The following is a 56348-nucleotide window of genomic DNA, read 5'->3' on the forward strand; positions in this document are numbered from 1 at the left end:
ACGCAGACCGCGCGCCAACTGGAGAAGCCCAGCACCCACGTGAGCGGCGAACCAACCATCACGCCGCCGAAACCGCCGACGGCCATCACGAGCCCGTTCATCAACGGCAGACGCGCCACCGGAAAATGCTGCGCGAGCGCCTTGAACGCGGCGCCGAGGCACACCGACACGCCGACGCCGATCAACAGCCGCCCGACCATCATCATGCCGAGACTGTGCGCGGCGCCGAACACCCAGATACCCAGCGCGGCGAACAGCAGCGTGACGGCCGTCACGCGACGCGCGCCGAAGTGGTCGAGCAGCACGCCAGCGGGGATCTGCGCGCCCGCGAAACCAAGGAAATACAGACTCGTCAGCACACCCAGATCGGCGGCGGACAGACCGAGATCGCGCGTGATGAACGGCGCGAAACCAAGGTTGACGCCGCGAAACACGTAAGAGACGAAGTAGCCGGCGGAAAAAAGCAGGAAGACACGCAGTTGGGTCGACGACATAAATCAGGAAGAAAACCTGGCAATGGACCTAATGAACCTGGCCCGAGGTTCGCACGGATCAGGACAGAACGGCGTCCCGCGGCCAACGCGGCCGAAGCACGAACAATAAATTAAATACGGCAAACCCGCAGGAATCGTCGGCGCAATGAAAAACGCCGTCACCCTGAGGTGACGGCGTTGGATGAACACGGTGCGTGATCGGAGCGCAATCCATGCGCTGCCCCCGCAACGCATGTGGTCACTACCGTGAGAGCCGCTATTGGTCTATTTACCCTTCTTCTTCGCGTTGGCCACGGTCTTCGGGCGGCTCTCAGCCGCAGCCTTCGACGCCTTGCCGGGCACCGGGGCCGACACCTTCTCGACCTTGCCCTTGCTGGCGGGCGCCGCCGCTTTGTCACCCTTGCCGCCCGGCGCGGAGACCTTGACGATGGCAGAGTGGCCGCGCCCTTTCTTTTTATCGTAGCGCGAATCGCCGCGAGTGTCTGCGGCATGGACGCCGATCTTCTGCACACTGCCGCCTTGCACGTCGGCGGCGATCTTTTCCGGACCGGGCTCGCTCGGTACCGGCTTGCCGACCGGCACGTGCAGCACGACCACCTGGCCGCGCGAAACCTGATCGCGATGTGTCTTGTTCCACGCCTTCAACTGACCGACCGACACGCCGTAACGCAGCGCGATGGCGGCCATCGACTGATTGCGCCGCACTCGGATCAGCATCTTGCGCGTGTCGGGCACGTCGGGTTCCATCGCGAGCACCGCGCTTTCGGCGATGTCGGCGCTGATGTCCTCGTCGTCGTCCGAGCCGCGCGGCACGACGATCGTCGAGCCCGGCTTCAGGCGCATGCCGACCGGAATCTTGTTCACTTCCATCAGCGTGTCTGCGTCGACGCCGATCTTCTGTGCGATCGCCGCAGGTGTCGCCCGTGCGTCGACGGTGTAGGTGGTCCAGGACGACAGCGAGCCCGAGTACGTTTTCAGATTGCGCTCGAACGCGGACGCGTTGTCGAAAGGCAACAGAATCTGCGGTTGCGTCGCACCGAGAATCACCGGCTTCCTGAACGACGGGTTCAGCGAGCGGAACTCGTCGGTCGACATGTTGGCAAGCCGTGCGGCGACGTCGACGTCGATATCGTGCGAGGTCGTGACCGTCACGAAGTATGGGTGGTTCGGAATCGCCGGCAGCGTGAGCCCGTACATCTGCGGGTTCGTCACGAGGTTCTTGACCGCCTGCAGCTTCGGCACGTAGTTGCGCGTTTCGTTCGGCATACGCAGGCTCAGGTAGTCGGTCGGCAGACCCGCCGCCTCGTTGCGCGCGATCGCGCGCTGCACGTTGCCCTCACCCCAGTTATACGCGGCGAGCGCGAGTTGCCAGTCGCCGAACATATCGTGCAGCTTCGACAGGTAGTCGAGCGCGGCGCTGGTCGACGCGAGCACGTCGCGGCGCTCGTCCTGCCACATGTTCTGCTTCAGGTTGTAGGTACGGCCCGTGCCCGGCATGAACTGCCACATGCCCGCCGCCTTGGCGACCGACAAAGCCTGCGGACTATACGCGGACTCGATGAACGGCAGCAGCGCGAGCTCGGTCGGCATATGGCGCGACTCGAGTTCCTCGACGATGTGATACAGGTATTTCTGCGAGCGCTCGGTCATGCGCTGCACATAATCGGGACGTTGCACATACCAGTTGAGCTGCATGTCGACGAGGTCGCTCTGCAGATCCGGCATCTGGAAGCCACGGCGAATGCGGCCCCACAGATCGGCGTCCTGGCTCGTCAACTGATTGACGGAGCTCTGGTCGACATTGATGGTTTCTTTAGCGGTGGCGTTCTTGCGAAGGGCGTCGGCTACGGCTTGCTGGCTGGCGGGGTTATTGGCGGTATTCGTCGTCGGTCCCTGACTCGCGCATGCGGCGAGTGTCAGGACCAATAACGCGCTTAAGATAAATCGCATGAACGTCTCGGTTTCCACAAGGGCTGGAATTTGCAGCCGATAGTACGAAACGTCAACGTTTCCGTCAATTGGAAAATCAAGAAAAAAATCAACCAAATCTGGGGCTTGGCGAATTTTTCCGATTCATCGCGTGAAGAACTGCCGAATGCGCTCCGGATCAACGGAAGCGGTTCTTCCATTCGCGCATCAATGTGAAGGCCTTCAGCCTGTCAGACACTGTTTCGTGCAATTGTGCTTCGAGGTTCGACTGGATCGCCGGCTCGTCTGCGCGAAGGAACGGATTGACCGCGCGCTCGTGCGCGATCGTGGTCGGCAGCGTTGGCTGGTGGCGGGCGCGCAGCTCATTCGCCTTGTCGCGCCACGCCTGCAGTTGGGCGTTGTGCGGCTCGCAAGCGAGCGCGAAGCGGATGTTCGACAGCGTATATTCGTGAGCGCAATGCACTTCGGTTGCGCCGGGCAGCGCGGCGAGCGCATCGAGCGAGTTCAGCATCTGTTGCGGTGTACCTTCGAAAAGGCGCCCGCAACCGCACGCGAACAGTGTGTCGCCGCAAAACACGTGCGGGGTGCCGCGCGTATCGGCCGCCTGGAAATAGGCAATGTGTCCGCTCGTGTGACCGGGCACGTCGAGTACGCTGAATTCGAGTGCGGGTGCCGGGATCGTCACGTGATCGCCGCTTTTGAGACGATGCGTCAGGTGCGCTATCGCTTCGCTGGCGGGGCCGTAGACCGGCACGTCCTGGCCGTTCAGCAGATCGGCCACCCCGCCGACGTGGTCTTGATGATGGTGCGTGAGTAAAATAGCGCTCAGCCGCCAGCCTCGTTGGGCCAGACAGGCGCGCACAGGGGCGGCTTCGCCCGGATCGACGACGACCGCGTGGCGTCCGTCGGCAATGACCCAGATGTAATTGTCTTCAAACGCCGGGACCGGCACGTACTCGAGCGCATTCATAGGCGACGCATTTTTAATATGACTGACCGAGCGATTATAGACTGGCCTGCCTGGACCGATTCGCCGCCAGGCCGCTACGTGCTCGACTGGGAGCAAACCCAGCTCGATCGCGTGGTGTCGGACGTGTTCGGCTATCATGCGCTGCAACTCGGCCTGCCGCAGCTCGACGCGCTGCGCGAGAACCGCATGCCGTGCCGCGGCCTCGTGCTCGACGCGGCGAGCGGCGCGAGCGCGCCGTACACGTATCCCCCTGCGGCACGTCGTGGCAGCGTCAGCGGGATCAGCGGCGCGGGCAACCGCGGCGACGATCCCGCCAACGCGGCACCGGGTGCGCCGGGGCTGCATGCGCCGGCCGGGCGCAGCGCAGTCTGGTGCGACCTGCTCGATCTGCCGTTCGAAGCGCAAAGCGTCGATCTGCTCGTGATGCCGCATACGCTCGAATTCACCAGCGACCCGCATCGGCTGCTGCGCGAAGCCGAACGCGTGCTGGTGCCCGAAGGCCAACTGATCATCCTCGGCTTCAACTCGTTGTCGCTGTGGGGCGTACGGCAGTCGATCGGCAAAATGACAGGCCGCCCGTTCGTGCCTTCGGCCGTCGACCTGATCGCGTTTACGCGTCTGAAGGACTGGATCAAGCTGCTCGGCTTCGACCTTGAACGCGGGCGCTTCGGCTGCTATCGTCCGCCGCTCGCGGGCGATCAATGGCTCGCACGCTACGGCTTCATGGAAGCCGCCGGCGACCGCTGGTGGCCGATTTTCGGCGCCACCTACATGATCAAGGCGATCAAGCGCGTGCGCGGCATGCGTCTCGTCGGGCCGCTCAAAGTGAAAAAGCCCGTGCTCGCGGCAGGCCTCGCGCCCGCCGCCACCCCGAACACACGTAACCACACCGAATGACTCCGGATCACATCGACATCTATACCGACGGCGCCTGCAAGGGCAATCCCGGCCCTGGCGGCTGGGGTGCATTGCTGCGCTTCGGCAGCCAGGAAAAAGAACTGTTCGGCGGCGAGGCCAACACGACCAACAATCGCATGGAGCTGATGGGCGTAATTTCCGCGCTCGAGGCGTTGAAGCGCCCCTGCAAGGTGATCGTGCACACCGATTCGCAGTACGTGCAGAAAGGCATCAGCGAGTGGATTCACGGCTGGAAGAAGAAAGGCTGGGTCACCGCGGCGAAGCAGCCGGTCAAGAACGCCGATCTATGGAAGCGGCTCGATGCGCTCGTCGCGCAGCACGAAGTCGAATGGCGCTGGGTGCGCGGTCACAACGGCCACCCGGAAAACGAGCGCGCCGATCAGTTGGCCAATCGCGGCGTGGCGTCGCTCGCCGAGATGTAAAGGGCGTGAGCGCATCGACCAACGACGCGCGCCGCCCTCTTCACCTTTTTTCTGCACTTTTTTCGAAGCAGGCTATTCCGACATGCGTCAACTGATCCTCGACACCGAAACTACCGGCCTGAATGCCCGCGGCGGCGACCGGATTCTCGAACTCGGTTGCGTCGAGCTGGTGAACCGCCGGCTGACCGGCAACAACCTGCACTTCTATATCAACCCAGAGCGCGACAGCGATCCGGGCGCGCTCGCGGTGCACGGCCTCACGACGGAATTTCTGAGCGACAAGCCGAAGTTCGCGGAGATCATCGACCAGTTCCGCGACTTCATCCAGGGTGCGGACCTGATCATCCACAACGCGCCATTCGACATCGGCTTTCTGGACGCCGAGTTCGCGCTGCTCGGACTGCCGCCGGTGAGCACGCACTGCGGCGAGATCATCGACACGCTCGCGCAGGCCAAGCAGATGTTCCCCGGCAAGCGCAATTCGCTCGATGCGCTGTGCGACCGCTTCGGCATCAGCAATGCGCACCGTACGCTGCACGGCGCGCTGCTCGACTCGGAATTGCTCGCCGAGGTCTATCTGGCGATGACGCGGGGCCAGGAAAGCCTCGTCATCGACATGCTCGGCGAAGCGCAGGCCGGCGGCGATACAGATGCGCCGCGTGTCGCGCTCGACTCGCTGGAATTGGTCGTGATCGCCGCGAGTGACGACGAAAGCGCCGCGCACGAAGCCGTGCTCGACGATCTCGACAAGGCGATCAAAGGCGCGAGCGTATGGCGTCTTGAGCCCGCGCCAGCAACTGATGAGCAAACTGCTTAAAAAAGACTAGACGAACCCCAAATTCCCTGACATAATTTCAATCTCTTCGGGTGGTTAGCTCAGCGGTAGAGCACTGCCTTCACACGGCAGGGGTCACTGGTTCGATCCCAGTACTACCCACCAGATTCTTGGTGTGTCGATCACCGAAGACAAAAGGGCTTACGCAGCAATGCGTAAGCCCTTTTTCTATTTGCCGCAAAAACAATCGCGTGCGCAGCACGAGATTCCACTGGCTGTAGAACCACGTCGTTCCGTAGGTTGGCGAGCGCCCCGCACTATTGCTATATTCGGCAGACGGGCATTCGCCCGGTCCGGCTCTGTCCGGTTTCTCCATCTTGAACCATTTCAGGGAGGCGCCACATGTTCGCAGTGCATCGCGCGCTCCCTCGCATGGTCCCACGACCGTCAGCCCGTCCGCCACGACCGATGCGGCCTTAAAAGCCGCAGCCTCGTAGCTGATGCGCAGGCCGCCTCGACAGGCGCGCCGCGTTCACTTCAGACAGTCCCTGCGCGCATTCCGGCTTCCGCTGGCTGTCTACCTTTTTCGCTTCTGACTGGAACCTCGGCGCGCTCGTGCGTCGCCGGGTCGAAAGCAAATGGCCAACAAAAAATTCGACTTTCGCGGACAAGCCTTCAAGGATGTCCTCGGCTTCACCTTCCGCCACTGGGCACAGCAGCCGTGGCGCATCGTCGTGATTGCGGCGCTCGCGCTGTTCACGGCAGGCGCGGACATTCTGACGCCGGTCTTCGCCGGACGTCTCGTCGACGCGATCGCGGCCGGCCCGGCGTCGTCGGCGCCCGTCTGGCATCACGCGCTCGAGGCCTTCGGCGTGCTCGCCGCGCTCGGCCTCACCGCGACGCTGTTGCGCCAGGGCGTGTACTTCAACATCATCCGCTTCACGTTGAAGATGATGAGCGAGATCGCCGCGCGTGCGTTTCATCGCGTGCAGCGCTTCTCGACCGACTGGCACGCGAACAGCTTCGCCGGCTCGACCGTGCGCAAGATCACGCGCGGCATGTGGGCGCTCGACCTGCTGAACGACACGCTGCTGATTGCGCTCTTGCCATCGCTGGTGATGCTGGTCGGCGCGACTCTGCTGCTCGGCTCGCGCTGGCCGATGATGGGCGTCGTCGTCGGCATCGGCTCGCTGCTGTACATCGGCGTGACCGTGACGGTGTCGCTGGGCTTCGTCGCGCCGTCCGCGCGTCTCGCGAACGCGTGGGACACGCGCATGGGCGGCGCACTCGCCGATGCGGTCAGCTGCAACGGCGTCGTCAAGGCTTTCGGCGCGGAAGCGCGCGAGGAAGCGCGCCTTGGGTACGTGATCGGCAAATGGCGGCAGCGCACGCGGCGCACTTGGGTGCGCGGCACGCTCAACGGCGGCCTCCAGGGCGGCATGCTGGCCGCGATCCAGGCTGCGATTCTCGGCGTGGCGCTGCTGCTGTGGGCGCGCGGTGAAGCGAGCGTCGGCGATATCACGTTCGCGTTGACGATGTTCTTCATGCTGCAAGGCTACTTGCGCGACATCGGCATGCACATCCGCAACCTGCAGCGCTCGGTCAACGACATGGAGGAACTGGTGTCGCTCGAAAGCCAGCCGCTCGGCATCGAGGATCGCCCCGGCGCCGGCCCGATCGCGATCCGCAACGGCGAAATCCGCTTCGAGCATGTGTCGTTTCACTATGGCGTGCACAGCCGGCCGCTCTACGACGACTTCTCGATCCGCATCGCGCCGGGCGAGCGCGTCGGGCTGGTCGGTCATTCCGGCTCGGGCAAGACGACCTTCATCAAGCTGATCCAGCGCCTTCACGACATTTCAGGCGGGCGGATCACGATCGACGGCCAGGACATCGCGCAGGTCCAGCAGGCGTCGCTGCGCAGCCAGATCGCGATCGTCCAGCAGGAGCCGGTGTTGTTTCACCGCTCGCTTGCCGAGAACATCGCGTATGGACGGCCCGGCGCGAGCCGCGTCGACATTGAGCGCGCCGCGCGGCTCGCCAGCGCGCACGACTTCATCGCCGCGCTGCCGAAAGGCTACGACACGCTGGTCGGCGAACGCGGCATCAAGCTATCGGGCGGCGAGCGTCAACGCGTCGCAATCGCGCGGGCGTTTCTTGCCGACGCGCCGATCCTGATTCTCGACGAAGCCACGTCGAGCCTCGACAGCGAAAGCGAAGTGCTGATCCAGCGGGCGATGGAGCGGCTGATGCAGGGGCGCACCACGCTGGTGGTCGCGCACCGCTTGTCGACGGTGCGCGCGCTCGACCGGCTGCTCGTGCTGGACAAGGGCAAGGTGATCGAGGAAGGCAGCCACGACGCGCTGATCAAACGCGACAACGGCTTGTACCGTCGTTTGTTCGAGCGTCAGGCGCTGGAGTTGATCAAGGGTCTCGGCGAGCCGGAGCTCGTGCGCGAGTCGGCAGAGGTCAAAGCCGACCGGGTCGACGATTCCGGCTTGCTGGTCGGCTAGCGTCGCAATGTAAAGAAGGCCCGCCGCGCTACACGGCGCCGGCGGGCAGCCCGATGCCGCGTGCCATTCCGGTCGCCGCAAACACCATCAGAACCAGCAGCACCGTCTGGATCACGCTGAAATGCGCGTAGGAACGCGCCTTCTTCAGATTAGGCGCCGCGCCGCTGCGGATCGACGCGCGCCAGCGCATCAGGCCGAGCATCGTGGGCACTTCGAGGATCAGGATCAGCACCAGCAGCGTCATCTTCACGTGAAAGAGCGGCTCGTGCAGGTAGTAGTCGGCGCCCTTCTCATAGCCCCCGAACACGCGCATCAAGCCGGTCACGATCAGCACCAGCGCGGCGATGCCCCAGCGCGAATCGGCGCGAAACACCGAACGCAACGCGGCGGGCACTGACGCGCGACGCAGCGACCACGTGCGTCTGAGAATCGACGCGAGCGCAAAGCCATAAGCAAGCAGATGAAGGGCGGCAATCAACCAGCGAACCAGCATAGCGACTCCTGCGAAAGGCGCGATACGATCGATGAGTGTCCCACTCGCCCGCCTGCAAGCCGGGCGACTTGATTGCATTATCGACGAAGCTTCGCTTCGGGATGCGTGCAATGGCCACGCGATGTGACCGATAGCACAAAACGTGCAGCGTTAGACCTGGCGCAGCGTCGTGTCGAGCGCGCGGGCGGCGACGCGATCGCCTTCGGTTGTCAGCGCGGCGCGGAAAACGGTCTGCCGGTTATGCCCCGCGGCGGCCGGCGAATCCCACAGCAACTCGACCTTCGGACGAACGCCGAACGTGCTGCGCGCCAGCGAGGGCGCCGCGACCGACGGCATCGGCGCTGCCGACGCCCCGGCCTCGCCCGCCGCGCCGAACACGACTGAGGGCGCGGGTGCCGGCGTCGCACGCGCATCGGAACCGCTCGCCCAGCGCACCGACAATTCGCGCGCATCGTATTGCCCCACCTTGCGCCGCTCGGCCCACACGACGACGGTGCGCGTCGCCGGATCGAGCGACACCGCATAGCGGCCGATCGCAAAGCGCCGCGCCGCCACATTGGTGCGCCACAACGGCAGCGGCCGGCAGATCCACAAGACGATCGCATACAGCACCGGCGCCGCGACGAGCCAGCCGTTGGTGGCCGCGACCGCCTGCATCGCGCGACGCCAGCCCGCGGTCGCGACGAACGCGCCGACCGACCACAGCGCAAACAGAAAGCCGAGGAACGCAAACAGGCGCAGCGCCTGACGCAGCCATTGCGGGAGCGGATGGAACGGACGCTCGGCGACGGCGCGCGCGCCCGGCAGGAAGATCAGCAGGAACAGAAAGACGAGATTGATACATGCCCACGGTGATGACGCCATCGCGGTCAGCGCGGTGGTCAGCCTCATCTCGGACATCGAAAAAAGCCAGCGGGCGGCGAGCACGAGACCGATGGCGCGCAACGTAAAAATCGTTCCGGCGCCGGGCGCGGCGTTCGCGCGCGTCTCTTTCGTTCTCGCCAAGGCATCCTCCTGTCGTCGGCGGCACCGCAGCCCAAGTTGCGGCACGGCAATTATAGGGATATTACCGAGCCCGGCTCGTTCGCGCCGCGCGGAAACCGGTATTTTCAGCTGTGCACCGACGAAAAACGCGGCGCGCATGCAACAACGCCCCGCCGGCGATGTGCCGGCGGGGCGTTCAGAGCGGCAGAAGAAGTGTGGTTCCTGCTGCCAGCGTCTCATCTACCGCGAAACAACCGCGGCAAATCAACCGCCAATCAGCCCGCGTTGACTTCGCGCAGCGCCGTGCGATGCTTGCTGCGCAGCAGGTCTTCGTAGACGGCGACGTAGTTCTTCGCCATCACCATCGACGTGAAACGTGCTTCGAACGCCTTGCGCACACCGGCGCGCGGCAGCGTGTGCAGACGCTTGAGCGCAGCGACCGCGCTGATTTCGTCTTCGACGACGAAACCCGACACGCCGTTCTCGATCACTTCGGGCACCGAACCGCGATTGAACGCGATCACCGGCGTACCGCAAGCCATCGCCTCGATCATCACCAGGCCGAACGGCTCCGGCCAGTCGATCGGGAACACCAGCGCATGCGCGTTGCCGAGGAACTCACGCTTTTCGGCTTCGCCGATTTCGCCGATGTACTCGACATGCGGGAGCGCCATCAGCGGCTTGATCACTTCTTCGTAATAGGCACGGTCGGCCTTGTCGATCTTGGCGGCGACCTTGAGCTTCATGCCTGCCTGGCCGGCGATGCGGATCGCGCGGTCAAGGCCCTTCTCCGGCGAGACGCGGCCGAGGAATGCGAGGTAGCCCGGTTCGACGTCGGGGATCGGCGTGAGCACGTTTTCCGGCAGACCGTGGTAGACGGTTTGCAGCCAGTTCGCCTGTTGCAGCGGGATGCGCTGGTTGTCGGAAATCGACACGACCGGCACGTCCTTGAACGTATTGAAGATGGGCTGCAGTTCCGGTAGATCGAGACGGCCGTGCATCGTGGTCAAAAACGGCACCGGCTGACGCGCGAACAGCGAGAACGGGTAGTAGTCGATGTGGAAATGCAGCACGTCGAATTCGTCCGCGCGGCGGCGCACTTCTTCGAGCAGCAGCATGTGCGGCGCCATCACGTCGCGGATCGTCGGGTCGAGGCGCAGCGCCTGCGGCCAGAAAGCTTCGAGCTTCGCCGAGGTTTGCGAATCACCGCTTGCAAACAGCGTGACGTCGTGGCCCTGCTCGACCAGCGCCTCGGTCAGATTGGAGACCACACGTTCCGTACCACCGTACAGCTTGGGAGGAACCGCCTCGTGCAGCGGAGCGATTTGAGCGATTCGCATATTGACGAACTCCTAGTAAAAAATCAGGCAAAAGTACTGCAATTGGAAAAAGCGACTCGCTTGCTCGCCAGGGCAGTCTGGCCGGAGATCCCGGCGCGGGCCTGATTCTTTTGAGAAATCCTGCGATGGATCGCTTTGGTAACGAGCCCAGACAAGTGGATCAGCGTCTGCGCATGTGCGAGTAAACGCGCATGGGGCACCTACGTTGACAAACTGTCAGAAAATTTGCTGGGGCTAACGAGCACGCATTATCGATGCCCGAATTGTTGCCGCACCACAACATTTCAAAGTCTTTACGTTGTTACAAACGCGAAACACTTTGCAAACCCTTGTTTTCAAAGACAGTTCTACAGTATCGACGAAGGTTCAGCGAGGCACGGCGTATCAAGTCGGTGAGCTCTCGTGCATCAAACGTTGCCGGTAGAAATTGCAAAATTGCCACGGCTCGGTTGAATGCAAACTGTAAGTATATCTCGAAATTTTCCGCAATCTGCCTGCATGGCCCGTCGGCTGGTGTGTCGAGACGACGCAGATTGCGGAGGTCCATCGCGAAATCAGTCGCGTCAAAGCCCGGATACACAGGGCGCAATCGCCTTTGCATGTTTACAATGCGAAGCATCGGCTTCACGGAGAGCCATGCTTGTCCGTGTGGTCCGCGCTTTGCATGCACAACCCGCAACACATCGATCTCAGCTCAATTGGAACACTTGACCATTGCCCAGCGAAACGCCCAGAACGCAAAGCTCGCGAGCTATGCGCACCGGCCGCTTGCGTTTCTCTTCCGCTTTATCCGCCGCCATCCGGTCGCGCACGCGATCGTGTTGTGCAGCGTGTTTGCGGCCGTGGGCTGTGCACTCGCTTCGCAATACGCGATCAAACATCTGATCGACGTGCTCGCCGGTGGCCGCCATCATCCCGGGCCGCTGTGGGGCGCGTTCGCGATCCTCGTCGGGCTGATCGCAGCGGACAACCTGTTATGGCGAGTCGGCGGCTGGTTCGCCGCGCACACCTTCGTCGCCGTGACGGGCGATTTGCGGCGTGACCTATTCCAGTATCTGAGCGGCCATTCGCCGACCTACTACGCCGAAAAGCAGCCCGGCATGCTGGCAAGCCGGATCACCGCGACCTCGAACGCCGTCTACACCGCCGAAAACACCACCGCGTGGAACGTGCTGCCGCCGTGCATCGCGGTGCTCGGCGCGATCGTGATGATCATCTCGGTGAACCCGCTGATGGCCGGCGGCCTGATGCTGTGCTCGGCGATCCTGGCCGTTGTGCTCTACAAGCTCGCGGGCCGCGGCTCCGCGCGTCACCATAATTTCGCGACCAAGGCGGCATCGGTCGACGGCGAGCTCGTCGACGTGATCAGCAACATGGGCCTCGTGCGCGCGTTCGGCATGACACTGCGCGAACAGCGGCGGTTTGCGTCGACGGTCAAGGCGGAAATGGACGCGCGCCAGCAAAGCCTGCTGTATCTGGAAAAGCTGCGTCTGCTGCACGCCGTGATCACCGCGCTGCTGTCGGCCGGCCTGCTCGGCTGGGCGCTGTGGCTGTGGGACCAGGGCCGCGCGACCTCGGGCGACATCGTGCTCGTCAGCTCGCTCGGTTTCACGATCCTGCACGGCACGCGCGATCTCGCGGTTGCGCTCGTCGACGTCACACAGCACGTCGCGCGACTCGCGGAGGCGGTGCGCACGCTGCTCGAACCGCACGGCATGCCCGATCGCGACGACGCGACCGAAATCGTGCCGCAGGGCGGCCGCGTCACGTTCGACGGCGTCACGTTCGCGTATCCGCGCCGCCGGCCGATTCTCGATCACTTCGACCTCAATATCGAGCCGGGCCAGCGCGTCGGCCTGATCGGCAAGTCGGGCGCCGGTAAGTCGACGGTGCTCGCGCTGTTGCAGCGCTTCTACGAAACCCAGGGCGGCGCGATCAAGATCGACGGCCAGGACATCGCGTCGATCACGCAGGACAGCCTGCGTCACGCGATCGCGCTGGTGCCCCAGGACATTTCGCTGTTCCATCGCACGGTGTACGAGAACATCGCGTACGGCCGCCCCGAGGCGAGCCGCGAGGAAGTGCTCGCCGCGGCGCGCGAGGCGCGTTGCGCGGACTTTATCGAAGCGATGCCGGAAGGCTACGACACGATCGTCGGCGACCGCGGCGTGAAGCTGTCGGGCGGCCAGCGCCAGCGCATCGCGATCGCGCGCGCAATTCTGAAAAACGCGCCGATCCTGCTGCTCGACGAAGCGACGTCGGCGCTCGACAGCGCGTCCGAGGAAGCGATCCAGAAGGCGCTCGACCGGCTAATGGTGGGCCGCACCGTGATCGCGATCGCGCATCGTCTGTCGACGCTGAACAATTTCGACCGGATCATCGTCATGAGCGCCGGCAAGGTCATCGACGACGGTTCGCCCGAAGAACTGCGTCAGCGTCCGGGCCTCTATCGCGACCTGCTCGCGAAGCAGTATGGCAAGGGCCAGACGCTGCATATCGGCGGCAAGAAGGTCGACGAGCAGCACGTAGCCTGACGCCACGCAGAGTTCAGGCGCGCTGCGCGTCGCATGCAAAAAGCCGCTCCAAGGAGCGGCTTTTTGCTATCTGGCTTTGCGGCTAGCTTAGCCGGTCACGCTCTCGCGCGCCGCCCTCTTCCGCCCGGCGCGAGCCGCACCCGTGGCCGCGGGCGCCTTCCCGCTTCTAGCGCGCTTCGCGCCACCGAGGCCCGCCAGATCGCGCATGAAGTTATCGCGCCACACCGACACGTTGTTCTCGCGCAGCTGCGCCATCATGTCGCGATAGCGCGCCTGGCGCTCGGCGAGCGGCATGTCGAGCGCCTGCGCCAGCGCTTCGGCCATACCGTCGATGTCGACCGGATTGACGATCAGCGCACCATCGAGCTCCTGCGCCGCGCCGGCGAAGCGCGACAGCACCAGCACGCCGGGATTTTCCGGATCCTGCGCCGACACGTATTCCTTCGCCACGAGATTCATGCCGTCGCGCAGCGGCGTCACATAGCCGACGTGCGCGGTACGGAACAGCGCCGCCAGCACCGAGCGCTCGTACTGCTTGTGGATATACAGAATCGGCGTCCAGTCCAGCTCGGCAAAGCGGCCGTTGATCCGTCCCGACTCGCCTTCGAGCTGCAGCCGGATGTCCTGATATGCGTGCAAGTCGGCGCGCGTCGGCGGCGCGATCTGCAGGAACGACACCTTGTTGCGCTGCGCGGCCGTATGCTCGAGCAGGCGCTCGAACGCGCGGAATCGCTCGACCAGCCCCTTCGAATAATCGAGCCGGTCGACGCTCATGATCAGCTTGCGCGAATGTAGCGTCGCCTTCATCGTGCGCACCGGCTTGCCGCGCTCGCCCGCCTTCGCGAGCTCGGCGATCTCGTCCGGATAGACGCCGATCGGATATGCCGACGCGCGCAGCGTGCGGCCGAACGCATGCACGGTGAGCGGACCTTTCGGCGATGCGTCGATCGAGCCGCCCGCCTCGTTGATCACGTAGTCGCAGAACGCACGCAGATCGGGGCCGGTCTGGAAGCCGAGCAAGTCGAACGAACACAGCGCCTCGACGAGCTCGCGATGCGGCGGCACCGTCAGCAGCACTTGCGCGGCCGGAAACGGAATGTGCAGGAAAAAGCCGATGCGGTTCTTCACGCCTGCGGAGCGCAGCGCCTGCGCGAACGGGATCAGATGATAGTCGTGCACCCAGATCACGTCGTCTTCGCGCAGGAGCGGCACGAGTTGCTGCGCGAGCCACGCGTTGACGCGGCAGTAGCCTTCGAAGTCGTGCCGGTCGTAATGCAGCAGGTCGGATCGATAGTGGAACGCGGGCCACAGCGTCGCGTTCGAGAAACCGCGATAGTACTGGTCGTAATCCCGGCGCATCAACGGGACGGTCGCGAAGGTGACCGGACCGCGCTCTTCGAGCTTGATTTGCGGCTGGCCGGAGCTGAGCACGTCGCCGCTCCAGCCGAACCACATGCCGCCGGTCTCCTTCAGCGCGTCGTACACGCCGACCGCCAGACCGCCCGCCGCCGGGCCGCCCTCCGAAATGGGCGCCACCCGGTTCGAAACAATGATCAGTCGGCTCATGAAGCGCGATTCCCGATGCAGTATGTTGTTTTCGTTGAACGAGGCGCCGGCGTCATGCGCCGCGCGCCGCCGCGACAATCGTTTCGAGCCAGTCGAGCAGTGACGACACCGACTCGACGCGCGTGCGCGCCATCGTTTCGCCCGCGCCAACCTTGATCGACAGACCGCCACGTTCGTTGACGACCGCGAAGCCCTTCTCGTCGGTCAGATCGTCGCCGGCGAACACAGGCGTGCGGCCGGTGAACGGCAGCTCGTCGAGGAACGCGCGCGTCGCGCGACCCTTGTCGACGTCCTTCGGCTTGATCTCGTAGACCATCTTGCCGGGCTGCAGTACGTACGACGTGGGGTAATCGGCGACGAGCCGCTCGGTTGCCTCGCGCGCGACCGGCTCGCGGTCCGGCGCATTGCGGTAGTGCAGCGCGAGCGCCGCGCCCTTGATCTCGAGCAGCATGCCCGGGTGCTCGTTGACGACCTGCGCGAGCACCTGCTCCATGCGCAACAGGCGCTGGTCGTGAAAGCCGATGCGCTGCGTGTCGCCATTCGCATCGCGCCGCTCGGCGCCGTGCAGACCGGCGACCGGCAAATCGGGCATGCCGAGAAAACTGTCGATGCTGTCGATGCCGCGCCCCGACACCACCGCGACCGCGCCATTCGTCAGACTGCGCAGTTCGCGCAGCAGGTCGATCACGCGCGGCTGCACGAGCACGCCGTCCGGCGTGGGGGCGAGTTCGACGAGCGTGCCATCGAAGTCGAAGAAAAATGCCGTCTCGCTCGGAGACAGAACAGCCGGAAGTGCTTGCATTGCCTGGGTTCGCCTTTCAGCCATCTGGGGCCGGAAAAGTGTGCGCATCTTACCGCGCATCGGTCAATTTTTCGAGAAAGTAAGCCGGGACTCAAGCGCGGCGGGCCGTTTGCCCGCTCGCTCGCGGTGATTGCATTCAGAAGCGCAACGATCGAACTTCACCAGACTTTCAGCCTGCTGCGTCAAATTGCCTCGCAAATCGTGCGCCCGGCGCGCCGCGCGACGCTGGCGCCAATTTTGCGCTACAGTCGCTGCCACGCGGATCGTCGGCGTGACGGACATCGTTGCACGCTGTCGCTCAATCGCGTGTCGCGCGCGAATCTCGCGCGGCATGACCGGGCGACGGTGCGCCTTCTTGCTCCATCGATTCGCGTTGCCTGCTCTTCAATCGAGTCATTGAACCCTGCTTTGTTCCCGATCTTCGCACCCCGGCGCCCGCAGCCAAAGCTGTCCCGCTCACGACGCGACCGGCCCATGCCCCGGTCGAAGCGCCGGGTGGCACGCCGGTTTGCGGCGGCAGCGGCGTTGGGTACGCTGGTCGCGCTCGCCACAGTGACCGGTTGCACGCAGCGCGCCGAGCCGTGGCGGTTAACGAATGTGACCGGGCACCTCCCGGATCTGGACTTTACGTTGACCGACGACACCGGCCGGCCCGTCAACGCCGCTTCGTTCAAGGGCCGCACGTCGCTGGTCTACTTCGGCTACACGCATTGCCCGGACGTCTGCCCCGAAACGATGGGACGTCTGATGCAGGTGCTGGGCAAGCTCGGCCCCGAGGCGCAGAAAGTGCGCATCCTGTTCATCACCGTCGATCCCGCGCGCGACACGCCGCGGGCCTTGCACGACTATGTCGGTGCGTTCGACGCAAAGCACGCCGAAGGGCTGACCGGCACCGACTGGCAGATCGAGTCGCTGGCGAAGCGCTATCGTGTTGCGTATCAGATGGAAAAGCGCGACCCGAACGGCAACTACGAGGTCACGCACAGCTCCGCCGTCTATGTGTTCGACAGCCAGGGCCGCGCGCGCCTGCTCGCCACCGATCACGACACGCCCGATGCGATTGCGCAGGATCTGCGCCGCATCATCGACGACCAATCCTGATTCTTCTTTTGATCCCACTCCATCCCATCATGACGATCAAGCTCAAACCATTCGCTTCCCTCGCCGGCGCGCTCGTGCTGTCTTTCGGCGTCGCATCGGCCGCGCACGCGGCCGATGCTCACGCGATCAGCATCAAGGACGCGTGGGTTCGCTGGCTGCCGAACAACCTGCCCGCGGCTGGCTATGCGACGCTCGTCAACGCGAGCGACAAACCGATCGACCTCGTTGACGTATCGAGCGACGACTACGGTGACGCAATGCTGCATCAAACCGTATCGAACGGTTCCACCCAGAAGATGGTGATGGTCGACAAGCTGACGGTGCCCGCGCATGGTCAGGTCGCGATCACGCCGGGCGGCTATCACCTGATGCTCGAGGACGCGAAGCACAAGGTCGCGCCGGGCGATACCGTGCATCTGACGCTGAAGTTCTCCGACGGCGAAACGCTGAGCGCGCCGTTCGCGGTCAAAGCGCCGGGCCAGGCCAAGTAGGCGGCAACACGGGCCGCCGCCACCGCACACGCGATCGCCATGAACCTGCTCTACTGGCTCGACCCCTGGGAGTTTTCGCCGACGGTCGTGATCGGCTTGCTGATTCCCGCGATCCTGTTCGTGCGCGGCGCGCGCAAGGCGCGGCTGTCGGTCGCGCGGCGTCTGTCGTTCTGGTTCGGGCTGGTCGCGCTGTATGTCGTGCTGCATACGCGGCTCGATTATTTCTTCGAGCATGAGTTTTTCATGCATCGATTGCAGCATCTGGTGCTGCATCATCTCGGGCCGTTCTTCATTGCGCTGTCGTATCCGGGCGCGGCGTTGCGCGCGGGAATTCCACCGCGCTGGCGACAACGCTTCGTGCGGCCCGCGCTGCAAACTCCGCTCGTACGCGGGGTGCTCGACGTGGTCATGCACCCGGTCGTGGCGGTCACGCTATTCGTCGGGCTGATCTATTTCTGGCTGCTGTCGCCGATCCATTTCGTCGCGATGCTCGACTGGCGGATCTATCGCGTAATGAACTGGAGCATGGCGATCGACGGCCTGCTGTTCTGGTGGCTCGTGCTCGATCCGCGTCCGGCGCCGCCCGCGCGTCTGTCGCCTGGCAAGCGCGTGCTCGTCGTGATCGCGGCGATTCCGCCACAGATCATCCTCGGCGCGTTCATCTTCTTCACGCCGCACGAGCTGTATCCGATCTATTCGATTTGCGGCCGCGCGTTCACATGGCTGAGCCCGATGCGCGATCAGCAGATCGGCGGGCTGCTGCTATGGATTCCGGGTTCGATGATGAGTGTGGTCGGCGCGCTGATCGCGCTGCGTCACTGGATGCGGCTGTCGGCGCGCGGACGCCTGCGCGCCGAGCGTCGTGTGAAAGCGGCGCGCGGGCTCACGCATGCGGCGTCGACGACCGCGCACGGAAATCGCTGACCCGCGCGCGTTCAGAGCGAGCGCATCCACACATGCGGGATGCCGTCTTCGTCGTGAATCTCCGAGACCGGCTCGAAGCCGAACGCACCGTAAAAGCCTTGCAGATGCGCCTGCGCGTGCAGACGGATTGGGGTATCGGGCCACTGCGCGCGGATATGCACGAGCGAGCGTTCGAGCATTGCATTACCGAGACCGATGCCGCGAAACGACGCGGTGGTCAACACCCGGCCGATGCGTACGTCGGCATCCGTCGCATCGGGCAACAACACGCGCAGATAGCCGGCCAACGGCGGCAGCGCCGCTTCGCCACCGGTGCCATACGCAAGCAGATGCCAGGCTTCGACGTCGAGCCCATCGATATCGCCATACACGCAGTTCTGTTCGACGACGAACACCGCGCTGCGGGCGGCCAGCATCTCATACACTTCGACGCTCGTGAGGTCCGCAAACGGCTTCCAACGCCATTCGAGTTGGGCGAGCCGCGCGGCGGCGGTGTGCTGCAAATCAGTCATCGGTAGGTTTCAGGGTCAGTGCGCGACAGCGCGGGCAACGATCCGCAATTATGCCGCGCGTGCCTGTGTTGGGCCACCGCGCGGGTCGCCGGGAGATTGGCCGAGAGTCGGCCGCCCGTCAGTGCCGTTGCGCGGAGCGCGCCTTCGACGCCTGCTTGTGGCTATACATCGCCGCATCGGCCGCGGCGAGCAGTTCGGCGACCGTGCCGTGGCGCGTCGGCTCGTACGTCACCTGGCCGACGCTGAAGTGGATCTGATAGCCGCGCAGCAGCTCTGCATTGCGCTGGTCAAGGAGGTCCTCGAGACGCTGCGTCACCTGATGCGTCTCAGCGTGGCTCGCGCCGGTCAGCAGCGCGACGAACTCGTCGCCGCCGAGCCGTCCGATCACGTCGCTTTCGCGCAGCGCGGTACGCAGCACTTCGGCGAAGGTTTGCAGCGCGCGGTCGCCCTCGGCGTGTCCGAGCGTGTCGTTGATCTGCTTGAAGTCGTTCAGATCGAAGAACAGCAGTGAGGCCGGCTTGTCCATGCGCCTACAAACGTTCAGCGCATGTTGCGCGAGCACTTCGAAACCGCGCCGGTTCGACAGCAGCGTCAGGTCGTCGAGCGTGGCCAGCTGGATCGCGGCGAGTTCCTGTTCGGCCATGCGCGCGAGGTCGCGCAGCAACGCGCGATCTTCGTCATCGAGCATGCGCGGCTTCGTGTCGAGCAGGCACAGCGTGCCGACCTTGCCACCGTTCGCGACCTGCAGCGGACAGCCTGCGTAGAAGCGGATGTGCGGCTCGTCGGTGACGAACGGATTGTCGTTGAAGCGCGGGTCGGCGAGCGTGTCGGGCACCATGAAAATATCGTCGCCGAGAATGGCGTGCGCGCAAAACGACACGTCGCGCGAGGTCTCGCTCGCCGCGAGGCCGATGCACGATTTGAACCACTGCCGGTTCGCATCGACGAGACTGACGACGGCAATCGGTACGCCGAACAGCCGTCGCGCGAGGCGGGTCAGGCGATCGAAGCGCTCTTCCGGCGGCGTGTCGAGAATATGCAGTGCGTGCAATCCGTCGAGACGGGCGCTTTCAGTGCTGGGGGTCGGAGGGACAAGCATGAAGTGAAGTCGTCGGGCGTCGGATGTTCTAGGTGGTAAGGATTAGTGTATAGCGGCATTCCGATGCGTGGAATTGAGGGAATGGCGAGTCGTCCGGGCGATCGACACGGCTGTGTACAGTCGCGAGATCCGCGCAAGCACTCAGAACACCGCTTGCACCGGTCGCGCGAGACATTCGGCCAGATTGTCGGGGCCACACAGATGCAGCGCGCCGACGACCACCAGCGTGCGATCGCGCACGTCCAGCAACTCGTTCAGCCGTGCGGCCCATGCACGATTGCGGACGTCGAGGATCGCCTGACGGATGCCGGGCAGATTGAACATCGGCGATTCGACGGCGATCTGCTGTATCGCATGCAGATCGCCCTCCAGCCACGCCGCGTGCATCCGTTCGAGCGTACGCTGCGGCTCGCTGCGATCGGCCATCAGCATGTCGAGCGCGGCGGCAATGGCTTCGAGTGGAATCGATTCGAGCGTGGCTGCGACGTCCTGCGCGGACTCGAGATAGCGATACGGCTTCGCCTGCCCGATCGCAGAGCGCAACATGCGCGGCTCGACACCCTCGACGACCTGCTGCAGCAGCGTCGGCGCGACGATCAGCGCGGCCCACGGTCGCAGTGTTTCAAGTGGCGCGAGCAGACCATCGGTTGGCCATAGCGCCTGGAGTTGCGTCCAGGCTTCGTCGCGCATCATGGGCCGCAGTTGTGCGGCATCGGCGTGTGCGTCGGCTTTTAGAAACGGGAGGATCGTCGCTGGGTCGGACTCTAGTACGAGCGTGTCAGCCCAATCGAAGGCCTCGGCGATCCATGGTGGCGTTCGACGGCTCGTCGCGGGAAACAGATGCATCGAGCCGAGCAAGCGGATCCGGGTGCCAGTGAGTTGGAAATACATGCGACTTCAATGAAATCAGGCAATGACGATGCTGTGATTCTATCGTCCGATCCCGATGCGGCGTGCGGGCGTGGGTTGTCCCTTTTCTCCGCATGCCGGACACGACGTTAATCGGGATGCGCTGCTCACGCGTGAGCCGGAATCAAACGGGATGATAGCGATGCAATCGCACATCAAACGCCTGAACGCGGATTATTGCCCGCGTTGCAGGCCATTCGCGCATGGGTAGCCGACAGCATGCTCCGAGGTAGCACGACCGACTATCTTTGTTTTACCAGTGAGGAACAGAAAAAAGAAAAGCCCCGACAAGTCGGGGCTTTCGCTTTGCATCAAAGACTGGAGGCGCGAGCCGGAGTCGAACCGGCCTAAACGGCTTTGCAGGCCGCTGCATAACCGCTTTGCTATCGCGCCGCAAGCGGACTGGAACCTAGACACGGGTTCGCAGATTTATCTGGTGATCACCAGAAGAACCGAAGCTCTGGAAAGTTCAGAACGACCGGCCTTCCAAACAAAAAGGGAAGCGTTGCTTCCCCTTATGTATGGAGCGGGAGACGAGGCTCGAACTCGCGACCTCAACCTTGGCAAGGTTGCGCTCTACCAACTGAGCTACTCCCGCATTGAACTGCTTCACACCGCGCTGCGTTTTTTACTTCGCCAAACAACGCGATGCTTCGAAAACTGGAGCGGGAAACGAGGCTCGAACTCGCGACCTCAACCTTGGCAAGGTTGCGCTCTACCAACTGAGCTATTCCCGCGTCGTATTGCATTTACTGCTACTGCTTTACTGCGTCTCCGGTGTTTCGCGTTGCGTGCATCGGAGAAACGAGATTATGGAGAATCGACTGAAACGTGTCAACCCCTTTTGACCATCTGCCTTAAAGAAAATATTTCGCTCGTAGTGGCGCGGGGTTCGAACACACATTTACGCACCCGCGCGCCTTCTGTTCCACCATCACGCTACGCCACCGCGCTCGCGAATCTGCGGCCACGCGAGCTTCATGTAGTACAGCATCGACCAGATCGTCAGGAACGCGGCCAGATAGATCAGCCACAGGCCCCAAACGCGCGTGTCGACCGTCACGCCGCCGCCGAGGGGCAGCGGACCATAAAACAGCAGCATCGGAATCGCGACCATCTGACAAGCGGTCTTGAACTTGCCGAGCGAATTCACCGCGACGCTCTTCGACGCGCCGATCTGCGCCATCCATTCGCGCAGCGCCGAGATCGCGATTTCGCGTCCGACGATCACGAGCGCGATCGCCGAATCGATCCGCGTGAGCTGCACGAGTACGAGCAGCGCCGCGGTCACCATCAGCTTGTCGGCGACCGGATCGAGAAACGCGCCGAATGCCGAGGTCTGATTCCATTTACGGGCCAGAAAGCCGTCGAACCAGTCGGTGAGCGCCGCCAGGATGAAGATCGTCGCGGCCGCGAGATTGCGGTGCGCGGGACTCATCATCATGTCAGGCAAATAGAACACGCCGACGACAAGCGGAATCAGCACGATCCGCAGCCAGGTCAGGAATATCGGGAAATTAAACGGCATGGGGGCAGGCGCAGCGTCTGACGAGTGAGTTGCAATTGTGCCGTGTCACAAGGCCTGCCACAAGCAAGCGACCCGGGCATGGCCAGGTGGGAACGGCAAGCGGGCCGCGCCCGGCGCGTGGTCGCTGACGCTGCGCCAGCCGGCGCATCCGCTGCGCGACGCGCCAGCTCCGGCGAGCCGTCGTGCCGATAACAGCGCAACGCGGCCCGTCGATTCAATGCAGTTGCCGGTAGATCTGCTCGGCAAGCGCCTGCGAAATACCTTCGACGCTCGCGAGATCCTCGACGCTCGCCGCCACCACACCGCGCAAGCCGCCAAAGCGCGCCAGCAGGCGCTGACGCCGCTTCGCCCCCACGCCTTCGAGTTCTTCGAGCCGCGAGGTCTGGCGCGTCTTGCCGCGCTTGGCGCGCATGCCGGTGATCGCGAAGCGGTGCGCTTCGTCGCGGATCTGCGCGACCAGCATCAGCGCGGCGCTTTCCTTGCCGAGTTCGAGCGGCGTGCGGCCGTCCGCAAAAATCAACGTCTCGAGACCGACCTTGCGCCCCTCCCCCTTCGCGACGCCGACCAGCATGCCGGTATCGAGCCCCAACTCCGTGAACACCTGCCGCGCGATCTCGACCTGCCCCTTGCCGCCGTCGATCAGCACGATGGTCGGCAGCACGCCGCCGGCCGCGTCGCTTTGCGATTCGGCGGCTTCGTCGCTCGCATTCGCGGCGGCTTGCGCGACCATCTTCTCGTAGCGGCGCGTGAGCACCTGGCGCATCGCGGCGTAATCGTCACCGGGCGTGATGCCGGTGATGTTGTAGCGCCGATACTCGGACGACTGCATCTTGTGATGGTGATAGACGACGCACGACGCCTGCGTCGCCTCGCCCATCGTGTGACTGATGTCGAAGCACTCGATGCGCAGATGCGCGAGGTCGTCGCACTCCATGCCGAGCGTGTCGGTCAGCGCGCGTGTGCGCGCCTGCTGCGAACCCTGCTCGGAGAGCAGCCGCGCGAGCGCGAGCCGCGCATTCTGCTCGGCCATCGCAAGCCACGCGCGCCGCTGTCCCTGCGGTTGGCGCAGCACGCTCACCTTGTGGCCCGCCTGCTCGATCAACACGTCGATGAGTTCGCGCGCCGGCGCGTGGCTGACCACCAGCACCGGCGGCACGCGATTGCCGAGGTAATGCTGCGCGATGAACGCTTCGAGCACCTCGGATTCGACGCCGCCGGGCGCGCGGCCTTTGCGGCCCTTTGCCGCCGGGCCGGATTCCGGGTTCCCGTCGGGGCCTTCGTCCACGCCTTCGTCGCTGATGGCGTCCGCGGTAGCTTCGGTAGCCTCGTCGAGCGCTTCTTCGTCACTACCATCGGTGTCTTCGTCTTCTGATGGCATGTCCTGCGCGATCGCGAGCGCATCGGCGGTGGCCCTCGCCGCTTCGGCCGACGGCGCGACCACCCGCGCATCCGCCGCTGCATCGCCCTGATCGCCGTCTTCTTCGAGCCCGCCTTCCTCCGCCGTCAACGCGCTCTCCACGTGCGTGGGAAAGTATGCCTTGTCGCCGAGATGCCGCCCGCCGCGCACCATCGCGAGATTTACGCACACGCGGCCGCCTAGCGCGACCACCGCGAGAATGTCGACGTCGCTATCGCTGCCGACTTCGATCGCCTGCTGATGCAGCACCGTCGACAGCGAGCTCATCTGGTTGCGCACCGCCGCGGCCTGCTCGAATTTCAGCTCGCTCGCGAACGCGTGCATCTTCTGCTCGAGCTCCTTCATCACCTCGCCCTGGCGGCCGAGCAGGAAGCGCGACGCGTTGGCGACGTCGCGCGCGTAGTCCTCTTCGCTGATATTCGCGACGCACGGCGCCGTGCAGCGGCCGATCTGATGCAGCAGACACGGCCGGGTGCGGTTGTTGAACACCGAGTCTTCGCAGGTGCGCAGCTGGAACACGCGCTGCAGGATCTGGATGCTCTCGCGCACCGCCCACGCGCTCGGGAAGGGACCGAAGTACTGGTTCTTGCGATCGACCGAGCCGCGGTAATAGGCCATGCGCGGAAACTTGTGACCGGTCAGCTTCAAGTACGGGTACGACTTGTCGTCGCGAAACAGGATGTTGTACCGCGGCGTGAGCGCCTTGATCAGGTTGTTTTCGAGCAGCAGCGCCTCGGCCTCGGAACGCGTGACCGTCGTCTCGATGCGCGCGATGCGCGTGACCATCATCGCGATACGCGGCGACAGCTGCGTCTTCGTGAAGTAGCTCGATACGCGCTTCTTCAGATCGCGCGCCTTGCCGACGTAGAGCACCACGCCGCTCGTGTCGTAATAGCGGTAGACGCCGGGCAGATGCGGCAGTTGGGCGAGCACTTTTTTTGGCTCGAAGGTGTCGGGGGCGTCGGTTGCTTCGGGTTCGGTCATGCGGGATCGATTGGGTGGGACTGTCTCGCGCTGCCTCGCAGTTTGCACCGATTGCGCCGATTTGCCGGCGGGTGGCCGGCATCGCGTGTCGCGCCATGCGGCCCGCGTGGCGGGCAAACGGCGCGCGCGATCGCGAGCGAGGCTTTAGAATCGCCAGTTTAGAACATTCCGCGTTCGTTCGAACCCGCTCCGGGTCGCCGGAGTCACTGAGCCAGCTGAGCCGCCATGTCCGCCATCGCGCCCGATTCCGGATCACCCGCTACCCCCGCCAACCCGATCGCCTGCGATATCTTCTGCGCGGTGATCGACAACTTTGGCGACATCGGCGTGTGCTGGCGCCTCGCGCGCCAACTCGCGCACGAGCATGGCTGGGAGGTGCGCGTGTTCGTCGACGATCTGCACTCGTTCAAGAAGCTGTGCCCGTCGCTCGTGCTCGAGCCTGCGCGGCAGACGCTCGACGGCATTGTCATCGAGCATTGGCGCGAGCCGTCCCATGCGGGCGATACGCTCGAAGTCGCCGACGTCGTGATCGAGGCGTTCGGCTGCGAACTGCCGCCCGTCTATATCACGGCGATGGCCGAGCGAGCTCGCGCGCCGCTGTGGTTCAACCTCGAATATCTAAGCGCCGAGGACTGGATCGCCGATTTTCACTTGCGGCCGTCGCCGCATCCACGCTACCCGCTAAGCAAGATCTTCTTTTTTCCCGGCCTCGGCCCCGGCACTGGTGGCGTCTTGAAGGAGCGCGATCTCGACGCGGCGCGCGCCGCGTTCGAAGGCTCGCTGGCCGCGCGCACCGACTGGTGGCGCAACGTGACGGGCCACGCGCCCCCGCCCGCCGACGCGACCGTCGTGTCGCTGTTCGCATACGAAAACCCGGCGGTCGACAGTCTGCTCGAACAATGGCGCGACAGCGCGAGCCCGATCGTGCTGCTGGTGCCCGAAGGACGCATTTCCGGCGCGCTCGCGCGTTTTTTCGGCCTCCCGTCGTTTGCAGCGGGCACCCATGCGACGCGCGGCAACCTCAGCGCGCACGCACTCGCCTTCACCGAACAGCCGGGCTACGACGCACTGCTATGGGCGAGCGACATCAATTTCGTCCGCGGCGAGGACTCGTTCGTGCGCGCGCAGTGGGCCGCCAAGCCATTCGTCTGGCACATCTATCCGCAGGCCGACGACGCCCATCTGCCAAAGCTCGACGCCGCACTCGCACACTACACGCGCACGCTGTCCAGGGACGCACGCGCCGCGCTCGGGCGTTTCTGGCACGCGTGGAACGGCGCGGGTCGGCCGGACTGGGCGGAATTCCAGCGCCATTATCCGGCGCTTAAGCGGCGCGCTGCCGCCTGGGCGGTCGAACTCGCGCAAGTCGGCGATCTCGCCGGAAATCTGACCTCGTTCGCAAAAACTCAGTTAAAATAAGCGGTTATCCAACGGCCGACGACGCAAGCGCGGCCCGATTCGAGCAACAACCCCATGGTCAGCCCGTCTGACCGGTCCCGTCGAAAAACACAGAATGTGGCCCCATCTCCTGGTCGGGCACGCGAATGGCAAAAAAGGGACGTATGTTTGGGCGTATTGCAGATCGGCGCCACTCGTGTACACGCCCGAACAGGGTAAAACTCAGGTAACGGACAGGTGGAAACGCCGGGGCATCACGCCGCGGATTTCCGCCGTGAGCCGGTCCCGTTTCACGCATCCGGGCTGCGGCCGCTTCAAGCGGCGCGCGGCAGGCGGTGGGCGAAACTCCGAAACCGCTTGCGCCGTATGCCGTTGAGCAACAGTTAAGCTATTTATCTCGTACAGGACAGTTTTTATGAAGACCGCACAGGAACTCCGCACCGGCAACGTCGTGATGATCGGCGCAGACGCAATGGTCGTGCAAAAGGCCGAATACAACAAATCGGGCCGTAACTCCGCCGTCGTCAAGATGAAGTTCAAGAACCTGCTGACCGGCGCAGGCATGGAAGCCGTGTACAAGGCGGACGACAAGTTCGACGTCGTCGTGCTCGAGCGCAAGGAAGTGACGTACTCGTACTTCGCCGACCCGATGTACGTGTTCATGGACGCCGACTACAACCAATACGAAGTCGAAGCCGAAATGATGGGCGACGCGATGAACTACCTCGAAGACGGCATGGCCTGCGAAGTCGTGTTCTACAACGAGAAGGCGATCTCGGTCGAACTGCCGACCACGCTGGTTCGCGAAATCATCTACACGGAGCCGGCCGTCAAGGGCGACACGTCGTCGGGCAAGGTCCTGAAGAACGCCAAGCTGAACACCGGCTTCGAACTGCAAGTGCCGCTCTTCTGCAACATCGGCGACAAGATCGAAATCGACACGCGTACGCACGAGTACCGCAGCCGCGCTTAAACGGCCGCCTGCGTCACCCCGCCAGCGCCGGCGCCCTGCCGGCCTGCACAAAAAGCGCTCAATTTTTGGGCGCTTTTTCTTTTCTGTCGCGCCGTGTATGGTTTAGGAAAACTTTACCGGCAAATTTCTCAAAATTGCCATCGCGACATCCTGATTTCGCGTCGCGCGCGCCGCAGGCCCTTGATCCATTTCACCCAAGCTTTTTGGCACGATCCCTGCTAGGTGGAGAGAGTTACGCGAGTACCGCTCAATTTCCACTTTGGGAGACGCACGATGAACAACGACATCGCTGAAGGCAAATGGAGACAGATGCTCGGCAAGGCGAAGGCCGCATGGGGCGAACTGACGGACGACGAGCTGACCAAGGCCGAAGGCCGGGCCGACAGGCTTGCTGGTCTGATTCAGGAACGCTACGGCAAGACCCGTGAACAGGCGGAACTCGAAGTCCGCCGGTTTTTCGATAGCAACCGGGATTTCTGACAGGACCGGTGAAGGAACTACAGGCGCCGGCCCGCGCCGCTCAAGACGCAGTGCCGGCGGCTGTCGTTTTTTCACCGCCCAAGGACCGTTCGTTTAGCCCTGTCATCGAGCCCTCAAGAGCCCGCGGTGCGCGCCATCAGCGTTGGCGGCGCGCCGGGCATTCAACCCATTCATAAAATTGCGCTCGCCATGCCACACGCTCTGATTGTTGAAGACGATCCCAATAGCCTGTCCGGTCTGTCGGCAATCCTCGCCGCCGACGGCTTTTCAGTCGACACCGCGACCACGCTTGCCGAGGCCCGCGGCGCATTGACGCGCTTCATTCCCGACGTCGTGCTCGTCGACCTGAATCTGCCGGACGGCAGCGGCCTCGATCTGTTGCAGCATTTGCCCGCGCATCCGCCTGGCGGCGCGCTTCCGGTGATCGTGATGACCGGCAATGCGACCGTCGAGAGTGCGATCGAGGGCTTGCGGCACGGTATCTGGGACTATCTGCTGAAGCCGGTCAACATTCCCCGTCTGCGTAGCCTGCTCGCGCGCATTCCGCGGCCTTATGAGCTGACCGAGGAAGTCCAGGCGCTGCGCGCATCGCTGCGTCAGCTTGGACGTTTCGGTTCGATGCTCGGCCGCAGCAGCACCATTCAACACGTGTACGACACGATCGAGCGTCTCGCGCCGACCGAAGCGGCGGTGCTGATCTCCGGCGAAGCCGGCACCGGCAAGGAGATCGCCGCGCGCACGCTGCACGACATGAGCCGCCGTCGCAAAGGCCCGTTCGTCACGTTCGATTGCCGCGGCGCGGCCGCCGGTGGCCTCAATCGCTCGCTGGACAGCATGCTGTTCGGCCACGAACGCGGCGCGTTCGGCGGCGCCGAGCAGCGCGAGCCGGGCCTCTTCGAACAGGCGAGCGGCGGCACGCTGTTCATCAATGAAATCACCGAGCTGCCGCGCGCGCAGCAGGAAGCGCTGTTGCGCGCGCTCGATTCGCAGACCTTCATGCGCGTGGGCGGCACCAACCAGATCGTGACCGACTTCCGGCTGATCGCGTCGACGCGCAAGCCGCCGCGCGCGGCGGTCGCGGACGGCTCGCTGCATCAGGACCTCGCGCTGCGCCTCGAAGCCGCCGCGGTCAACCTGCCGCCGCTGCGCGAGCGCGGCGAAGATCCGGTGCTGATTGCCCAGGCAGTCGTCGACGAACTGAATGTGGAAGCGACCGCGCGCGGCACGGCCGAGGTCGCGAAGCAGGCGGGACCGAACTTCCTGCGCGAATGCCTTGCGTACGACTGGCCGGGCAACGTGCGAGAGCTGCAGGAACGCGTGCGGCGCGCGTATCAGGCATCGGGCGACGTAATCGAATCGTTGCGCGCCGACGAAGCCGGTACGGCCAATGGCCGCGATCTGAACGGCAGCCGCGTGCAGGTGACGGTCGGCACACCGCTCGCGGACGTCGAAGAAATGCTGATTCGCGCGACGCTCGACGCGGTCGGCGGCACGCGGCATCGCGCGGCGTCGTTGCTAGGAATCAGCCCGAAGACGCTGTACAACAAGTTGCAGCGCATGCGCTTGAACTGAGCGATTGCTCGACGGCGGTTCGAACAAGTCGAAGCTGATAAAAAAATGGCGCCTTGAATTGCTTCAAGGCGCCATTTCCGTTTATGCAAATGTACTGCGCACCAGCCTCTGCGCTTCGGCGTACCGTGGCTCGGCCATCAGCTTGCTCCATGTGAGCGCCTTGCCGCGCGGCCGCATACGCTTCAGCCGCCGCCGCGATTCCTTCGACGGCGTCACGCGCAGCGCGTCGAGCACCTTCTCCGCTTCGTCCGGCTGGTTGCAGATCAGCACCATGTCGCAGCCGGCCTCGAGCGCGGCTTGCGCGCCTTCGGTCAGCGTGCCGCCCTGGCGCGCGGCTTCCATCGACAGGTCGTCGCTGAAGATCGCCCCCTCGAAGCCCAGCTTGCCGCGCAGGATGTCCTGCAACCAGATGCGCGAGAAGCCGGCCGGTTTCGCATCGACCGCCGGATAGACGACGTGCGCGGGCAGCACCGCGCCCAGCGACAGACCGAGCCAGTCGTACGGCGCGACATCGTTGCCGAGGATCTCGTCCAGCGCGCGCTCGTCGACGGGCATCGCGACGTGCGAATCGGCCTGCGCGAATCCATGCCCCGGAAAGTGCTTGCCGCAGTTGCTCATGCCGGCCAACGCCAGACCATGGTTCAGGCTCTTCGCGAGCAGCGCGACCACGCGCGGATCACGATGGAACGCGCGATCGCCGATCACCTGCGAGTGCCCATAGTCGAGGTCGAGCACCGGCGTGAAGCTCATGTCGATACCGCACGCGCGCAGTTCCGCGGCGAGGATGTAGCCGACCGCGGTCGTCACCTTGGTCGCGTGCAGCACGTCCTGGTCCCACAGGGCGCCGAGCTTGCCCATCGACGGCAGCACCGTGAAGCCGTCGGTACGAAAGCGCTGCACGCGGCCGCCTTCGTGATCGACGGCGATCAGCAGATCCGGGCGAATCGCGCGGATCGCATCGGTCAGCGCAACCAGTTGCGCGCGGCTCTCGTAGTGGCGCGCGAACAGGATCACGCCGCCGGTCATCGGGTGCGCGAGACGCCTTTTGTCATCGCGGTTCAGCGTTTTGCCGACCACGTCGAGCATCACCGGTCCGGGTGTGGTTTTCATCGAATTCCGCTGGAAAAGAGTCTGACGCAAAGACAAACGCGACCGTCAGCGGCCGCGTTCAACGTTTTTATTCGGTGGCGGAGTGCGTGGACGAAGCCCGCGACGCCGACGCTGCAAACGAACCTTCCGTCTCGTTCGGCCGCTGCGTTTCGGCGATCACGAACGACACCGCGTAGTCGCGCTCGTCGCTGATCGTCACGCGCGCCGTGATGCCGCGCGCGTCGAGCCAGTCGGCCAGTTCACCGGAGGCGACCACCATCGGCTCGCCGCTCGGCCGGTTCAGCGTCTGCAACGCGCGCCAGCTCATCGGCCAGTGCATGCCGAGGCCGATTGCCTTCGAGAACGCCTCTTTCGCCGAAAAGCGGGTCGCGAGAAACGCGAGACCGCGCGCCGCCGAACGGGCCTGACGCGCGTGGTAGACGCGTAGTTCGTCGGGACCGAGCACCTTCTCGGCGAAACGGCCATTGGTGCGAGTCATCACCGCTGCGACACGGCTGACCTGAACGATGTCGGTGCCGATTCCGTAGATTGCCATGCGTGCGTCCGTCGCGAGATCGGGTTACGCGCGCGCGCCGAGACGCGCGGCGACCATGATCGCCTTCATCTCGCGCACCGCGTTGTCCCAGCCCGCGAAGATCGCGTGCGCGACGATCGCATGGCCGATGTTGAGTTCGACGATGCCGTCGATCGCCGCGATCTGCTGCACGTTCGTGTAGTGCAGCCCGTGGCCGGCGTTCACCTTGAGGCCGAGCGTCGCGCCGAAGTCGACCGCGCGCACGATGCGCTCGTATTCGCGCTGCTGTTCCGCGGGATCGTGCGCTTCCGCGTAACGGCCGGTGTGCAGTTCGATTACCGGCGCGCCGGCTTCGTGCGCGGCGCGAATCTGCGTTTCGTCGGGATCGATGAACAGCGACACGCGCGAGTTCGCATCCACGAGTTGCTTGCATGCGGCGCGCACCGCCTCGAACTGTCCGGCGACGTCGAGACCGCCTTCGGTCGTCAGCTCCGCGCGTTTTTCCGGCACGAGGCACACGTCGTGCGGCTGCACCTGGCACGCGATGTCGAGCATTTCGGCCGTCACCGCGCATTCGAGATTCATGCGCGTTTTCAGCAGCGGACGCAGCTTGTGCACGTCCGCGTCGACGATATGCCGGCGGTCTTCGCGCAGATGCAGCGTGATCGCATCGGCGCCGGCTTCTTCGGCCATCAGCGCGGCGCGGATCGGATCGGGATAGGACGTGCCACGCGCGTTGCGCAGCGTGGCGACGTGGTCGATGTTCACGCCGAGGTCGATCACGGTCGGCGAAGTCAGGAAGAAGCTCATAAGTTCTGCAGGTCGATCAGGATCTGGCGGGTAGCAAGCGGCGCGCCGCCGAGATAGGTGTTGAGCAGAAAGCGCATCAGCGTTTTGCTTTGCGCGACGGTCTGCGCTCGATGGTAATCGTCCTTTTCCATATCGAGCAAGGTTTGTCCCGATACCACCGGCCACTGTGCGGGCCATTCGTCCGATGCCTCGCGCACGCCGCGCTCGGGATCGAACACGTAGCGGCCGTCGGCGAGCACGGCCTTGCGCGCGACCGTGCGGTCGAGCGCCATCGCGTAGCCGGTCTCGCGCAACAGCACGCGTTCGAACGAGCGCAGCACCTGCACCGGCGGCTCATCGTGCGCAAGACGCGTCAGCGTGACGACGTAGTGATGGAACAACTGCGGATGCGGGTCTTCGCGCGCGCAGAAGCGCACCAGCAGTTCGTTGACATAGAAACCGCACAGCAGCGCGTCGCCGGTCAGCGGCAGCATGCCGCCGACCCATTCGGCGCCGGTCAGCGTGCGCATTTCGGATTTGCCCGACCATGCGAGCGACAGAGGCTGGAACGTTTGCAGCACGCCGCGCAGCGCGGAGTGCGGGCGCTTTGCGCCCTTCGCGACGAGCGCGAGACGACCGTGATCGCGCGACAGCACGTCGATGATCAGGCTGGTCTCGCGATACGGGTAGCTATGCAGCACGAACGCAGGCTGCTCGGTGATTCGGTATTCGGATGTGGAGGTGCGCGGCGCGCGACGCGCCGGCGTTTTGCGCGGCTCGCCGTCGTCGACGGGCGCGCTTTTCGCGCCTTTTGCCTGAGCCGACGATTTCCTCGCGCTACGCGCGGGCCGCGACGGTTCGTGCTCCGGTTGGTCCGGAGCCTCGTCTGAATTGAGCGTCATCCACGCGTCATTCGTACCCATACGCACGAAGCCCGGCTTCGTTGTCGGCCCAGCCGCTCTTCACCTTGACGAAGGTCTCGAGGTACACCGGCCCGTCGAACAGCTTCGCCATGTCGAGGCGCGCCTCGGTGCTGATCTGCTTCAGCTTCGCGCCCTTCTGGCCGATGATCATCGCCTTGTGCGTGTCGCGATCGACGAGGATCGTCGCGAAAATACGGCGCAGCCGCCCTTCTGTTTCGAACTTGTCGATCAGCACGGTGCTGGTGTACGGCAGTTCGTCGCCGGTCCAGCGGAAGACCTTCTCGCGCAGGATTTCGGCGGCAAGGAAGCGCTCGCTGCGATCGGTCAGGTCGTCCTCGCCGTAGATCGGCTCGCCTTCCGGCAGGAACGGCTTGATGGTCGCCATCAGACGTTTGATGTCGTCGGTATTTTTCGCCGACAGCGGCACGATCTCGTTGAACTCGCGCAGCGTGCTCATCTGCTGCATGAACGGGAACAGCGAGTCTTTATCCGACACGCGATCGAGCTTGTTCGCGATCAGCAGCGTCGGCACCTTCGCTGGGATCAGGTCGAGTACCTTCTGGTCATCGGGGCCGAAGCGGCCGGCTTCGATGACGAACAGGATCGCGTCGACCGAGGTCAGCGTCGACGTGACGGCGCGATTCAGCGAGCGGTTCAGCGCGCCGCTGTGCCTGGTCTGGAAACCGGGCGTGTCGACGAAGATGTACTGGGCGTCTTCGAGCGTGTTGATGCCGGTGATGCGATGACGCGTGGTCTGCGCCTTGCGCGACGTGATGCTGACTTTCTGGCCGACCAGCGCGTTCATCAGCGTGGACTTGCCAACGTTCGGGCGGCCGACGATCGCGACCATGCCGCAGCGAAAACCAGTGGGAGTGGGAGCGTTCATATTCGGACTACGGCAGGTTCAGGTCGGCGCGCGCGACGCGCACGCCGATGGCAATCAATGGCCCGCATCGGCGACGCGCGTTTGCACCGCGCCGGCGACGCCGGGTTCGTGTTCGGCAGATGCCGGGGCCGCCGAGACAACTGACGCGGGCGCGGCGGAAACGCTCGATGACGCAGTGCCCGGCGCGGCCTCGCGGTTGCGCTGACGCTCTGCGCTGCGTGCGTGGGACGGTGCGTCGGCTTTGAGGTCGGGGGTTTTGTCCGCTGCGGGTTTTTCGGCCGACTTGTCGACAGGTTTCTCGCCTGCGTGGACCGAAACCTTGTCGGTTCTCTCCGCCTTTTCGGACTTCTCGGCGCGTTCCGGCTTGTCATGGCCGCTGTACTCCACATGCGCGGCACGGATGACAGCCAGCGGCGCACCGGCGGGACCCGGCGCGGCACGCTCGGCTGCGGGTCTTTCAACGGCTGATTTTTCCACCGCAGACTTGTCGGCGTGGGCTTCCGCCGCAGCAGGCGCGCGCCCTTCGCCGCGAGCGCTCTTGCGATCCGGCGTGCGCAAATCCAGCGCGGCCTGTACGCCGGTCACGCCCGGCACGATTTCCTGTTCGGCGTTTTTCGCGGCGCGCGCGCTTTTCGAACGCTTCGGCTTCGCAACCACGGCGGGCGCCGCGGCCATGACTTCGTCGAGCGCCTTCTTTGCGGCCGCCTGCTCCGCCGCGCGACGGCTCGCACCCGAGCCGGACACCTTGACGTCGAGCTTTGGCACCGTGCATTCGACTTCGAATTGCTGATTGTGCGCCGCACCATGGGTAGCGACGACCGTATATGTAGGTAACGCAATCTTGTGACCCTGCAGATACTCCTGCAGCAGCGTCTTTGCGTCCTTGCCGAGCGTACGGGGGTCGATGTGGTCGAGGATCGGCACGTAAAGGCGCTTGATGACCGTCTGGGCGGCGTCGAAGCCACCGTCGAGAAATATCGCACCGAGCACCGCCTCGAGCGTATCCGCGAGGATCGACGGCCGGCGGAAGCCGCCGCTGCGCAACTCGCCCTCGCCTAGGCGCAGGCCTTCGGAGATATTGAGTGCCTGAGCAATCTCGTAGAGGGACTGCTGTTTGACGAGATTGGCGCGCACGCGCGACAGGTCGCCTTCGTCGAGCTTGCCGAAACGTTGGAACAAAAGCGCAGCCACCGCGCAATTCAGAACGGAGTCGCCGAGAAATTCGAGCCGTTCGTTATGCGTGGAGCTGTGACTGCGGTGTGTTAAAGCCTGGCGCAGCAATTCCGCATTGCGAAATTCGTAGCGCAAACGGCTTTCCAACGGAGATAGAGGCATGGGCAGAGTATAACGCGGGCGCCTGACCCGGCGGAAACGCGGGGCGCCAGAGGAAAAAGCGTGGTGAAGCGACGTTACCGCGAGTTCTTAAAGTGGCGTGACAACACGCCGCGACCGAGATAACCGGTGCCGGTTAATCGCGCGGCGTGTGATCGCTCATGAGGTGATCACGACGCGATCGATGCGCACGACTCACTGGAAGGAGCCGATGCGTCGCAGATCGCTGAAGTTCATCCAGATGAAAAATGCGCGGCCGACGATATTGCGTTCAGGCGCAAAACCCCAGTACCGGCTGTCCGCGCTGTTGTCGCGGTTATCGCCCATCATGAAGAAATTGCCCGGCGGCACTTTGCAGATCACGCCACGCGCGTTGTACTGACAGTTGTCGCGATACGGAAAATCTTCCGCACCAACGATGAACGGCGGCACCGCCGGATTATTCAGAATCGCGTTCTTGCGGCCGTCGATATCTTCCTGGAACTGCTTCGCATAGCCGAGTCGCTCTTCGTCGAGATAATCGGGCAGCGGCGTTTCTGGCACCGGCTTGCCGTTGACGGTCAACTTCTTGTCCTGATACTCGACCACATCGCCCGGCAGACCAATCACGCGCTTGATGTAGTCGACCGATTCGTCTTTCGGATAACGGAACACCACCACGTCACCGCGCTGGACCGGACGGCCCTGCGTGATCCTCGTGTTGGTGATCGGCAAACGAAGACCGTATTCGAATTTATTAACGAGGATGAAGTCGCCCACCAGCAGCGTCGGCACCATCGAGCCCGATGGGATCTTGAACGGCTCGACTACGAACGAGCGCACGACGAACACCACCAGAATCACCGGAAAGAAGCTCGCCGTATATTCGAGCCACCACGGCTGACGCAGTTTGTCGTCGCGCAAACGCGCGCGCGTTTGCGCGGCGTTTTCATCGGCGAAACGCTCGCCGATGCGTGCCTGCTGACGATCGAATTCGGCGACTGCGGCTTCCGCCTCGCGGCGCCGTTTCGGCAGGAAAACCAGTTTGTCCGCGACCCATGCGACACCCGTCAAAACGACGAGCACAAAAAGAATCAGCGCGAAATTCATAGGGTTCCGTTATTCAACTTATTTGTCTTCGACACGCAGAATAGCGAGGAAAGCCTCTTGCGGGATTTCAACCGAACCCACCTGCTTCATTCGCTTCTTGCCTGCCTTCTGCTTTTCAAGCAGCTTTTTCTTACGCGTAATATCACCGCCGTAGCATTTTGCCAGCACGTTCTTACGCAACGCTTTAATGTTTTCGCGCGCGATAATGTTCGAACCGATCGTGGCTTGAACCGCTACGTCGTACATCTGACGCGGAATCAGCTCGCGCATTTTCGCTGCCACTTCGCGGCCGCGATACTGGCTTTGCGAACGATGCACGATCACCGACAGCGCATCGACCTTGTCGCCGTTGATCAGCATGTCGACCTTCACGACGTCCGACGCGCGGTATTCCTTGAACTCGTAATCCATCGACGCGTAACCGCGCGAAATCGACTTCAGACGGTCGAAGAAATCGAGCACGACTTCGCCCATCGGGATTTCGTACGTCAGCTGGACCTGACGGCCGTGATACTGCATGTTGATCTGGTTGCCGCGCTTCTGCGTACACAGCGTGATCACCGCGCCGACGTAGTCTTGCGGCATGTACAGGTTCACGGTGACGATCGGTTCGCGCACTTCCTCGATCTTCGATGGCTCCGGCATCTTGGCCGGATTCTCGACCATCAGGGTCGTGCCGTCGCGCTGCAGGACTTCGTAGACCACGGTCGGGGCCGTCGTGATCAGGTCCATGTCGAACTCGCGTTCGAGACGTTCCTGCACGATTTCCATGTGCAACAAACCGAGGAAGCCGCAGCGGAACCCGAAACCGAGCGCCTGCGACACTTCCGGCTCGTACTGCAGCGACGCGTCGTTCAGCTTCAGCTTTTCGAGCGAGTCGCGCAGCGCATCGTACTGGTTCGCTTCGACCGGATAGAGACCCGCGAACACCTGCGGCTTCACTTCCTTGAAGCCCGGCAGCGGCTCGGCCGCCGGCTGGTTCACCAGCGTCACCGTGTCGCCGACCTTCGCCGCCGCGAGTTCCTTGATGCCGGCGATGATGAAGCCCACCTGCCCCGCCGACAGCGATTCGAGATTCTTCGACTTCGGCGTGAACACGCCGATATGTTCCACCGGATACTGCGCGCCGGTTGCCATCAGGCGGATCTTGTCCTTCGGACGCAGCGTGCCGTTGACGATGCGCACGAGCATCACGACGCCGACGTAGTTGTCGAACCACGAGTCGATGATCAGCGCCTGCAGCGGCGCTTCCGGATCGCCCTTCGGCGGCGGCACTTTCGCGATCAGCGCTTCGAGCACGTCTTCGACGCCGAGGCCGGTTTTCGCGCTGCAATGTGTCGCGTCGGTCGCGTCGATGCCGATCACGTCCTCGATCTCGGCGATCGCGTTTTCGGGGTTCGCCGCGGGCAGATCGATCTTGTTCAACACCGGCACAACTTCGACGCCGAGTTCGATAGCCGTGTAGCAGTTGGCGACGGTTTGCGCCTCCACGCCCTGGCTCGCGTCGACGACGAGCAGCGCGCCTTCGCACGCGGACAGCGAGCGGCTGACTTCGTACGAGAAGTCGACGTGCCCCGGGGTGTCGATCATGTTCAGGTTGTAGACGCGGCCGTCGCGCGCGCGATACGACAATGCGGCGGTTTGCGCCTTGATGGTAATGCCGCGCTCGCGCTCGAGATCCATAGAGTCGAGCACCTGAGCTTCCATCTCGCGGTCGGACAGACCGCCACAAATCTGGATGATGCGATCGGCGAGCGTCGACTTGCCATGGTCGATGTGCGCAATGATCGAGAAGTTACGAATATGATCCATTCAGTGCCGATCAAGCGAAAAGGCGCGCCCGGACAATAGCGGAGCACGCCTTGTAAGTAGGTGAAAAACCTATCTATTTTAGCCGAAAAGCCCCTCGGCCGGCGCATCTTGCATAGCGCGGGCCTCAAGACGGCGTAGAGGGTGCGAGAAATTTACCGTGCGCGTCGCAGCAAGTCGCGGCAGACACGCGCGTGGATCGCGGGAATCACCATGCCGCGCGGATGCAAATCATGATGCCGCCGCGACACGCGACGCATGCGCGGCCAATGCTGTGCGCACTCGTGCTTCGTCGAGATGGTAGTGGCACAACTCGACTCCATCGCAAACCAGCACCGGCACCAATTCGTTGTAACGCGCTTCGAGCAACGGGTCGCTGTCGACGTCGATCACTGCCAGCTGCGCTCCGAACTCGGCCAGCAACGGCTCGAGCGCGGCGCGCATGTCCTCGCACAGATGGCACCACGTGCGCCCGAAGAGCGTGAGCGATGCCGTCTTCATCATTTCTGCGGGCTGCGCGGACGGATCGGCACAAACTGTGTGTTGTCGCCGCGACGAACCAGCAGCGCGATCATCTTCTGCGAATCGAGGTGTGAGGTCAGCTCGTCGAACTGTTTCGCGCTCGTCACATCGGTATCGCCAACCCGCAGGATGATGTCGCCCTTTTGGAGCCCGAGACGGGCTGCCGGACCGTCGACCGCGTCGATCTGCACGCCGTTCGGAATCTTCAGCGCTTTCTGCTGATCGGCGGGAATGTCGCTGACCGCGATGCCAAGCGCGTTGGTCGCGCGCTGCTTCGGTGCCTGAGGTTTCTTCTGATCCGCCTTCGCGACCTTGTCCGGCTGCATTTCTGCGATCGTGATCGGCAGTTCGCGCGTCTGACCCTTGCGCCAGACCGAGATCGACGTCTTCGTGCCCGGCTTCGTATCGCCGACCATGCGCGGCAGGTCCGTCGCGGTGTCGACCGAATGACCGTTGAACTTCAGGATGATGTCGCCCGGCTGCACGCCGGCCTTGTCGGCCGGGCCGCCCGGCTCGACGCTGCTGACGAGCGCGCCCTGCGCCTTCGGCAAACCGAGCGAATCGGCGACGTCCTTCGTCACTTCACCGATCGCCACCGCGATGCGGCCGCGCACCACCTTGCCCGAACTTTTCAGCTGATCGGCCACGCGCATCGCTTCATCGATCGGAATCGCGAACGAAATGCCCATGAAACCGCCGGTGCGGCTATAAATCTGCGAATTGATGCCGATCACTTCGCCCTGCATGTTGATCAGCGGACCGCCCGAGTTGCCCGGATTGACGGCGACGTCGGTCTGGATGAACGGCAGATAGTCGCCGGTGTCGCGTCCCTTTGCGCTAACGATACCGGCCGTCACCGTGTTTTCGAGACCGAACGGCGAACCGATCGCGACGACCCATTCGCCGACGCGCACTTTGTTCGAATCGCCGATCGTGATGGTCGGCAGATTCGACGCGTTGATCTTCACGACCGCGACGTCGGTACGGTCGTCGACCCCGATCAGCTTCGCCTTGAATTCGCGCTTGTCGGTCAGCGTCACGTAGATCGTATCCGCGTCGTCGACGACGTGCGCGTTGGTCATCACGTAGCCGTCCGCCGACAGAATGAAGCCCGAGCCTACCCCGCTGTTCTGTTCGGGGTCGGTGTTGTCCTGTGAATCCGGGCTGCCGCCGCTGCCGCCGCCCCCTCCACCGCCACCGCCGTTATCACCACCGCGCGGTGATTGCGGTGACTGCGGCAACGGAATTCCGAAGAAGCGCCGGAAGAACTCCGACATATCGCCGTCGTCCATACCCGGCGGCAGGCCGCCGCGGGAACTGCTGTTCGACACGCGCGTTGTCGTGCGAATGTTGACGACCGCCGGGCCGACCTTGTCGACGAGGTCAGTGAAGTCGGGCAGATTGGCAGCGGGAGCCGCCGATGCCATATGCGGCACAAGCGGCAAACACGCCGCCACCACTACGGCCGCGAGGAATTTGCGCACCGAGAAAGTCGTCATATCGTAGCAAGCCGAGGGATTTCAGGATTCGGAAGGGTTACTTAGGAGCTTTGTATTCTATGGCAGACGCGAATTGCTGCAATGTGGTTTGGGGCACTTCACCGAGCAGGGTAATCCAGAAGTCACCCTGACGCTTGACCAGCACGTGCGTCGCGCCGCTATCGCCCGTGCCCTCTTTGCGCGTGTTGTTTTCGACCGGCTCGACGAAGACTGAAATCGCCGCGAGGCCGTCGGAAAAGACGGCCTGGTCGACCGGAATTGGCGGCTGCCCCGCTTCGCGCGACGCCATCGGACGGCGCAACTGGCGGATGATATGGAAGCCCCGCACCGACGGATTGATTTGCCAACCCTGCGCGGCCATGTCGACCGGCTCGACTGGCGGACGCACGACTGTCCAGCCCGTGAGATTGCGGATGCCGTTGACGATGCCCGCCTTGTCGACCGGCACGCCGATGCGGACCTGGGAAAACGACAGTTGCTCGAGCACCTGGCCGGTCGGATCGAGCGTCTGCGCGCGCAGCAGCAGACCGGTCTTTTTGTCGGCCCATAGCTTGTACGCGAACCGGTACGCGTCTTTCGGATCGAGTTCCATCACGAGACTGTCGACGCCCGCGACGCGGTCATCGCCCAGCATCTTCGGTTCGTAGACGGACAGCACCTGCTCGCCGTTCACGGACAGCAGCGCGGGGAATGAGTCCTTGTTCTGCCGCTTTTCGAAGACCACGATGCGCCGTTCCGGCAGGAACGTGTACATGTCGTCGTTGTGGCGCAGCATTTTGCGTGGCTTGCCGTCGAGGCTTTCAAGCTGCTCGAACTCGCCGTCCGCGTGCGTGGAGTAATGCGCGATGCGCGACGTTTGCACGAAATTGCCGCGCTGATAGACGAAGGCGCCCTCATAGTTCTGCTGCTGGGCGGCCTGATGGATGCGGTCGAGCAGTTCCGCGGCCGTGCGACGGGCGACGACCGGATCGTCTTGAGCGAAGACCCGCGGTGTAGCGGACAACAACACGGCTGCGCAGAACAGAAATGCTGGCAACCGCCCCCAGATAGTCGTTTTATTGAACCGCGGAGTCTGCATCAAACTATTGGCCCTGCGTGGAAACTGAGGCAGCGCGAATCACCGGCATCGAGCCTGCCATCGCCGGTTGTTGCGCGAACTGCTGATGAGCTTCGAGGTATTGATCGAGGCTCGCGTCGCGAATGATGTTGGAGTCTTGTGCGGGCACCGAGCCCATGGCCACACGCTGCACCGGGTCGCCGTGCGATTGGAGCGATGCGAGCTGGGCACCCGGACCACCCGGCACGCCCTGCAACTGCGGCACGACGATCCAGGTCAGCGTAGCGGCCGCGGCGGCGACGGCAAAAGCCGGCACGACTCGCCGGCGCAACCCGAGCAGGCGGCGCGTGACCGATGCGGCCGCGGCGGCTGGCGCCAGCACATGCGGCTCGCTTTCGAGGCGCGCGGCAAAACCGCTCAGAAAGGCGCTGCTCCGTGCGGGGCTGACTGCCAGATCGTCGGAACGTAGCGCGTCGCCGATCAGGTGATAGCTCGACCAGGCGGCGCGATCATCGCCGTCTAGTTCCGCAAGAAACTTGTCCAGATTCAGATGCTCTTCGCCGAACAATTCACCGTCGACAAAGGCGGACAGACGCTCGCCGTGCGAACCCGCTTGCGATTGCATCGAGACCGACCCCATGATGCTCCCCATTCTTCCAAATACCCCATAGTGACACCACTAATCCAGATATTGCACCGCTGCCCCGCCAAGCCGGCTGGATGTTCAGAAACGTCTACCAGCGCTTGCCTTCGGGTGTGTCAAGCAACGGCCGCAATTTTGCCGCAATGGCTTCGCGAGCGCGGAAAATTCGTGATCTGACTGTGCCAATTGGGCAACCCATCATCTCAGCGATTTCCTCGTAACTCAAACCCTCAATTTCTCGAAGAGTAATGGCGGTGCGCAATTCTTCCGGTAAAACCGCCATCGCAGCATTGACCGTCTCGGCGATCTGCTTGCTCATCAACATCGACTCAGGCGTGTTGATATCCCTTAGTTGGTCGGCGTCGGAGAAAGTTTCAGCTTCTTCAGCATCCGCTTCGGTCGAGGTCGGTGCACGCCGGCCCTGGGTGGCAAGGTAGTTCTTCGCGGTGTTGACCGCAATCCGGTACAACCACGTATAAAACGCCGACTCGCCGCGGAACTGCGGCAACGCGCGATACGCCTTGATAAATGCGTCCTGCGCGACGTCTTCTACCTCCGCGGGGTCCCGCACGAGACGCGAGATCAGCCGGAGAATCTTGCGGTGGTATTTGGAGACCAGAAGCTCGAACGCGGCCTTGTCGCCCTTCTGGACGCGCTCGACCAGCACCTGATCAATTTCTTTTTCGCTCACCTGATAAATCCGTTAACTATAGGGCGCATGGCGGGGGACCATTGTAGCGTCCCCCTCGTGAGGGCACGTTACTACGGTAACAGCGGTTACAGTCGTTACAGTCAGGCGCCGGCCGCACGCCGGCCCAGCACGGAAAGTTCGCGAAAGATATTGGGCGGCAGCGCGTCGGCGGCGAGCAGCAGGGAGCGGGCGTGGCCCGGCGGCGCACGCAACAGGCCTCGCCTTCGATCACCCTCGGGCTCGAGCGCGAGCACCAGCAAACGGCTGCTCCACTGCGCGCAACCGACGACGCGACCTCGCGCGAGTAATTCACCCGCGTGGTTCCAGGCGGAAATCTCGCCCATCGCGATATGTAGCGCGGCGGGCTGTGCCGCGTCATGCCTCGCCGCGCACAGTGCAAGCAGCGCTGCGACGGCGAGCGTCAACGGAGCGGCCTGCCACGCGCCAAGGCGCGGCGCGAGGCAGGTATAAACAGCTAACGTCGCAATCAGCACGAACGCCCCGGCCGCGGCACGCATTGCAACAGAGCGACGCAACGCAATCCGCTGCGTCGCCCTGCCCAACGTTGCCGGTGCGGGGGAAAGCGCCGGCGAAGCCGGCGTCGTGAACTGATGCGTCACCCGTGATCAGGCGCGCTTGAACACCAGCGTGCCGTTCGTGCCGCCGAACCCGAACGAGTTCTTCAGCGCGACGTCGATCTTCATGTCCCGCGCGGTGTTCGCGCAGTAATCCAGATCGCAGGCCGGGTCCTGGTTGAAGATGTTGATGGTCGGAGGCGAAACCTGATGATGCACGGCGAGCACCGTGAACACCGACTCCAGACCGCCGGCGCCGCCCAGCAGGTGACCCGTCATCGACTTGGTCGAATTGACGACCATGTCCTTCGCGTGGTCGCCAAACGCCCGCTTGATGCCGGTCGTTTCCGCCAGATCGCCGAGCGGCGTGGACGTGCCGTGCGCGTTCAGGTAGTTAACCTGATCTACGTTGATGCCCGCGTTCTTCAGCGCTGCGAGCATGCAGCGGCGTGCGCCGTCGCCGTCTTCGAGCGGCGCGGTCATGTGATACGCGTCGCCGCTCATGCCGTAGCCGCCGATTTCCGCGTAGAGCTTCGCGCCACGCGCCTTCGCGTGCTCGTATTCTTCGAGCACCATCACGCCCGCGCCTTCGCCGAGCACGAAGCCGTCGCGGTCTTTGTCCCACGGACGGCTAGCGGTTGCCGGATCGTCGTTGCGTTGCGACAGCGCACGAGCCGCCGCAAAACCGCCGATACCGAGCGGAGACACGGTCGATTCCGCGCCACCGGCAATCATCACGTCGGCGTCGCCGTATTCGATCAGGCGCGAAGCTTCGCCGATGCAGTGCAGACCGGTCGTGCACGCGGTGACGATCGACAGATTCGGACCCTTGATGCCGAACTTGATCGACAGGTGGCCGGAGATCATGTTGATGATCGAAGCCGGCACGAAGAACGGCGAAATGCGACGCGGGCCGCGATTGAGCAATTCGGTTTGGGTGATTTCGATCATCGGCAGACCGCCGATGCCCGAACCGACCACCACGCCAATGCGCTCCGAATTCTCGTCGGTGACTTCGAGGCCGCTGTCCTGCATCGCCTGGATGCCCGCGGCCACGCCGTAGTGGATGAACGTATCCATGTGGCGCGCTTCCTTACCGGGGATGTAGTCCTCGATATTGAAGCCCTTCACCTCGCCGGCGAAACGAGTCGAGAAGTTCGACGCATCGAACTTCGTGATATTGGCAATCCCAGACTTGCCGGCGACCAGATTGGCCCAGCCATCGGCAACATTATTGCCAACAGGCGAAATCAGCCCCAGGCCTGTAACAACAACACGACGGCGGCTCACGGTAACCCCTTTTTCATAGATGACAAAAAGCAAAAGCCACAGCGGCCACAGGAATCGCCCTGTGTGCCCTGTGGCTGTTTAAGTCGGCAATCGCGCGGAAAGTTGCGCTGTCAACATCGCTGGCTCCTGCGTGGCAAGCGGCGCGGCGTGTGGTGTGCCGATGGACACGCCCCATAGCGCCGACCCTGCTGGCGCCGGCAAGCGGCACGGCAGGGCGTCATGCGCGCTCCGTGCAGAAACGCAGGCGCGAATGACCTTAGGCCTTGACGTTCGCGCGAGCGTAGTCGATCGCTTGCTGAACGGTGGTGATCTTCTCGGCTTCTTCATCCGGAATTTCCATGCCGAATTCGTCTTCGAGGGCCATCACGAGCTCAACGGTGTCGAGCGAGTCGGCGCCGAGATCGTTCACGAACGACGCTTCGTTCTTGATTTCCGCTTCCGCAACGCCCAGTTGTTCCGCGACGATCTTCTTGACGCGCTGTTCGATATTGTCCATTACCCCTCCAAGGGAAAAGAAGTTCAAAAATACAGGTGCGCGCATTTTATCAGGTTTGACCCGGCAAAAAAGCGGCGCTTCGGGTTCCTGTCAACGCATGCGCCTCGTGCTTCTGCGAACGCATCAAGGCGCGGATAGTAACCGAATTTGGTTACTGCATGTACATGCCGCCGTTCACGTGCAGCGTCGTGCCGGTGATGTAGCCCGCTTGCGGCGACGCGAGGAACGCTACCGCGTGCGCGATGTCTTCCGGGCTGCCGAGACGGCCGAGCGGAATCTGCGTTTTCAGCACGGTCTGCTGCTCTTCGGGCAGCGCCTTGGTCATGTCGGTATCGATGAAACCAGGCGCCACGCAATTGACCGTGATGCCACGGCTGCCGATCTCGCGCGCGAGCGCGCGCGTCATGCCCGCGACGCCCGCCTTCGCGGCCGCGTAGTTGATCTGGCCAGGGTTGCCGGCCGAGCCGACCACCGACGTGATGTTGATGATCCGGCCGCCCTTCGCTTTCATCATCGGGCGCAGCACCGCACGCGACAGACGGAACACCGACTTCAGGTTGGTGTCGACCACCGCGTCCCAGTCGTCGTCCTTCATGCGCATCGCCAGTTGATCCTGCGTGATGCCGGCGTTGTTCACCAGCACGTTCAGCGCGCCGAATTCCTTGACCGTGCCGTCGATCAGCGCTTCGGCCGCGGCCGCGTCGTTGACGTCGAGCACCGCGCCGCGGCCGTTCACGCCGGCCGCCTTGAACGCCTCGGTGATGGCCGTCGCGCCGCTTTCGCTGGTCGCGGTACCGATGACCGTCGCGCCCTGACGCGCGAGTTCCATCGCGATCGCACGGCCGATGCCGCGCGATGCGCCCGTCACGATTGCGATCTGCTTGTCGAGAGTCTTTTCCATCTGTCAGTCCGGATGCCCTTCAAATAGGGCTGATTGATTCTTGTTGATTCGTCTGTCAAGGGATGTCGCGCCAGCGCGGCACTGCTCTGCCGATACCCGCTTGCGGAAGCGCGCTCAGCCTGCTCTAACGAGCTTCAGCGTTTCTTCGAGCGATGCCGGATCGAACACCGACGCGCCGACGAGACTGCCGTCGATGCGTTTGGTCAGGCCCGCAAGGACCTTGCCCGGGCCGCATTCGATCACGTGCGTGACGCCCTGCGCGGCCATTGCCTGCACGCATTCGACCCAGCGGACAGCACCAGCCGCCTGGCGCACCAGCGCGTCCTTGATTTTGGCCGGCTCATTGACCACGGCGACGTCGACGTTGTTGATGACCGGAATCGACGGCACTTGCACGTCGATGCTCGCGAGGTATTCGCGCAGTTGATCCGACGCCGGCTTGAGCAGCGACGAGTGGAACGGCGCCGACACCGGCAGCGGCAGCGCGCGCTTCGCACCCTTCGCCTTCGCGACTTCGCAGGCTTTCTCGACCGCGGCCTTGTGGCCCGCTATCACGACTTGCGCCGGCGCATTGAAATTGACCGCTTCGACGACGCCCGCCACCGACGCTTCCGCGCAGACCGCTCGCACCGTGTCGTCGTCGAGGCCGAGAATCGCGGCCATGCCGCCTTCGCCCACCGGCACCGCGGTTTGCATCGCCTGCGCGCGGAAACGCACGAGCGGCACCGCGTCCCGGAACGCCAGCGCGCCGGCCGCGACGAGCGCCGTGTATTCGCCAAGGCTATGTCCGGCGACGATCGCCGGCGTTCGGCCGCCCGCCTGCTGCCACGCGCGATAAATGGCGTAGGCCGCGGTCAGCATGACCGGCTGGGTGTTGGTGGTGAGATTGAGATCTTCGGCGGGGCCTTCGGCAATCAGCTTGCCGAGGTCCTGGTTGAGTGCGTCGGAGGCTTCCTGAACCGTCTCACGCACGACAGCGTGATCGGCGAAAGCGTTGAGCATGCCGACAGCCTGCGAACCCTGTCCAGGAAAAACGAACGCGAATTTCATATCGTCCCCAAAATCTGTTTAATCGGATGTGACGGCCGGCTGCGACTGCCAGATGGCGGGCGGCATTACCCGGCCGCACGGGCGCCGCCAGCGACGCCCCGCGATGCGTCGTCGCGCTCAGTAGCGAATGACCGACGCGCCCCATGTGAAGCCGCCGCCGACGCCTTCGATCAGCACGTTCTGGCCGCGCTTGATGCGGCCGTCGCGCACCGCGACGTCGAGTGCAAGCGGAATGGATGCCGCCGACGTATTGCCGTGCTCGCCCACCGTTACGACCATGCGCTCCTGCGGCAGGCCGAGCTTGCGGCAGGTGCTTTGCATGATGCGGATATTGGCCTGATGCGGAATCAGCCAGTCGATCTGCTCGGGCTGCAGTTCGGCTTTTTCCAACGCTTCGATTGCGACCTTCTCGAGCACGTTGACGGCAAGCTTGAACACCGCCTGACCGTCCATGTGCAGGAACGCGCTGCCGGCGACCACGCCGCCGTTCACGTTGCCCGGGGTGCACAAAATGTTCGAATGGCTGCCGTCTGCGTGCAGCGCGCTCGAGAGCACGCCCGGTTCGTCGGAGGCCTGCAGGATTACCGCGCCGGCGCCATCGCCGAACAGCACGCAGGTGGTGCGGTCGTTGAAATCGAGAATGCGCGAGAAGGTTTCCGCGCCGACCACGAGGGCCGTGCGATGCTGGCCGGTGCGAATCAGGCTGTCCACCGTCGCGACCGCATAGGCGAAGCCGGAGCAGACCGCCTGCACATCGAACGCGGCGCCCTGATTCTTGATGCCGAGCTTGTTCTGCAGCAGACAGGCGGTGCTCGGGAACACGAAGTCCGGTGTGGAGGTGGCGACGACGATCAGGTCGATGGACTGCGGATCGATGTCCGCCGCTTCGATCGCACGCTGCGAGGCGATCAATGCGAGGTCGCTGGTGGTGACGTCCGGATCGGCGAAGTGACGCGCATGGATGCCCGTGCGCGCGACGATCCATTCGTCGCTCGTTTCGACACCTTGCCTGGCGAGACGTTCAGCCAGATCCTGATTGGTGACGCGGTTGGGCGGCAGGCAGCTGCCGGTGCCCAGCACGCGGGAGTAGATTGAGGATTGAGCCATTATGCCTTCGAGGATTGCGCAGCGTAGGGCTCGGCCGGCTGGCCTGCGATCGGGCTTGCGTGACCCGCACCGCTTGCGTCGCGCGCTGCCTGTTCGAGAGAACCCGCGTTCTCTTCCATCGCTCGCGCAAGGCGCTCCAGCACGCCGTTTTTGACGGCATCATACCCGCGTTTGATAGCCCACTCAAACGCGTAGGCATCGGCGGAACCGTGGCTTTTGATAACGAGACCGCGCAAGCCGAGCAGCGCGGCGCCGTTGTATTGCCGATGATCGACGCGTTTCTTGAAGCGCATCAATACCGGCAGCGCGAGCACCGCCATCACCTTGGTCAGCCACGACCGGCCGAACTCTTCCTTGATGATATTGGACAGCATCTGCGCGAGACCTTCCGACGTCTTCAGCGCGACATTGCCGACAAAGCCATCGCAGACGATCACGTCGACGGTGCCCTTGTAGATGTCGTCGCCTTCGACATTGCCATGAAAGTTCAGTGTACTCGCACGCAGCAGTTCGCCGGCGCGTTTGATGATGTCGTTGCCCTTGATGACTTCTTCGCCGATGTTGAGCAGGCCGATGGTGGGCCGCTCTTTCCCTTCGAGCGCGGACACGAGCGCGTGCCCCATCTCGGCGAACTGCAGCAGGTGCTGCGGCTCGCAGTCGACGTTGGCGCCCAGGTCGAGCATCATCGTGTAGCCGGTGGGATTGGGCAGGGCGAACGCGATAGCCGGGCGTTCGATGCCCGACAGCGTTTTCAGCACATAACGCGAGACCGCCATCAGCGCACCGGTGTTGCCGGCGGAAATGCAGGCTTGCGCCTCGCCTTCTTTGACGCGGTTCAGCGCCACGCGCATCGACGAGTCTTTTTTCTTGCGCAGCGCGACCTCGACCGGATCGTCCATCGCGACGACCTCGGTAGCTGGCACGACGGTCAGCGCCGGCAGATCTTGAGCCTTGAGCTTCTTCAGCTGCGCACGAATCGCACTTTCAATGCCGACGAGCAGCAACTGCGCATCGGGATGCGAACGAACGAAGTTGACGGCAGCGGGAACGGTCACGGACGGGCCGTGGTCGCCTCCCATGCAATCTATCGTGAGCTTTACTGTCATGGAGTGCGACGAATTTCAGACACAAAAAAGCGGCAGTTGAATGCCGCCTTTTTGCCGAACCGGGAAAATGTCAAGCGAGCCGATCGCTACGCGAAACGCCACAGGGCGCATCGCAGTCAACGACTAGTCGTTCTTCGTCTTGACGACTTTCTTGCCGCGATAGTAGCCGTTCGGGCTAATGTGGTGACGCAGATGCACTTCGCCCGTGCTCGGCTCGACGGCCAGCGGCGCTGCCGTCAGGAAATCGTGCGAACGGTGCATGCCGCGCTTCGACGGCGACTTCTTGTTTTGTTGAACTGCCATGACTAAAACTCCAAAAAATTTTCCGAATTCTAACACAGCCCGATACGGACTTAACCACTGGCCGAATGGCCAATGCGCCCACATCGCGCCCCCTGCAACTGTTCAGTGCTTCTTGCCGCCCGGTTCGTCGCGTTTCAGACTTTCGAGCGCCGCGAACGGATTGCGCCGTTCGCGGGACTGATCCGGCTCGCCGACACCGCCAACTTCGTCCTGCGCGGCTTCATCGCCCTCGCCTTCGCTGCCGTCCGCGCCCGAGACGAGGCTCTCGTGCACTTCAGGACAGACCTCGTGTTTGGGCACGAGCGGCAAAGAAAGCAGCAACTCTTCTTCGATCAAGTCGATGAGATCGAACTGGCGCGAGCCCACGATCACCTCGACTTCATCCTCGTCGAGCGGAAACTCTTCGGCTTCCGCCTCCGTATTGACGACACGGTAAATTGCATCGACGTTGAACGCCTGCGAATACGGCGTCAAGCACCGCTGGCATTCGAGCCACGCGGCGCCATGAATCGCCAGCCGCAGATAAGGCTGGGGACCTTCGGTGCCGTCGTCCTGCAATTCCGGCTGCGTCGTCCCTTCGGCCTGCCATGTGAACGCGGTGTCGCGATCTGGCGCTTCCGCCGGGACTTCGTTTAACATGCGCGGCAGTTGCGAGACGCGCACGACACCCGCGGCCTGACGTCCGCTCCGCGCAAATTCGAACAGATCGAGTTCATGCGGGTCGGACAGACCTGCAGGTTTGCCAGGATGTTGAGTCATGTGCGCTCCTGCGTCGGCAAGCAAGTTGCCGGGGTGATTCGCGAAGGACGATCAAATCCGCCGCGAAGATATCCGGTGTGCGAGGAAGCCAGTGGGGGCCAGCGGCCGTTGCGTTCAACCCTGCCGGGCTTTCTTCGACCTTCGGACTGCCGAAAGCCGCTGAACGCGCCGAGACCCTTCAAGCACAAGCATACCGTGAAAAGCCCAAAATCATATCCGTTTTGTCTTTTCGAGTCAAACACTTAAGCCCGTACGCACACGAGCCTCGCGCGACCCCGTACGACCCGCCTCTTCAGTTGCCCGCAAACCATGCCTGATTCCTCCAAACGCCCGCCACGCCTGATTCTGGCGTCGAGTTCGCAGTATCGCCGCGAGTTGCTCGAACGCCTGCGCGTGCCGTTCGACATCGTCGTGCCTGCGATCGACGAGACCCCTCTCGCCGGTGAAATGCCCGAAACCACCGCGCTGCGCCTCGCCGAAGCCAAAGCCCGCGCGGTCGCCCAAGGCCTCTCCGCCGCCGAACGCGCCCTCGTGATCGGCTCCGACCAAGTCGCCACCTATGACGGCCTGCAGATCGGCAAACCCGGCTCGCACGACAAGGCGCTCGCGCAATTGCAGGCGATGCGCGGTCGCGAGGTGCTATTCCATAGCGCGCTGTGTCTGTTCGACAGCGCGACGGACAGAGCGCAAACCGTCGACGTGATCACTCGTGTGCGCTTTCGCGACCTGCCTGACGCAGCACTCGACGCCTATCTGCGCGCGGAAACGCCATACGACGTAGCCGGCAGCGCGAAATCCGAAGGACTCGGCATCGCGCTGCTGGAGGCGATCCATTCCGACGATCCGACCGCGCTCGTCGGCCTGCCGCTGATCGCGTTGTCGCACATGCTGCTTGCGGCCAACTATCCGCTTTTGGGGACACGATGACCGGTACGCTCTATCTGATTCCGAACACACTCGGCGAAGGCGACGCAAGCGCCCTCGAGTTGGTGTTGCCCGTGGCCGTGCGCGCCCGCGCGGCGTCGCTGCACTATTACATTGGCGAAAACGCGAAAACCACCCGCGCGTTCCTGAAAAAAGTCGGCACAGAATGGCCGATTCAGGAAATCGAGATTCGCGAACTGAACGTCAATACGCCGGCTGGCGAAATCGACAAACTGCTCGCGCCGCTGCTGTCGGGCACCGACGCGGGCCTCGTCTCCGAGGCTGGCTGCCCGGCAGTCGCGGACCCGGGCGCGCTACTCGTGCGACGCGCGCACGAGCGCGGCGTAAAGGTCGTGCCGCTGGTCGGACCGAGTTCGATTCTGCTCGCGCTTATGGCGTCTGGACTGAACGGCCAAAGCTTCGCGTTTCACGGCTACCTGCCCGTCGACGCCGCCGAGCGCGCCAAACGTCTGCGCGATCTCGAGCAACAGTCGCGCAAGAGCAAACAGACGCAGATCTTCATCGAAACGCCGTACCGGAATCGTGCGTTGCTCGATACATTGCTCGCGACCTGCGCACCGTCGACGCTCGTCTGCGTGGCGGTCGATCTGACGCTGCCGAGCGAAGTGATCGCAAGCCGGAGCGTTGCGGACTGGAAAAAGAAGCCTGAGATCGACCTGCATAAGCGACCGGCGATCTTTCTGATTCTGGCGGTCTGAGCGCGGCCCCCGCCTGCCAGCGAAGAGCAGGCAGCAGCGAAACCCGCATGAGACAGAGCCCACGCGATCGGCCACAGCCGACCACGCGGGCCTCTCTTAATATGGCGAGTTCAATGCAGATTGATCTTCGAGCCGAGTGCCATCGCCCGAACCGCGCCGGCACCTACCGCCGCGCCGAATTTGCGGGCAACGCGGTCCGTAATGCTCTCTTTTACCGTGTAATCGACGATATCGGGTGCCTTGAAGATCTCGCGCGCGACGTAATTCGCATCGCCAAAACCATCCGCGAGGCCCAGCTCGACGCTTTTCTGCCCCGTCCAAAACAGACCTGAGAACATGTCCGGCGTCTCATGCAGACGCTTGCCGCGCCCCTGACGCACTGCGTCGATGAATTGCGCGTGGATTTGGTCGAGCATGACCTGCGCATGTTCGTCCATCTTCGGCGTTTCCGGCGAGAACGGGTCGAAGAAACCCTTGTTCTCACCCGAGGTATGCAGCCGACGCTGAACCCCCAGCTTGTCCATCAGGCCGGTAAAACCGAAGCTGTCCATCAGCACGCCGATCGAACCGACGATGCTCGCCTTGTCAACATAAATCTTCTCCGCCGCCGCGGCCGCGTAGTAGCCGCCGGACGCGCACATATCGCCAACTACGACATACAGCGGAATAGACGGATATTTACCGCGCAATCGCCGCACTTCGCTATTGATAATGCCCGCCTGCACCGGACTGCCGCCCGGGCTGTTGCAATACAGAATCACGCCGGCGGTATTCGAATCCTCAAATGCGGAATCGAGGGCAGTGTTCACATCTTCGGCGTTCGCATTCGAATCCGCTGCGATCTCGCCATCGATCGACACCATCGCCGTATGTCGGCCAGTCGTGGCGACCCGCTCGCCCGAAAAACTCAGACCCCCCCACACTACCAGCGCGAGCACTCCGAGAAACAGGAAGCGGAAAAAAATCCGCCAGCGCCGCGCGGCGCGTTGCTCGTTGATCGCGGCAAGCGCGATGCGCTCGAGCGCGGCGCGCTCCCAGCCGGGCTGATCGGCGGGCACACCGGAGCGGCCTCCCGAGGCAGGGTCCTTTTCGGGGGTCAAATTGTCGGACATGCGGACAGTGGAAAATTGAAGAGAAAATCAGCGCGTGACCGGCAGCAATTCGCCGTCAGGCAACCAGAATACCGCACGGCCCTCGGGCGTATCTCGTTCCTCGACCCGCACGGGACGCAATCTGCCCCCGCGACACGGACCACCGACGCATTTGCCGGTATCCGGCGCGTAAATCGCGCCATGCGTCGCGCACATCAAGTATAAGCCGGACGATTCGAAGAACTGCCCTTCCTGCCAGTCGAGTTCCATCGGCACATGAGCGCAGCGGTTCAGATAGCCGTACGGGCGGCCATCATAGCGGACGAAGAAAACCACCGCGTCCTGCCCGCCGAGCCGTGCGTCGCGCCGGATGCCTTCGCCGCCGTCGACCAGCTCGTCGGCCGCGCAAATGCGCACTGCCTGCGCGGCCGCGGCAGTCGCAGCATTCACGCCGTCGGCGCTCATGCGTTCTCCCGCAGCCAGCTGGACAAATCGCTGACGCTCGAAGCAACGAACTTCGGCGACATCGCATTCAGCGAATTCGCCGGATGCGCGCCGTAAGTCACTCCGATGCCCGCCACGCCGGCGTTCAGCGCCATCTGCAGATCGTGCGTCGTATCGCCGATCATGACCGTGCGCGCCGTATCCTGCCCCAATTCGCGGGTAAGTTCGTGCAGCATTGCCGGATGCGGTTTCGAGAAGGTTTCGTCAGCGCAGCGCGTGCCGTCGAAAAGGCTCGTCAGCCGTGCCTGATCGAGCGCGCGATTAAGCCCGACGCGGCTTTTGCCGGTCGCGACCGCGAGCAGATAGCCGACATCGCGCAACTCCTGAAGCATCTCGCGCACGCCGGGGAACAGCTCGGTGGTCTGGTCCTTTACCAGAAAATGAAAGCGATAACGCTCAGAAAGCCGGGAATAGTCGGCCGGATCGAGCGTCGGCGCGGCAATCTGCAGTGCGTCGCGCAGGCCCAGGCCGATTACATAGCTCGCGGCTTCGTCGGCGGGTACCGGCAGGCCGAGATCGCGACACGCCGCCTGGATGCTGCGCGTGATATGCGCGGTCGAATCCATCAGCGTGCCATCCCAGTCAAACACGATCAGGTCAAATTGCTCTCTAGCCATGCGAGGTCGTCTCCGGGTTGGACCCAGTGCGTAGTTCGTTGAGTTGTTCTATAAAGCCGCGGCAGTCGGCTGGCAGCGGCGCCTCCAGTTGCAACGGCGCGCCGGTGGCCGGATGCGTGAGCTTGAGCCGGTAAGCGTGCAGAAACATACGCTTGATCCCGGGCTTCGCGTTGGCACGAGCCAGAGCCTTGTTAAGCGCGAAATCACCGTATTTAGCGTCGCCGACGATCGGCAGTGCCAGATGCTGCAGATGCACGCGAATCTGGTGCGTGCGCCCCGTCTTCAGTTCCGCCTCCAACAGCGCGTAGTCCGGCCAGCGGTCGACCAGATTGAAGATCGTGTGCGAAGCGAGCCCGTCGGCCTGCACGCGCACGCGGCGCTCGCCGTCGGAGGTCAGGTATTTGTGCAGCGGCTCCTTCACCGCGCGACGGCGCCCCCAGTCGCTTGCCCATTCGCCGTGCACACACGCGTAGTAGCGCTTGTCCATCCGGTTGTCGCGGATCTGCTCGTGCAGATTGACGAGCGCCGCGCGCTTCTTCGCGAGCATCAGGATGCCCGAGGTCTCGCGATCCAGCCGGTGCACGAGTTCGAGGAATTTTGCCTGCGGTCGCGCTTCGCGCATCTGCTCGATCACGCCGAACGCGACTCCGCTGCCACCGTGGACCGCGACGCCGGCCGGCTTGTCGATCACCAGCAAATGCTCGTCTTCGAACAGAATTTGAAAGCCCGCCGCGGGCACGGGCACGTGGGCTGCCGCCTGATTCGACTGGGCGACGCGGATCGGCGGCACACGCACCAGATCACCCAGCTCGAGCCGGTATTGCGCATCGATGCGCCCCTTGTTCACCCGCACTTCACCGCTGCGCAGGATGCGGTAAATATGGCTTTTCGGCACGCCCTTGCAGACGCGCAACAGGAAATTATCGATGCGCTGACCGGCCGATCGGTCGTCGATTTCGATCAGCGACACCTGTTCGCTTGAAACCGAGCCTTCGACCGCGCCTGCAACCGATCTCTGGGATGTTTTGCCTAACTCTTTCATTCTGAATATAATTTGCCCAGCAGTCCGCGACGGCCGGCGCAGTGTCCGCACAGCGTCCGGAATGCGGGTGGATTGCGCGAGCGCAAGCGATAAACCGTTATTTTACTTGCGCCGGGGTCTGGTTGCTCGCCCTGAAAATGAGATGCAACAAGTTGCACGCACGAAGTCCGCACCCGGCAGGGACGGCGCCCGCAGGCGCGTTCGGTCAAGTTCGGCTTCGACGGTAACGGAATTTTGGTAAAAAAGAATTTAGCTTCCAGCTTCGTGATCCGGGTGGTATGACGCCCTGCTGGACGAAGCTGCAAGTCGCGAAAATACGGCGTGCGCCCGAGGCGTCTTGTAGAAAGTACAAGACATGGCGACGTCAAAAGAAAGGCGAGACACCCCCAGCAGGAAAAGACGCGCCGCCTGCGCGAACTTCCCGTTGCGGCACGACCGCGGACTTCGGCCCTTCGCTCGTGCGCCCAGTTGGCGCGCCGGCTGCATAGGACGAAGACTTGTGAAGGTCTGCTGGCTAAACGCGGCGTGTCAGGCCATGATTTGAAGCCGTGTTCGCATGTGCCCTGCGGCACCGTGCCCGTTTTTTAATCGGGCAGGGCCCTCTCAGGCAATTCTCCTGCCATCTTTCCCGCTCCAGCGTGCTTGTGAAAACACAATAAGACGCGGCACGCCTGCCCTTTACGCTCTCGCGACTGACAACCGCGCAGCTGGGCCGGCGAGGCCGCTCTGGAGCCGTTCAATGAAACGAATGTTGTTCAATGCGACGCAGCAGGAAGAGCTGCGCGTCGCCATCGTCGATGGGCAAAAACTCATCGATATCGACATCGAAACCGCCGGCCGCGAACAGCGCAAAGGCAATATTTACAAGGGCATCATCACGCGCATCGAGCCGTCGCTCGAGGCCTGCTTCGTCAACTACGGCGAAGACCGCCACGGCTTCCTGCCGTTCAAGGAAGTCGCCCGCCAATACTTTCGCGACGGCGTCGACATGCGTTCCGCACGCATTCAGGACGCGCTGAAGGAAGGTCAGGAACTGATCGTCCAGGTCGAAAAGGAAGAACGCGGCAACAAGGGCGCAGCTCTGACCACGTTCATCTCGCTCGCCGGCCGCTATCTGGTGCTGATGCCGAACAACCCGCGTGGCGGTGGCGTGTCGCGCCGGATCGAGGGCGACGACCGTCAGGAACTGCGCGAAACCATGGCGCAACTGCAACTGCCGGAGGGCATGAGCATCATCGCGCGCACGGCCGGCATCGGCCGCAGCGCCGAAGAACTGCAGTGGGACCTCAACTACCTGATGCAACTGTGGCGCGCCATCGAAGCCGCGTCGCAAAGCGGCACGGCTGGCCAGCCGATGCTGATCTATCTCGAATCGAGCCTCGTGATCCGCGCGATTCGCGACTACTTCCAGCCCGATATCGGCGAAATTCTGATCGACACGACCGAAATCCATGACCAGGCGCGCGCCTTCATGGACATCGTGATGCCGGACAACGTCGGCAAGGTGAAGCGCTACCACGACGACGTGCCGCTGTTCTCGCGTTTCCAGATCGAGCACCAGATCGAAACCGCGTACTCGCGCACGGTGCCGCTGCCGTCGGGCGGCGCGATCGTGATCGACCACACCGAAGCGCTCGTCGCAATCGACGTGAACTCGGCGCGCGCCACCAAGGGCGCCGACATCGAGGAAACGGCCGCGCGCACGAACCTCGAAGCCGCGGACGAAGTCGCCCGCCAGCTGCGCCTGCGCGACCTGGGCGGCCTGATCGTGATCGACTTCATCGACATGGAATCGGCCAAGAGCCAGCGCGAAGTCGAGCAGCGTCTGAAAGACGCGCTGAAGCACGACCGCGCCCGCGTTCAGATGGGCAA

The 56348-nt window shown here is 63.5% G+C and carries 54 protein-coding genes and 4 tRNA genes (2 of these 58 cut by a window edge); 16 read left to right on the forward strand and 42 right to left on the reverse strand.

Translation table 11 applies throughout. The features are described 5' to 3' along the window. The 3 genes from GCT19_RS28240 to gloB form a co-directional block, all read right to left on the reverse strand. Positions 1 to 494: the beginning of an MFS transporter gene (locus tag GCT19_RS28240; protein WP_018433448.1), read on the reverse strand. 748 nt of this gene lie to the left of the window's left edge; 494 of the gene's 1242 nt are visible here — the first part of the coding sequence; it begins with the start codon at positions 492 to 494; its stop codon lies off the left edge, out of view. 264 nt (positions 495 to 758) lie between these two features. Next, positions 759 to 2444, reverse strand: coding sequence for a transglycosylase SLT domain-containing protein (locus tag GCT19_RS28245; protein ID WP_152853765.1), 1686 nt, complete (start codon positions 2442 to 2444; stop codon positions 759 to 761). A 157-nt stretch (positions 2445 to 2601) separates the two neighbouring features. After that, positions 2602 to 3393 carry a hydroxyacylglutathione hydrolase gene (gene gloB, locus GCT19_RS28250; RefSeq protein WP_018433446.1) on the reverse strand — a complete coding sequence of 264 codons (792 nt, stop codon included), beginning with the start codon at positions 3391 to 3393 and terminating at the stop codon, positions 2602 to 2604. An 18-nt stretch (positions 3394 to 3411) separates the two neighbouring features. Here gloB and GCT19_RS28255 point away from each other — a divergent pair, with 18 nt between their 5' ends. From GCT19_RS28255 to GCT19_RS28275, 5 genes are all read left to right on the forward strand, one after another. After that, positions 3412 to 4290, forward strand: coding sequence for a class I SAM-dependent methyltransferase (locus tag GCT19_RS28255; protein ID WP_152853766.1), 879 nt, complete (start codon positions 3412 to 3414; stop codon positions 4288 to 4290). Continuing rightward, positions 4287 to 4733 (forward strand): ribonuclease HI, encoded by a 447-nt coding sequence (gene rnhA / locus GCT19_RS28260; RefSeq protein WP_018433444.1) that lies wholly within the window; start codon positions 4287 to 4289, stop codon positions 4731 to 4733. Before GCT19_RS28255 ends, rnhA begins: the two co-directional genes overlap by 4 nt. A gap of 82 nt (positions 4734 to 4815) precedes the next feature. Continuing rightward, complete coding sequence (gene dnaQ / locus GCT19_RS28265; RefSeq protein ID WP_013090020.1) at positions 4816 to 5550, forward strand: DNA polymerase III subunit epsilon; 735 nt, start codon at positions 4816 to 4818, stop codon at positions 5548 to 5550. Between the two features lie 48 nt (positions 5551 to 5598). Further along, positions 5599 to 5673, forward strand: a tRNA-Val gene (locus tag GCT19_RS28270). Positions 5674 to 6146: 473 nt separating this feature from the next. Beyond that, positions 6147 to 8021: an ABC transporter ATP-binding protein gene (locus GCT19_RS28275; protein ID WP_152853767.1), complete on the forward strand. Its 1875-nt coding sequence runs from the start codon at positions 6147 to 6149 to the stop codon at positions 8019 to 8021. 28 nt (positions 8022 to 8049) lie between these two features. Here the strand turns inward: GCT19_RS28275 and GCT19_RS28280 are convergent, their stop codons facing one another. From GCT19_RS28280 to GCT19_RS28290, 3 genes are all read right to left on the reverse strand, one after another. After that, positions 8050 to 8514 (reverse strand): DUF2214 family protein, encoded by a 465-nt coding sequence (locus GCT19_RS28280; RefSeq protein WP_013090023.1) that lies wholly within the window; start codon positions 8512 to 8514, stop codon positions 8050 to 8052. A 150-nt stretch (positions 8515 to 8664) separates the two neighbouring features. Continuing rightward, entirely contained in the window at positions 8665 to 9519 is an 855-nt protein-coding gene (locus GCT19_RS28285) for a hypothetical protein (RefSeq protein WP_152853768.1), read from the reverse strand. Between the two features lie 254 nt (positions 9520 to 9773). Further along, on the reverse strand, positions 9774 to 10838 hold the full coding sequence (locus GCT19_RS28290; RefSeq protein WP_152853769.1) for a glycosyltransferase family 4 protein: 1065 nt from the start codon (positions 10836 to 10838) through the stop codon (positions 9774 to 9776). Between the two features lie 698 nt (positions 10839 to 11536). On the opposite strand from GCT19_RS28290, the gene GCT19_RS28295 reads away from it, so the two are divergent. Continuing rightward, positions 11537 to 13372, forward strand: a complete 1836-nt coding sequence (locus tag GCT19_RS28295; RefSeq protein ID WP_152853770.1) for an ABC transporter ATP-binding protein — start codon at positions 11537 to 11539, stop codon at positions 13370 to 13372. 87 nt (positions 13373 to 13459) lie between these two features. Here GCT19_RS28295 and otsA read toward each other — a convergent pair whose 3' ends face one another. Continuing rightward, on the reverse strand, positions 13460 to 14938 hold the full coding sequence (otsA, locus tag GCT19_RS28300) for an alpha,alpha-trehalose-phosphate synthase (UDP-forming) (protein WP_013090027.1): 1479 nt from the start codon (positions 14936 to 14938) through the stop codon (positions 13460 to 13462). A gap of 52 nt (positions 14939 to 14990) precedes the next feature. After that, on the reverse strand, positions 14991 to 15740 hold the full coding sequence (gene otsB, locus GCT19_RS28305; RefSeq protein WP_008919323.1) for a trehalose-phosphatase: 750 nt from the start codon (positions 15738 to 15740) through the stop codon (positions 14991 to 14993). Positions 15741 to 16106: 366 nt separating this feature from the next. Between otsB and GCT19_RS28310 the strand changes: the two genes are divergently transcribed. Genes GCT19_RS28310 through GCT19_RS28320 form a run of 3 tightly spaced genes read left to right on the forward strand, consistent with a single transcriptional unit; the run spans position 16107 to position 18256 of the window. Continuing rightward, a complete protein-coding gene (locus tag GCT19_RS28310; protein ID WP_408582399.1) occupies positions 16107 to 16841 on the forward strand; it encodes an SCO family protein in 735 nt (244 codons plus the stop codon). 29 nt (positions 16842 to 16870) lie between these two features. Further along, the gene (locus GCT19_RS28315) at positions 16871 to 17332 is read left to right on the forward strand and encodes a copper chaperone PCu(A)C (RefSeq protein WP_018433437.1); all 462 of its coding nucleotides are present in this window, start codon (positions 16871 to 16873) and stop codon (positions 17330 to 17332) included. Positions 17333 to 17371: 39 nt separating this feature from the next. Then, positions 17372 to 18256 (forward strand): cytochrome c oxidase assembly protein, encoded by an 885-nt coding sequence (locus tag GCT19_RS28320; protein WP_013090031.1) that lies wholly within the window; start codon positions 17372 to 17374, stop codon positions 18254 to 18256. Between the two features lie 11 nt (positions 18257 to 18267). On the opposite strand, the gene GCT19_RS28325 is transcribed toward GCT19_RS28320, so the two are convergent. From GCT19_RS28325 to uvrC, 8 genes are all read right to left on the reverse strand, one after another. Further along, positions 18268 to 18768, reverse strand: a complete 501-nt coding sequence (locus GCT19_RS28325) for a GNAT family N-acetyltransferase (RefSeq protein WP_018433436.1) — start codon at positions 18766 to 18768, stop codon at positions 18268 to 18270. Positions 18769 to 18886: 118 nt separating this feature from the next. Next, entirely contained in the window at positions 18887 to 19867 is a 981-nt protein-coding gene (locus GCT19_RS28330; RefSeq protein ID WP_152853772.1) for a sensor domain-containing diguanylate cyclase, read from the reverse strand. Positions 19868 to 20008: 141 nt separating this feature from the next. Beyond that, on the reverse strand, positions 20009 to 20758 hold the full coding sequence (locus GCT19_RS28335) for a TraB/GumN family protein (protein WP_152853773.1): 750 nt from the start codon (positions 20756 to 20758) through the stop codon (positions 20009 to 20011). A 337-nt stretch (positions 20759 to 21095) separates the two neighbouring features. Continuing rightward, a tRNA-Cys gene (locus tag GCT19_RS28340) sits at positions 21096 to 21169 on the reverse strand. A gap of 129 nt (positions 21170 to 21298) precedes the next feature. Next, positions 21299 to 21374: transfer RNA gene (locus GCT19_RS28345), tRNA-Gly, on the reverse strand. A 63-nt stretch (positions 21375 to 21437) separates the two neighbouring features. Further along, positions 21438 to 21513: transfer RNA gene (locus tag GCT19_RS28350), tRNA-Gly, on the reverse strand. A 197-nt stretch (positions 21514 to 21710) separates the two neighbouring features. After that, positions 21711 to 22304, reverse strand: coding sequence for a CDP-diacylglycerol--glycerol-3-phosphate 3-phosphatidyltransferase (pgsA, locus tag GCT19_RS28355; protein ID WP_152853774.1), 594 nt, complete (start codon positions 22302 to 22304; stop codon positions 21711 to 21713). A 214-nt stretch (positions 22305 to 22518) separates the two neighbouring features. Continuing rightward, on the reverse strand, positions 22519 to 24705 hold the full coding sequence (uvrC, locus tag GCT19_RS28360; RefSeq protein ID WP_152853775.1) for an excinuclease ABC subunit UvrC: 2187 nt from the start codon (positions 24703 to 24705) through the stop codon (positions 22519 to 22521). A 225-nt stretch (positions 24706 to 24930) separates the two neighbouring features. Between uvrC and earP the strand changes: the two genes are divergently transcribed. From earP to GCT19_RS28380, 4 genes are all read left to right on the forward strand, one after another. Further along, positions 24931 to 26124 carry an elongation factor P maturation arginine rhamnosyltransferase EarP gene (gene earP, locus GCT19_RS28365; RefSeq protein ID WP_152853776.1) on the forward strand — a complete coding sequence of 398 codons (1194 nt, stop codon included), beginning with the start codon at positions 24931 to 24933 and terminating at the stop codon, positions 26122 to 26124. A gap of 394 nt (positions 26125 to 26518) precedes the next feature. Beyond that, positions 26519 to 27076: an elongation factor P gene (gene efp / locus GCT19_RS28370; RefSeq protein WP_013090038.1), complete on the forward strand. Its 558-nt coding sequence runs from the start codon at positions 26519 to 26521 to the stop codon at positions 27074 to 27076. 273 nt (positions 27077 to 27349) lie between these two features. Continuing rightward, positions 27350 to 27556 (forward strand): CsbD family protein, encoded by a 207-nt coding sequence (locus GCT19_RS28375; protein WP_018433430.1) that lies wholly within the window; start codon positions 27350 to 27352, stop codon positions 27554 to 27556. A 189-nt stretch (positions 27557 to 27745) separates the two neighbouring features. Beyond that, on the forward strand, positions 27746 to 29128 hold the full coding sequence (locus tag GCT19_RS28380) for a sigma-54-dependent transcriptional regulator (RefSeq protein ID WP_041734674.1): 1383 nt from the start codon (positions 27746 to 27748) through the stop codon (positions 29126 to 29128). Between the two features lie 81 nt (positions 29129 to 29209). Here the strand turns inward: GCT19_RS28380 and nagZ are convergent, their stop codons facing one another. The 22 genes from nagZ to GCT19_RS28490 form a co-directional block, all read right to left on the reverse strand. Next, a complete protein-coding gene (gene nagZ, locus GCT19_RS28385; RefSeq protein WP_152853777.1) occupies positions 29210 to 30238 on the reverse strand; it encodes a beta-N-acetylhexosaminidase in 1029 nt (342 codons plus the stop codon). 67 nt (positions 30239 to 30305) lie between these two features. Further along, complete coding sequence (acpS, locus tag GCT19_RS28390) at positions 30306 to 30773, reverse strand: holo-ACP synthase (protein WP_018433427.1); 468 nt, start codon at positions 30771 to 30773, stop codon at positions 30306 to 30308. 24 nt (positions 30774 to 30797) lie between these two features. After that, positions 30798 to 31562 (reverse strand): pyridoxine 5'-phosphate synthase, encoded by a 765-nt coding sequence (gene pdxJ, locus GCT19_RS28395; protein ID WP_152853778.1) that lies wholly within the window; start codon positions 31560 to 31562, stop codon positions 30798 to 30800. Continuing rightward, on the reverse strand, positions 31559 to 32464 hold the full coding sequence (gene recO / locus GCT19_RS28400) for a DNA repair protein RecO (RefSeq protein ID WP_152853779.1): 906 nt from the start codon (positions 32462 to 32464) through the stop codon (positions 31559 to 31561). Before recO ends, pdxJ begins: the two co-directional genes overlap by 4 nt. Next, positions 32451 to 33350, reverse strand: a complete 900-nt coding sequence (gene era, locus GCT19_RS28405; protein ID WP_026228279.1) for a GTPase Era — start codon at positions 33348 to 33350, stop codon at positions 32451 to 32453. Before era ends, recO begins: the two co-directional genes overlap by 14 nt. 54 nt (positions 33351 to 33404) lie before the next feature. Continuing rightward, on the reverse strand, positions 33405 to 34685 hold the full coding sequence (gene rnc, locus GCT19_RS28410) for a ribonuclease III (protein WP_152853780.1): 1281 nt from the start codon (positions 34683 to 34685) through the stop codon (positions 33405 to 33407). A gap of 192 nt (positions 34686 to 34877) precedes the next feature. Further along, complete coding sequence (gene lepB, locus GCT19_RS28415) at positions 34878 to 35771, reverse strand: signal peptidase I (protein WP_013090047.1); 894 nt, start codon at positions 35769 to 35771, stop codon at positions 34878 to 34880. A gap of 18 nt (positions 35772 to 35789) precedes the next feature. Continuing rightward, complete coding sequence (gene lepA, locus GCT19_RS28420; protein WP_013090048.1) at positions 35790 to 37583, reverse strand: translation elongation factor 4; 1794 nt, start codon at positions 37581 to 37583, stop codon at positions 35790 to 35792. Positions 37584 to 37811: 228 nt separating this feature from the next. Then, positions 37812 to 38084, reverse strand: coding sequence for a glutaredoxin family protein (locus tag GCT19_RS28425; protein ID WP_152853781.1), 273 nt, complete (start codon positions 38082 to 38084; stop codon positions 37812 to 37814). Continuing rightward, positions 38081 to 39601: a DegQ family serine endoprotease gene (locus GCT19_RS28430; protein WP_018433422.1), complete on the reverse strand. Its 1521-nt coding sequence runs from the start codon at positions 39599 to 39601 to the stop codon at positions 38081 to 38083. The genes GCT19_RS28425 and GCT19_RS28430 overlap by 4 nt, the downstream gene beginning before the upstream one ends. 37 nt (positions 39602 to 39638) lie before the next feature. Beyond that, positions 39639 to 40679, reverse strand: coding sequence for a MucB/RseB C-terminal domain-containing protein (locus GCT19_RS28435; protein WP_152853782.1), 1041 nt, complete (start codon positions 40677 to 40679; stop codon positions 39639 to 39641). A 4-nt stretch (positions 40680 to 40683) separates the two neighbouring features. Beyond that, entirely contained in the window at positions 40684 to 41298 is a 615-nt protein-coding gene (locus tag GCT19_RS28440; protein ID WP_152853783.1) for a sigma-E factor negative regulatory protein, read from the reverse strand. A 94-nt stretch (positions 41299 to 41392) separates the two neighbouring features. Continuing rightward, positions 41393 to 41992 carry an RNA polymerase sigma factor RpoE gene (rpoE, locus tag GCT19_RS28445; protein WP_006051939.1) on the reverse strand — a complete coding sequence of 200 codons (600 nt, stop codon included), beginning with the start codon at positions 41990 to 41992 and terminating at the stop codon, positions 41393 to 41395. 101 nt (positions 41993 to 42093) lie between these two features. Then, positions 42094 to 42510, reverse strand: a complete 417-nt coding sequence (locus GCT19_RS28450) for a hypothetical protein (protein ID WP_152853784.1) — start codon at positions 42508 to 42510, stop codon at positions 42094 to 42096. A gap of 108 nt (positions 42511 to 42618) precedes the next feature. Next, positions 42619 to 43857 (reverse strand): beta-ketoacyl-ACP synthase II, encoded by a 1239-nt coding sequence (gene fabF / locus GCT19_RS28455; protein ID WP_321576886.1) that lies wholly within the window; start codon positions 43855 to 43857, stop codon positions 42619 to 42621. A gap of 256 nt (positions 43858 to 44113) precedes the next feature. Beyond that, a complete protein-coding gene (gene acpP / locus GCT19_RS28460; RefSeq protein WP_004197638.1) occupies positions 44114 to 44353 on the reverse strand; it encodes an acyl carrier protein in 240 nt (79 codons plus the stop codon). A gap of 151 nt (positions 44354 to 44504) precedes the next feature. Then, positions 44505 to 45254: a 3-oxoacyl-ACP reductase FabG gene (gene fabG, locus GCT19_RS28465; protein ID WP_013090055.1), complete on the reverse strand. Its 750-nt coding sequence runs from the start codon at positions 45252 to 45254 to the stop codon at positions 44505 to 44507. Positions 45255 to 45368: 114 nt separating this feature from the next. Continuing rightward, the gene (gene fabD / locus GCT19_RS28470; RefSeq protein WP_152853786.1) at positions 45369 to 46304 is read right to left on the reverse strand and encodes an ACP S-malonyltransferase; all 936 of its coding nucleotides are present in this window, start codon (positions 46302 to 46304) and stop codon (positions 45369 to 45371) included. A 117-nt stretch (positions 46305 to 46421) separates the two neighbouring features. After that, on the reverse strand, positions 46422 to 47411 hold the full coding sequence (locus GCT19_RS28475; RefSeq protein ID WP_152853787.1) for a beta-ketoacyl-ACP synthase III: 990 nt from the start codon (positions 47409 to 47411) through the stop codon (positions 46422 to 46424). Next, positions 47411 to 48517 carry a phosphate acyltransferase PlsX gene (gene plsX / locus GCT19_RS28480; protein WP_013090058.1) on the reverse strand — a complete coding sequence of 369 codons (1107 nt, stop codon included), beginning with the start codon at positions 48515 to 48517 and terminating at the stop codon, positions 47411 to 47413. Before plsX ends, GCT19_RS28475 begins: the two co-directional genes overlap by 1 nt. 123 nt (positions 48518 to 48640) lie before the next feature. Then, positions 48641 to 48820 carry a 50S ribosomal protein L32 gene (rpmF, locus tag GCT19_RS28485; protein WP_006401275.1) on the reverse strand — a complete coding sequence of 60 codons (180 nt, stop codon included), beginning with the start codon at positions 48818 to 48820 and terminating at the stop codon, positions 48641 to 48643. A 102-nt stretch (positions 48821 to 48922) separates the two neighbouring features. Then, on the reverse strand, positions 48923 to 49579 hold the full coding sequence (locus GCT19_RS28490; protein ID WP_152853788.1) for a DUF177 domain-containing protein: 657 nt from the start codon (positions 49577 to 49579) through the stop codon (positions 48923 to 48925). A 309-nt stretch (positions 49580 to 49888) separates the two neighbouring features. Between GCT19_RS28490 and GCT19_RS28495 the strand changes: the two genes are divergently transcribed. Continuing rightward, entirely contained in the window at positions 49889 to 50506 is a 618-nt protein-coding gene (locus tag GCT19_RS28495; protein ID WP_152853789.1) for a Maf-like protein, read from the forward strand. Then, positions 50503 to 51222 (forward strand): SAM-dependent methyltransferase, encoded by a 720-nt coding sequence (locus tag GCT19_RS28500; protein WP_152853790.1) that lies wholly within the window; start codon positions 50503 to 50505, stop codon positions 51220 to 51222. Before GCT19_RS28495 ends, GCT19_RS28500 begins: the two co-directional genes overlap by 4 nt. 110 nt (positions 51223 to 51332) lie before the next feature. On the opposite strand, the gene GCT19_RS28505 is transcribed toward GCT19_RS28500, so the two are convergent. From GCT19_RS28505 to GCT19_RS28520, 4 genes are read right to left on the reverse strand one after another with little or no spacing between them, the layout of a single operon-like run. Beyond that, a complete protein-coding gene (locus tag GCT19_RS28505) occupies positions 51333 to 52334 on the reverse strand; it encodes a S49 family peptidase (protein ID WP_152853791.1) in 1002 nt (333 codons plus the stop codon). A 27-nt stretch (positions 52335 to 52361) separates the two neighbouring features. After that, positions 52362 to 52778, reverse strand: a complete 417-nt coding sequence (locus GCT19_RS28510; RefSeq protein WP_018433409.1) for a Rieske (2Fe-2S) protein — start codon at positions 52776 to 52778, stop codon at positions 52362 to 52364. After that, the gene (locus GCT19_RS28515) at positions 52775 to 53434 is read right to left on the reverse strand and encodes an HAD-IA family hydrolase (protein WP_018433408.1); all 660 of its coding nucleotides are present in this window, start codon (positions 53432 to 53434) and stop codon (positions 52775 to 52777) included. The genes GCT19_RS28510 and GCT19_RS28515 overlap by 4 nt, the downstream gene beginning before the upstream one ends. Next, on the reverse strand, positions 53427 to 54476 hold the full coding sequence (locus GCT19_RS28520; protein WP_152853792.1) for an RluA family pseudouridine synthase: 1050 nt from the start codon (positions 54474 to 54476) through the stop codon (positions 53427 to 53429). Before GCT19_RS28520 ends, GCT19_RS28515 begins: the two co-directional genes overlap by 8 nt. A gap of 739 nt (positions 54477 to 55215) precedes the next feature. On the opposite strand from GCT19_RS28520, the gene GCT19_RS28525 reads away from it, so the two are divergent. Beyond that, a protein-coding gene (locus GCT19_RS28525) for an Rne/Rng family ribonuclease (protein ID WP_152853793.1) crosses the window boundary here: on the forward strand, positions 55216 to 56348 show its beginning. Its footprint extends 2068 nt past the window's final position; the window shows 1133 of its 3201 coding nt (coding positions 1-1133); it begins with the start codon at positions 55216 to 55218; its stop codon lies off the right edge, out of view.

Origin of the sequence: Paraburkholderia atlantica (assembly GCF_009362785.1) — a bacterium.
Taxonomy (GTDB): domain Bacteria; phylum Pseudomonadota; class Gammaproteobacteria; order Burkholderiales; family Burkholderiaceae; genus Paraburkholderia; species Paraburkholderia atlantica.

Bases quoted from the DNA above. Each gene is read 5' to 3' on its own strand.
- earP (WP_152853776.1), top strand. From the start codon at position 24,931: ATGTCCGCCATCGCGCCCGATTCCGGATCACCCGCTACCCCCGCCAAC.
- acpP (WP_004197638.1), bottom strand. From the start codon at position 44,353: ATGGACAATATCGAACAGCGCGTCAAGAAGATCGTCGCGGAACAACTG.
- GCT19_RS28505 (WP_152853791.1), bottom strand. From the start codon at position 52,334: ATGTCCGACAATTTGACCCCCGAAAAGGACCCTGCCTCGGGAGGCCGC.
- GCT19_RS28255 (WP_152853766.1), top strand. From the start codon at position 3,412: ATGACTGACCGAGCGATTATAGACTGGCCTGCCTGGACCGATTCGCCG.
- pgsA (WP_152853774.1), bottom strand. From the start codon at position 22,304: ATGCCGTTTAATTTCCCGATATTCCTGACCTGGCTGCGGATCGTGCTG.
- GCT19_RS28335 (WP_152853773.1), bottom strand. From the start codon at position 20,758: ATGTATTTCCAACTCACTGGCACCCGGATCCGCTTGCTCGGCTCGATG.
- otsB (WP_008919323.1), bottom strand. From the start codon at position 15,740: ATGCAAGCACTTCCGGCTGTTCTGTCTCCGAGCGAGACGGCATTTTTC.
- GCT19_RS28435 (WP_152853782.1), bottom strand. From the start codon at position 40,679: ATGCAGACTCCGCGGTTCAATAAAACGACTATCTGGGGGCGGTTGCCA.
- GCT19_RS28375 (WP_018433430.1), top strand. From the start codon at position 27,350: ATGAACAACGACATCGCTGAAGGCAAATGGAGACAGATGCTCGGCAAG.
- efp (WP_013090038.1), top strand. From the start codon at position 26,519: ATGAAGACCGCACAGGAACTCCGCACCGGCAACGTCGTGATGATCGGC.
- nagZ (WP_152853777.1), bottom strand. From the start codon at position 30,238: ATGAAAACCACACCCGGACCGGTGATGCTCGACGTGGTCGGCAAAACG.
- rnc (WP_152853780.1), bottom strand. From the start codon at position 34,685: ATGCCTCTATCTCCGTTGGAAAGCCGTTTGCGCTACGAATTTCGCAAT.
- otsA (WP_013090027.1), bottom strand. From the start codon at position 14,938: ATGAGCCGACTGATCATTGTTTCGAACCGGGTGGCGCCCATTTCGGAG.
- GCT19_RS28280 (WP_013090023.1), bottom strand. From the start codon at position 8,514: ATGCTGGTTCGCTGGTTGATTGCCGCCCTTCATCTGCTTGCTTATGGC.
- era (WP_026228279.1), bottom strand. From the start codon at position 33,350: ATGAACGCTCCCACTCCCACTGGTTTTCGCTGCGGCATGGTCGCGATC.
- GCT19_RS28425 (WP_152853781.1), bottom strand. From the start codon at position 38,084: ATGATGAAGACGGCATCGCTCACGCTCTTCGGGCGCACGTGGTGCCAT.
- GCT19_RS28500 (WP_152853790.1), top strand. From the start codon at position 50,503: ATGACCGGTACGCTCTATCTGATTCCGAACACACTCGGCGAAGGCGAC.
- GCT19_RS28495 (WP_152853789.1), top strand. From the start codon at position 49,889: ATGCCTGATTCCTCCAAACGCCCGCCACGCCTGATTCTGGCGTCGAGT.
- fabG (WP_013090055.1), bottom strand. From the start codon at position 45,254: ATGGAAAAGACTCTCGACAAGCAGATCGCAATCGTGACGGGCGCATCG.
- GCT19_RS28490 (WP_152853788.1), bottom strand. From the start codon at position 49,579: ATGACTCAACATCCTGGCAAACCTGCAGGTCTGTCCGACCCGCATGAA.
- GCT19_RS28510 (WP_018433409.1), bottom strand. From the start codon at position 52,778: ATGAGCGCCGACGGCGTGAATGCTGCGACTGCCGCGGCCGCGCAGGCA.
- GCT19_RS28315 (WP_018433437.1), top strand. From the start codon at position 16,871: ATGACGATCAAGCTCAAACCATTCGCTTCCCTCGCCGGCGCGCTCGTG.
- GCT19_RS28245 (WP_152853765.1), bottom strand. From the start codon at position 2,444: ATGCGATTTATCTTAAGCGCGTTATTGGTCCTGACACTCGCCGCATGC.
- lepA (WP_013090048.1), bottom strand. From the start codon at position 37,583: ATGGATCATATTCGTAACTTCTCGATCATTGCGCACATCGACCATGGC.
- acpS (WP_018433427.1), bottom strand. From the start codon at position 30,773: ATGGCAATCTACGGAATCGGCACCGACATCGTTCAGGTCAGCCGTGTC.
- recO (WP_152853779.1), bottom strand. From the start codon at position 32,464: ATGGGTACGAATGACGCGTGGATGACGCTCAATTCAGACGAGGCTCCG.
- GCT19_RS28520 (WP_152853792.1), bottom strand. From the start codon at position 54,476: ATGAAAGAGTTAGGCAAAACATCCCAGAGATCGGTTGCAGGCGCGGTC.
- GCT19_RS28290 (WP_152853769.1), bottom strand. From the start codon at position 10,838: ATGCGAATCGCTCAAATCGCTCCGCTGCACGAGGCGGTTCCTCCCAAG.
- GCT19_RS28380 (WP_041734674.1), top strand. From the start codon at position 27,746: ATGCCACACGCTCTGATTGTTGAAGACGATCCCAATAGCCTGTCCGGT.
- GCT19_RS28325 (WP_018433436.1), bottom strand. From the start codon at position 18,768: ATGACTGATTTGCAGCACACCGCCGCCGCGCGGCTCGCCCAACTCGAA.
- GCT19_RS28320 (WP_013090031.1), top strand. From the start codon at position 17,372: ATGAACCTGCTCTACTGGCTCGACCCCTGGGAGTTTTCGCCGACGGTC.
- GCT19_RS28330 (WP_152853772.1), bottom strand. From the start codon at position 19,867: ATGCTTGTCCCTCCGACCCCCAGCACTGAAAGCGCCCGTCTCGACGGA.
- dnaQ (WP_013090020.1), top strand. From the start codon at position 4,816: ATGCGTCAACTGATCCTCGACACCGAAACTACCGGCCTGAATGCCCGC.
- gloB (WP_018433446.1), bottom strand. From the start codon at position 3,393: ATGAATGCGCTCGAGTACGTGCCGGTCCCGGCGTTTGAAGACAATTAC.
- GCT19_RS28275 (WP_152853767.1), top strand. From the start codon at position 6,147: ATGGCCAACAAAAAATTCGACTTTCGCGGACAAGCCTTCAAGGATGTC.
- pdxJ (WP_152853778.1), bottom strand. From the start codon at position 31,562: ATGAGCTTCTTCCTGACTTCGCCGACCGTGATCGACCTCGGCGTGAAC.
- rpmF (WP_006401275.1), bottom strand. From the start codon at position 48,820: ATGGCAGTTCAACAAAACAAGAAGTCGCCGTCGAAGCGCGGCATGCAC.
- GCT19_RS28430 (WP_018433422.1), bottom strand. From the start codon at position 39,601: ATGACGACTTTCTCGGTGCGCAAATTCCTCGCGGCCGTAGTGGTGGCG.
- uvrC (WP_152853775.1), bottom strand. From the start codon at position 24,705: ATGACCGAACCCGAAGCAACCGACGCCCCCGACACCTTCGAGCCAAAA.
- rnhA (WP_018433444.1), top strand. From the start codon at position 4,287: ATGACTCCGGATCACATCGACATCTATACCGACGGCGCCTGCAAGGGC.
- GCT19_RS28515 (WP_018433408.1), bottom strand. From the start codon at position 53,434: ATGGCTAGAGAGCAATTTGACCTGATCGTGTTTGACTGGGATGGCACG.
- lepB (WP_013090047.1), bottom strand. From the start codon at position 35,771: ATGAATTTCGCGCTGATTCTTTTTGTGCTCGTCGTTTTGACGGGTGTC.
- GCT19_RS28450 (WP_152853784.1), bottom strand. From the start codon at position 42,510: ATGCGTGCCGCGGCCGGGGCGTTCGTGCTGATTGCGACGTTAGCTGTT.
- GCT19_RS28440 (WP_152853783.1), bottom strand. From the start codon at position 41,298: ATGGGGTCGGTCTCGATGCAATCGCAAGCGGGTTCGCACGGCGAGCGT.
- fabD (WP_152853786.1), bottom strand. From the start codon at position 46,304: ATGAAATTCGCGTTCGTTTTTCCTGGACAGGGTTCGCAGGCTGTCGGC.
- GCT19_RS28475 (WP_152853787.1), bottom strand. From the start codon at position 47,411: ATGGCTCAATCCTCAATCTACTCCCGCGTGCTGGGCACCGGCAGCTGC.
- plsX (WP_013090058.1), bottom strand. From the start codon at position 48,517: ATGACAGTAAAGCTCACGATAGATTGCATGGGAGGCGACCACGGCCCG.